Genomic DNA, 57,455 nt, shown 5'->3' on the forward strand with positions numbered 1-57,455 from the left:
GTCCGGTAATTGATTGGAATGCTGTCCGGCTTCAGATCGGAACGCTGTCCGGATATTAATCGGAACCCCGTCCGGTTAATTCCTGGAATCCGCACGACAGGCGGCCCGCCTCGACTACTCAGTCCTCTACGTTCGTATGCCGCGGCTGTTTGAGGACCTCGCACTTGCCAGGCTGGATGGACGCTTTCCGCGCCTCGTCGATAAGCTTGCACGCGTTCACTTGCTGGTGCTGGATGACTGGGGAACACACACCTTGAACGATCGACAGCGCCTCGATCTGCTGGAAATCTTCGAGGAACGATATCGGCGGAAATCGACCCTGATCACGGCTCAGCTTCCCGTGGCTGCCTGGCACGAAATGATCGGAGAGGCCACTTTAGCCGATGCGATTTTGGACCGTATTGTTCACAACGCACACCGCATAACGCTCGAAGGCGACAGCATGCGGAAACAAAAAACGCCGACGCTCTTGACCGGCGGCGAAATAACCGAAATCAATCACCCGTAACAGCAACCAGGCAACCGGAATTCGATCGCACCCGTTGTCCGCGACTTAGCGAAACGCTTGTCGGCGACTTGCTGAAATGACTGTCCCGATTTACCGAAATCCGCAGACAAATCGGAGGCACGAATGAATGCAAACCCAGATCTTTCGGGAACGGCCGGCAAGTCGGAGGTAGGATGCGGCGGCGAGCATCAGGCGAAAACGAGCCTGTCCGTCGATGAAGCGCGGCTTGCAGCAGTCCATGCCTCTCGCGCGATTCTGGAAAGCGAAAGCATCCACCTCCTGGAGGCGACTGCACGGATCCTCGCCAAACCGATCGCGGCTCCCGCAGACCTTCCTTGGTTCGATCACTCGGCCATGGACGGATATGCCGTTCGAACAACTGATTTCGTCGGACCCGGCCCCTGATCCCTGAACGTCGCCTCGTCGGTTGCGGCCGGAAGCGATATCGGGTCCGTGCAATCGCGGCCCGGGGAGACCGTGGCGATCAATACAGGTGCGGCCATTCCTGCCGGTTTCGATGCCGTTTTGATCAATGAAAGATGCACTCGAATACGCGACACCATTCTCACCAGCCATAGGTGCAGGAGCGGTGAAAACATCCGCAGGGCCGGAGAGGATGTCCAAGCGGGCAGTCTGGCCGCCGTATCGGGTTGGAACTGGGTGTTCAGTACCCACTCTTCGACGCTGTGGTTCCCTCGGCCTACTGACGGAATTGGAATAGTCCGGCTGTCCTAATAGTCACTCAGTGCGTATCCCGCGCCCCGCACGGTGCGGATAACCTTGTCGGCTTTGCCGAAACCGATGCCTTTGCGCAGCCGGCCTATGTGGACATCGATCACCCGTTCATCGACGGTGGCGTCGTCGCCCCAAAGCGAAGCTCTAAGTTCCGACCGGGAGTAGACCTTGCCTGGGGACCTCATCAGGAACTCCAGGAGCTTGAACTCGGTTGGTCCCAGCCTCACTTCGCGCTTCTGTCGGTGAACCCTGTGTGAGGAGCGGTCGAGCGTAAGATCACCCACCTTGATCGTGTGGCCAAGGACTGCCGGGTTCATCCGGCGCAGCAAGTTCTTGACCCGGACGACGAATTCGGTTGTCGAAAACGGCTTGACCAGGCAGTCATCGGCACCCGCAGCAAGACCCGCGATGCGTTCGTCCTCGTCCGCGATATCTGTCAGCAGCACTATCGGCAGCGTTATCGTTTCCGGAAGAGTTCGCAAGCGACGGCAAAGGTCGATGCCGGACACGCCTGCCAGTGTCCAGTCGAGCACCAGGACGTCGGGGATTGACTTCTCTAGTCGCACTTGGACGTCATCTCCGCGCGTCAGTCCCTCAACCGTGAAGCCTTCAATGCGTAGGCTGTGTTCCAGTATCAGGCGTAGTGGCTCATCATCCTCGACGACAAGAATTCGCGCTCCCATCCAGTCTTCACTCCCTTACTGTGCTTCCAGCGAATATCCTGCCCCACGTACAGTTCGGATCACGTCCGGCATGCTCGAAAAGTTCAACGCCTTGCGTAGCCGTCCTACATGAACGTCCACGGTGCGCTCGTCGACATAGATGTCGTGCCCCCACACGCCATCAAGGAGTTGCGCCCTTGAAAAGACCCGCCCCGGAGAAACCATGAAGAACTCCAGAAGCCGGAACTCTGTCGGCCCAAGCCTGACCTCCCGCGTGCGGCGATGCACGCGATGAGTTTCACGGTCGAGTTCGATGTCGCCCGATTTCAGGATCGAGTGCAACACTTCCGGTTTCGCGCGACGGAGCATCGCCTTAACGCGAGCCATAAGCTCCGGCGTCGAGAACGGTTTGACGACGTAGTCGTCTGCTCCCGTCGCCAACCCGCGGACCCGTTCGCTTTCCTCGCCGCGCGCCGTCAGCATGATGATCGGCAGGCGCTCGGTTTCCGGGCGCTGGCGCAACCGTCGGCACAGTTCGATGCCGGAGACGCCCGGCAGCATCCAGTCAAGAATCAGGAGATCCGGCAGGCGCTCCTGCAGGCGGATCTCCGCCTCGTCCCCGCGCAGGATCGTGTCGACATCGAAGCCCTCGGCTTCAAGGTTGTAACGCAGCAGGACACTCAGCGCCTCTTCGTCTTCGACTACAGCGATTCTGGGTAGCATTCAGCTAATACTCCGTGATGCCAACTTGCACTGAAGGCGCGAGCTATAGGCTCACGCTCCTACTGAAGTCGTGGTGTCATCCTTCGGGCGTTCGCCTTCGGGCTGTGAGCCGGTCGTCATATAGTAGATCGTCTCTGCGATGTTGGTCGCGTGGTCGCCGATGCGCTCGATGTTCTTGGCGCAGAACAGAAGGTGCGTGCAGGGCGTGATGTTGCGCGGATCTTCCATCATGTAGGTGAGCAGTTCGCGGAACAGCGAGGTGTAGATCGCGTCGATCTCCTCGTCGCGCTCGCGAATGCTGTTGGCCTTCTCCGGCGAGCGGGAGGCGTAGACGTCGAGGACTTCCTTGAGCTGCACGAGCGCAAGCTCGGCCAGGTGTTCGAGACCACGCGCCAGCTTGCGCGGGATGCCGGAACCGGCAACGGCAATCACGCGCTTGGCGTTGTTCTTGCCGAGGTCGCCGACGCGCTCCAGATCGGCCGCGATGCGGATCGATCCCATGATTTCGCGCAGGTCGGAGGCAACCGGCTGACGCTTGGCAATGGTTACGATCGCCTTTTCGCCGATCTGGCGTTCGGCTTCGTCGAGAATGACGTCGTCGGAGATCACCTTCTGCGCCAGTGCGAGGTCGGAATTGACGAGCGCGCGGACGGATTCGCCCACCATCTGCTCGGCAATGCCGCCCATCTCGGAGATGCGGCGCGTCAGATACTTCAGCTCTTCATCGAAGGCTGTCATGATATGTGCGTGAGACATGTTCAATTCCTCGAGGGAGATGTTCTGTTTCCAATCAGCCGGCTCTTAGCCGAAGCGGCCCATGATGTAGTCCTGGGTTCGCTGGTCATCCGGATTGGTGAACATCTTGTCGGTATCGTTTTCCTCGACGAGATTGCCGAGATGGAACATGGCGGTGCGCTGCGAAACGCGCGCTGCCTGCTGCATCGAGTGGGTGACGATGACGATGGTGAAGTTCATCCTCAGCTCGTGGATCAGTTCCTCAACCTTTGCGGTCGCGATCGGATCGAGCGCCGAACAGGGCTCATCCATCAGGATGACTTCCGGGCCGACCGCCACGGCACGAGCGATGCAAAGGCGCTGCTGCTGGCCGCCGGAGAGACCGGTACCCGGCTCGTGCAGACGATCCTTGACCTCATTCCACAAACCAGCCTTCTGAAGGCTCTTTTCGACGATTTCGTCCATATCGGACTTGTTACGTGAAAGGCCGTGGATGCGGGGACCGTAGGCGATGTTCTCGTAGATCGATTTCGGGAACGGGTTCGGCTTCTGGAACACCATGCCGACACGGGCACGCAGCTCCACAACGTCTACGGACGGATCGTAGACGTCCGACTGATCGAGGGTGATCGAGCCGGTTACTCGGCAGCCTTCGATCGTGTCGTTCATTCGGTTCAACGTGCGCAGGAACGTCGACTTGCCGCAGCCGGAGGGGCCGATCAGCGCAGTCACCGTGTTCTTGCGGACATTGAGGTTAACGTCGAAGAGCGCGCGTTTCTCGCCGTAATAGACGGACACGTCCTTTCCGACCATTTTGAAGTGTGGGTCGCTCATCTTTTGATCCAGCGCCTTCTCAACTGCTGCTTCGGACATAATGTTCATCTCTTTTACTCCTACCAGCGGCGTTCGAAACGCTGTCTCAGGAAAATCGCGATCCCGTTCATCAGCACGAGGAATGCCAACAGAACCAGGATTGCAGCGGAGGTGCGCGACACGAAACCACGTTCCGGGCTATCGGCCCAGATGTAGATCTGTGTCGGCAATGCAGTGGAGGCAGCGAAGACACCGTCTGGCGGGCTCGTGATAAAGGCATTCATGCCGATCAACAGAAGCGGGGCGGTTTCCCCAAGAGCACGTGCCAGCGAAATGATGCTTCCCGTCATCACGGTCGGCATCGCGAGCGGCAGGATGTGGTGGAAGATCGCCTCATGTTTCGAGGCACCGATTCCAAGCGCTGCCTCGCGGATCGATGACGGCACTGACTTCAACGATACGCGGGTCACGATGATCAGCGTGGGAAGCGTCATCAGAGCCAGTACCAAGCCGCCCACCAACGGAGCCGAACGCGGAAGACCGAGCCAGCCCAGGAACACGGCAAGTCCGAGAAGACCGAAGACGACGGATGGAACGGCAGCCAGGTTGTTGATGTTCACTTCGATCAGGTCGGTGAACCTGTTCTTCGGTGCGAACTCCTCGAGGTAGATCGCGGCGGCGATGCCAATGGGGAAGCTAATTGCGAAGCACACGAGCAACGACCAGAACGATCCCGAAATTGCGCCAGCAAGGCCTGCCAGTTCCGGGAAGCGACTGTCGGCGTTGAAGAAGAGCCCCCAGTTGAACGGCGTCGAAATGATGCCCTTCGACACGAGCTGATCATACATGCCGATCTGCTTATCGTTGATGCGTCGCTGCCCCTCGGGAACGTCGCGACGGATCTCACCCTTGGCCAACTGGTCGACCGGGTCTGCCATCGGGATCCTGAACGTGCTCGTTCCCTTCAGGCGGCTCGGATCAGCGACGACAGCGTCCCGCACGAGAAACTGCCCCGAGGAGGTGAACAATTCGAAGAACTTGCGTTCATCGCTACGCGACAAATCGGGCAACTGCGCACGCAGAGCATCACGGACGATGCCGCGCCAATCGGCCTCGCCGATATTCGCCGGATCGACCTTGGCATCGGCGAGATTGATCTCGACCGTCGCGACAGTCTGTGTGAAGGCCTTGTGGCCGGTGAATGTGAGCGACCCGACCAAGATAGCCAGGAAGCCGAGCGCGAACGCGATCGCAATCATTCCGTAGATCTGGAGCCGTCGATCGGCCGCGTAGCGCGCCTTGCGGCGGGCCTTCATCTCATCGGAATGCCAGTTCACACCAGCACCAGGCATGGTCTCGGCAAGAGCTGAGCTGGACATCAGTATTTCTCCCGGTACTTCCGCACGGTGCGCAGAGCGATGAGGTTCAGGATGAGCGTCACGATGAAGAGGATCAGGCCAAGCGCAAAGGCTGCGAGAGTCTTCGGGTTATCGAACTCGGAGTCGCCGATCAGAAGCGTGACGATCTGCACGGTCACCGTGGTTACCGCATCGAAGGGATTGACGGTCATCTTGGCAATGAGGCCCGCGGCCATGACGACGATCATGGTTTCGCCGACGGCACGGCTCAGCGCCAGCAGAACACCACCGACAATGCCAGGAAGCGCAGCCGGAAGCAGAACCTTGCGGATCGTCTCACCCTTCGTCGCACCGAGTGCATAGGAGCCCTCGCGCATGGCACGCGGAACGGATGCCAATGCGTCGTCCGACAGTGAAGAAATGAACGGGATGATCATGACACCCATGACCGCACCGGCAGCCAGCGCGCTGTTCGGCGAAGCATCGATCCCAAGGCTCAAGCCGAGGCTACGGACCGCGGGAGCAACCGTGAGAACCGCGAAGAAGCCGTAAACGACGGTCGGTACGCCGGCCAAAATCTCAAGGAGCGGCTTTACGACAGCGCGGAAGCGCTTGTCGGAGTACTCCGTCAGGTAGATCGCTGACAGGATTCCAGTCGGAACAGCGACGATCATCGCAATCCCGGAAATCACGAAGGTTCCGAAGAGGACCGGTATGACACCGAAAGCGCCCTGCCCCGCGACCTGATCGGCGCGGATGGCGATCTGCGGCTCCCAACGGAGACCGAAGAGAAATTCCGTGACCGGCACTTTTGAAAAGAACTGGATCGCTTCAAAGACGAGCGAGGAGATGATGCCGAGCGTGGTGACAATCGCGACCAACGACGAAAACATCATGAAGTATGTGACGGAGCGCTCGACGCTGTGGCGGGCCCGGAAGCGATTGCCAATCACCCGGTATCCCAGGAATGCGCCAATGGCCATGGCTGCCGCGACGACCGCGATAATGGCGACCGAGGAAAGTTGCTGGAGTGATTTCAGGTGCGCGACCGCAGCCTGGATCTCAGGGGTCGGCTCTTTGAAGATGTTTCCGGCGGCCACCTGCCGGACTTCGCTCAAAATAAGCGAGCGCGCCGTTGCATCCAGGTTTTCGGAACCGGGGAAGCTGGCGATCACCAGTTGGTTGATTACGCTGCTCTGCCCGACGAGCCACAACAGGAAGAAAATAAAAGCCGGAACCCCGGTCCAGATCGCGGCGTTCAGGCCATGATAGATAGGCCTGGAATGGGTTTTTTCAGAAGCACCGCTCTGCGTCGCGCGTGCCCGCGCGGAGCCGACAAAAGTCATGACCAGCGCTGCAAGCGCCAAAGTGATTAACAAATACCCGGACATCTCAGCCCCCAGATCAAAAGACGGGGCTGGCTACCATAAGCGACAGCCAGCCCCAATGCCTGAAGTTACGAACCGAGCTTCTTTGCTTCCAGCACGGCCTTCTGGACGTCGGCGCGCTTGGCATCGTCAAGCGGCGTCAGACCGCGCTCGGCAAGGTAGCCATCCGAACCCAGGGCCGCGTCGGAAACGAACTCCTCGAGGAATTCCTTCATGCCGGGGATAACGTCGCGGTGAGCGTTCTTGACGTAGACGAACAGCGGACGCGCGACCGGATAGGAGCCATCGGCGATCGTTTCGAACGTCACCTCAACGCCGTTGACCTTGACGTCCTTGAGTTTGTCCGAGTTCTCGTAAAGGAACGAGTAGCCGAAGATGCCGACCGAGTTCGGATCCGATTCAAGACGCTGTACGATCAGGTTGTCGTTTTCGCCGGCCTCAACGAACGGACCGTCCTGGCGCATGCGCGAGCAGACTTCCGTCCACTTCTTCTCGTCGGCCTTCTTCAGATCGGCCATGCCGGCCAGATCCTTGCAGCCATCGTGCATGACGAGCTCAACGAACGCGTCGCGCGTACCGGAAGTCGGCGGAGGGCCGAAGGCTACAATGTTGGTCGCCGGAAGCGAAGCGTCGATGTCCGACCACTTCTTGTTCGGGTTGGCGACGAAGCCGCCCTTGCCGTCCGGAAGTTCTGCGGCAAGCGCCTCGAAAATCTGCTCTTCGGTCAGGTTCCAGTCGGTGGTGTTTGCACGCGAAACAGCGATCGAAAGACCATCGTAGCCGATCATGGCTTCGGTGATGTCAGTGACGCCATTGTCGGCGCAGAGCTTGACTTCAGAGTCCTTGATAGCGCGCGAAGCGCCCGTCACGTCAGCGAAATCCTCGCCAATGCCACCGCAGAAAGCCTTGAAGCCGCCGCCGGTGCCAGTCGATTCAACGACCGGAGCGGTTTTGCCCGACTTGTTGGCGAACTCTTCAGCAACGGCCTGCGAATAAGGGAATACCGTCGACGAACCGACAACCTTCACCTGATCGCGAGCTACAGCGACGCCAGCAGTGCCAAGCATGATTGCGACGAGCGCGCAGCTTCCTAGATACTTCTTCATGGATCATCTCCCGTGAAATTCGGATTGACGCTTCGGCGTCGCCACCCCTTTAGCCCCTGCACATAACAGTTTTGTGACAGATTTATTTCACATCCAAGACCCTGCAATCGCAGAGGGAAAGAAGGGAGCGGCTGATCGCTGCTTAGGTGCCTGGTTAACCGCATGTTGCGGGTTGCACGCTAGCTTCTCAACACGGAGGAATTAGACCATGAGGCGCGCAGGCTATTACAAACTTGTCGACAAGTCACGGGCGGCCTGTGTGGCCGCCATCGAAACCTATAACCGAGCCTCCTGCCATTATCGAGAGGAAGCGTTTGCCATCCTCATGATCAATGCTTGGGAGCTGCTTCTCAAAGCGCGCATCATGCAGGCGAGCGGAGGTAAGGCGGCAAGCCTCTATGAATATCGCAACAAGAAGCGGAAAGACGGTACGACGAGTAAGTTTCGCGAAGTGAAAACGACAAGAACGGGTTCACCACTCACGATCAGTCTGGATAAGAGTTGCGGTATCGTAGCTGGCTACACCGTCAACCGTATCGACCAACACTGCATTCAGAACATCGAAGCGTTGTTGGAAATCCGTGACAGCGCCACTCACTTTATCAATGATAATCCACTGTTGAGCAAACTGCTCGTCGAGATCTCGCTGGCTTCTGCCAAAAACTACGTGATAGCGATACAGAAATGGTTCTCGGTCAGTTTTTCCGACCTGAATATCGCCTCGATCCCAATCTCGTTTAACCTGGACCAGAACGAAGTCGACGCCATCGCGAAGAAGGCCTCGGCGGCGGTGACGCGATTTCTCGCCCATATGAAGTCGGCCGAAGCGGCGCTCCCGGACGGCCCGTCAGAGTTTGCCTTCGCGGTTCGGGTGCAGTTCGATCTGATCAAGAAGAAGGCTGACGACGCAGTCAAGGCGACAATCGTTGGCGATGATCCGGACCTGACCCTGTCCGTCGAGGACGACAAGGTGCCCCAGGCGTTCGCCTGGGATTACATTACGCTGACGGAAAAGCTGAAGAAACGATACGGCGATTTCAAACAGAACGCCGATTATCACGCCGTGCGTAAGCCACTCGAAAAAGATAAGAAGCTGTGCTTCGAGCGCTACCTGGATCCGACGAACGATTCTATAACCCCAATATCGTGAAGCATTTCGACCCGCATTATGCCCTGAAAGACGCAGATCTGTTCAACGAGCCCGACGCGTGAGCACAAGCGCGCCAGAATGGGAAGCTCTCATGCACCTTCTGGCCGCGTGGTTGTAGCAATGTTCTAAGGTATGCGCAGTTTAATGAAAACTACACAAAACTGACACTCCGTCGTCATCCGCACGGCCTAGAGACCCGTCCACGTCAAGCACGATGGGGACCAAGATGCTCGAACTCAAATCGGTGACACGGCGCTTCGGAAAACATGCGGCCGTCAATTCAGTCGATATCCAGATCCCGCAAGGACAGATGGTGGGTATCATCGGCCGATCGGGCGCGGGCAAATCTACTCTTCTTCGGATGATCAACCGCCTGGTCGATCCGAGCGACGGCGATATCCATTTTACCGGGCGCAAGGTATCGACACTCAAGGGCGGCGCTCTTCGCGAATGGCAACGTGACTGCGCGATGATCTTCCAGCAATTCAATCTCGTGCCGCGCCTCGACGTCCTTACCAACGTGCTGCTCGGCCGTTTGAACCATCGCTCGACGGTACTCAGCATCTTGAACATGTTCACCCGCGAAGAGCGCATCATGGCGATTGCCGCCCTGGAACGCCTCGGCATCGAGCAGACGGCGCTTCAGGCCGCCGGCACGCTTTCCGGTGGCCAACAGCAGCGCGTCGCCATCGCCCGCGCACTGATGCAGCAGCCAAAAGTTCTGCTCGCTGACGAGCCGATCGCCTCGCTCGATCCACTCAACGCCAAGATCGTCATGGACGCTCTGCGCGATATCAACGAGCGTGACGGCATCACCGTCATCACCAATCTTCACACGCTGGATACGGCTCGTAGCTACTGCGAACGCATCATCGGCATGGCCGCCGGGCAAGTCGTGTTCGACGGTCGCCCGGATGAGCTCACCGCAGCAGCGGTCCGGACCATCTACGGCTCAGCCACCGACGGCAGCGAAATCGATGAGTCCATGACCTCGACCAGCATCGAAAGCACGGTAGCTGCCGCTCACCGTTTCCACGCTTCGAAATCCGCCAGCCCGCAACCGTTGGCACTGGCCGGCATCTAGCCAGCCGGGATCGACCGCCCGCGTCAAGGGTAACTGCAGACATGCAACAATCGTCCGGCACGTCCGGAAAACGGGAGAAATTTATGCTGAAGAAAGCTCTTCTGGGCTCTATCGCCCTGCTCGCACTCGTCGGCCACGCCCAGGCCGAAGACCTCAAGGAATTCCGCGTCGGCATTCTTGGCGGCGAAAATGAAGCCGACCGTCTCCGGAACTTCCAGTGCCTGAGCGAGAAGCTTCCGGCTGCCATCGGCGTCGAGAAGGTTTCCTTCTACCCGGCCGCTGACTATGACGGCGTCGTCCAGGGCCTACTCGGCGGCACGCTGGACTACGCAGAGCTTGGTGCATCTGCGTACGCAAAGGTGTACTTGGCCAAGGCTGATGCCGTAGAGCCCATCCTGACGACCGTTCAGACCGACGGCTCCACCGGTTACTATTCGATCATGGTCGCCCGCAAGGATTCGGGCATGTCCAAGCTCGAGGACATGAAGGGCAAGAAGCTCGGTTTCGCCGATCCGGATTCGGCGTCGGGTTATCTGGTCCCGCTCGTCACTCTGCCGGAATCGCTCGGTGGCCCCGTAAAGGAATACTTCAGCGAGACCGGTTTCGGCGGTGGTCACGAGAACCTCGTTCTCGAAGTCGTCAAGGGTACGTTCGCCGCTGGCACGACCTGGGGATCGGGTGTTGGTGAATTCAAGGACGGCTATACCTCGGGCAACCTGAAGAAGATGGTCGACAAGGGTATCCTGGACATGGATGACCTCGTCGAGCTGTGGCGCTCGCCGCTGATCCCGAACGGTCCGATCGTTGTGCGCACGTCGCTCAACGACGACATGAAAGCCAAGTTCAAGCAGTTCATGGTCGACCTGCCGAAGACCGATGCCGCCTGCTTCGCGGCGATCCAGGGCGGCGATTTCACCGGCTACACCGAAGTCAACGTTGATTTCTACAAGCCGATCATCGACGCCCGCAAGGCGACAATCGGCGGCTAAGCCACATCTTCACCTTCGTCAGCCGGACATGTGAAATGGTCCGGCTGGCGTCATTTTAAGCATGGCATGCAGCCCGGAGAACCCATGGCGTCCTCGATTGGCAATGTTGCACTCGGCGAGAGCGGAAAGCTCGTGGAACGCCATTGGCATGAACTGAATGCACGGCGTCGCACATACACCGTGCTTGGCATCGCGCTTCTGCTCGTTGCCCTCTCGGCTTCGCTCTGGTTCGCGAACGAGACGAACGCGGGCAAGTTCTTCGACCGCCTCCCCTACTTTTTCGATTTCACCGAAGATCTTGTCCCCCGAGATGGATTTGAGGTCGTGCGCGCCCTGTTCGACCTGCCTTCGCCCTATGACGACGGCAGCTTCAAGTACAATTATCCCGAGGGCCGGCTTTACCTCACAGAGGTCATCTACCTTCCGGAATACTTCCACAAGATGCTCGAGACGATAAACATCGCGATCCTGTCCACCCTGATCGGCCTAGCGTTTGGCTTCCTGCTGAGTTTTCTCGCTGCGAAGAACATCATGCCGAATCCTTGGGTTCGCGGGCCGGTGCGTCGCTTCATGGAGATTCTGCGAGCGTTTCCGGAAGTTGTGATCGCGGGTTTTTTCCTGGCAATCCTTTCATTGGGTGCCGTACCCGCCATCATCGCTGTTTCGGTCCACACCATCGGCGCGCTTGGAAAGATGTTCTTTGAAGTGGTTGAGAACGCCGACATGAAGCCTGAGGAAGGACTCCGTGCGGCAGGGGCGAACTGGGTCGAGCGCGTCTGGTTCGGAGTGGTTCCTCAGGTGATGCCCAACTTCATGAGCTACTTCCTGCTTCGCCTCGAAATCAACGTCCGCGCCTCGACGATTATTGGTGCGGTCGGCGGTGGCGGCATCGGCGAGCTCTTGCGGCTTTCGATCGGCCAGGGCCATGAGGCCAAGACCCTTGCCATCGTCCTACTCCTCTTCACGACAATCTTTGCCGTCGACCAGTTCTCGGCGTGGCTCAGACGTCGCCTCGTGGGCGAGCAGGCGTTCAACTCCGTCTCCTAAGGATTACATCCATGAACAGAATGCACCCCCAGGAGATGGATGCGATCGCAGCGCGTCACAAGGACCTGTTGGAGAAGTCTAATGGCAAGCGATTGAGGCTTCTGTCAATTTGGGCAGGCGCGGCCCTATATCTGGTGTTTTGCTGGTGGATGTTTTCGATCAGTGACGTTCTGCGGAATGCGAATTGGTCGATCGCGGGTAGTTATCTCGCCGACTGGGTCTCGTACGAAGTTCGCCCGGAACTGGAGATCGCGCCCGACGGCACCATGAAGATTGACTATGGTCGGTTTTCGCCACTTGGACACAACCCAACGCCTGAGTGGGTCACGCTTGAAACCGAGACCGTGCAGCGCACCGTTTCGACCACGCGAGCACAAACCAACACGCCCAAGCCGTCCTCGACGATCAGCTTCATGGTTGCACCGGCCAAGAGCGCTGACGGGGGGAACGATACTCCCGCGGTTGCCGAAGCCGTCGCCTCCCGCTCCGAGGAAGTGATCACCAGGGCCGTTGTGTCCCTGGGAGCAGGAACGTCTATCGAGGTGGCGGACAAACAGGTTAGTGTCAACCATTCCGGCGAGACTCTCGTTGCTACGGTCGATGGCGTTGCAAAGACGATTCCGAATGGCACCCTCCCCGCCTGGGCGGTCCAGAAGAGACCCGGAGAGAAGATTACGCTCTCATTCGGAGCCAGGGGTTGGGCCGAAATCGATGGCGACGAGGTCAGCATTCGCAGACGCTTTTTCGGCTGGGCGAACTTTGTGTTCGACACCAACTCGCCCTTCTTCGGCAAGACGAAAGGCGAAGTGCTTGCACTGATCACGAGCGGCGAGCGGCTCGACCCGACGCGATCGAACCTCGCACTCGCTTGGAACAACATTCTCTACAACGCCGAATGGCAACATCTCGACGTGTGGACGAAGCTCCTACAGACCATCGTGATGGCCTTTGTCGGAACTCTGTTCGCCTCGCTGCTGGCGTTTCCACTCTGCTTCCTTGCCGCGCGCAACATTACGCGGAATAGGGTCGTGAACCAGGTTTCGAAGAGGTTCTTCGACTTCCTGCGTTCCGTGGACATGCTCATCTGGGCCTTGTTCTTCACCCGTGCCTTCGGGCCTGGGCCGCTGGCAGGGATCTCAGCCATCTTCTTCACCGACACGGGTACTTTCGGCAAGCTCTATTCGGAGGCGCTGGAGAACATCGACGAGAAGCAGAGGGAAGGTGTGAAGTCGGTCGGGGCAGCACCGCTCGCCGTGCAGCGCTTCGGGGTTCTCCCACAGGTACTGCCGGTTTTCGCCAGTCAGTCACTCTATTTCTGGGAGTCAAACACCCGTTCGGCAACGATCATCGGGGCTGTCGGAGCTGGCGGTATTGGTCTGAAATTGTGGGAAGCAATGCGCACAAATTCGGACTGGGAGAACGTCGCCTACATGGTGCTGCTGATCTTGCTCGTCGTGTTTATTTTCGATGGGATTTCGAATGCGCTGCGTTCGCGGCTGATGGGGGCGGGCCTACAACGTTAGGATATTCAATGGTGATCGTTACACGCCTTTTGGACGGCCGCAAAATTCCAAGATTGATCTGATCGACATGGACCACATGCAGGTGGGAGGTTGACTTGGAGAAGTCCCCTAAGACGACAAGGTGGCACCTTCGTTGAAGCTTGCCTGATCGGTAATCTGGATATCCTCACCTCCATTCCCGGCATCAACCCACCACACTCCAAGCGCGCGGCTCAATCTCCGTTACATCCAGCGGTGCGATGCATGTATAGGATTCGACATCCTGTCGCCTTGAGGACGGTCGAACCGCAGGTCCACCTGGGTTACGAGTCAATCAGCGTATCAGGCGCCGGCAGTAACGCTGGAGAGCCAGTTCGCGCGCCGCTCGACCCATGCGACACATACGACTGATACTGCGGCTCTCTTTCTGGCGAACTCAGTTCGGCCTCGGCCGCTTTGCGACGACAAGGGGAGCCGCTACAATAATGCTCTTTGCGGAGCGCGGTACTTGGAATCCGCCCATGTGCGCGTCTCATCCAAAAGCGAGGCCGAGCGATGTTCAAAGTCCTAGCAATGATCCTGGCGTTCAGCGGAATCCCGCTAGAGGCGGCTGCGGCCGAGGAGGTTGATGTCGAACTGCTACTTGCCGTCGACATTTCGGGCTCGATGGACGTGGAGGAGGCGCGAGTGCAACGATCCGGCTATGTCGAGGCGCTGAAGCATCCGGATTTTGTGAATGCCGTAAAAGGTGGATATATAGGGCGGATAGCCCTCGGTTATTTCGAATGGGCGGGGGTGATAAACGAGGACTCCGTCATCGCCTGGCATGTGATCGATGATGCCGAAGACGCAGAGGCCTTTGCTGTCAAGCTCCAGGCTCGGCCGATCGGTACGCGGCGGGCAACCTCGATCTCCAATGCGATCATCTTCGGGACTGCGCTTATCGAGTCGAACAAATTCTCCGGCGCTCGTAGGATTCTCGACATATCTGGCGATGGGCCGAACAACTTCGGACTGCCGGTTACGACCGCCCGTGCCAATACCCTGGCGCGCGGCATCGTCATCAATGGACTTGCCATCATGATCCGGCCCTCTATCTCGTTCGGGCCTCTGGACCAGTATTACGGTGACTGCGTCATTGGCGGAGCGGGTTCCTTCGTGCTTGCCGTGCACGAGCCGGAGGACTTCGGCGTCGCCATCCGTCAGAAGCTGATTTTGGAAGTGAGCGGGCGCATGCACGCGGAGCATTTTCAGCTTGCAGCGGATGAAGCCGCTACAGATTGTCTGATAGGTGAAAAGCTCCGGCCCGGTTTCGTAGACCGGGTCTATCCTGAACTGGACCGTTAGGAGCGCTAGGTTCAGCTCATGCGAGGCCGCATCAGAGCCAACCGGCTTTTCTGAAGCAAGAGGAAAGCACACATTGGCTGCAAGGGCACGTGGCAAGCGGCATGCCCCCTGCCCTCACCTTCTCTATTCGGCGGGTCGAGGTCAAGCATCTTCGAGCTCCTTCGCCGTCATAAGGAATCCATCGCGGGGTCTTGCTTCTCTCCGGGATCAGCCTTGCAGGCCCTCCCACCATGGGGTCAGAAGAATGAAGCAGAACAATCTGCACCGGCGTCCTGATCGCTTGCAGCAGTCGATACAAGACAATCCCTACCTTTCGTCCAAAATTGCGCAACAGGCCGCGGATGTCGTTTTCAATGGCAATTGCCTTCTCCTGCGACAATTTGCGAGCCGTCAGCAAGGCGCGGCACTTCTGGCTGATCAGCGTCTTCACATACACCGGCCGGAACAGATTGACGCGCATCATCTGGGCGATGCCACGGGCGTCGTTGCGATCGCTCTTGTTCGGCTGTGCCTTGAGAAATGCCTTGGTATGGCGAGTTTCGATGCAGGTTACCGGTAGCCCGGCCCTAGCAAGGCCTTCGAACAGCTATTGCGATAGAGGGCCGACCTCAAGACCGATCCTGTCCAGGTTCCAGGCAGGATCTCGCAACACGGCCACCAGGTCGTCGGGATGGCTGACCGCCTTGATCTCGCGGCAAATCCTGCCTGTTTCATCAACGATGCAAATGGACGTCTCTTTCACCGAAACGTCGAGGCCGCTATAGTGTTTCATGCTGCGCTTCCTTTCCGATGCTTGTGGCTGTTGCAAAACAAGACACGTTTTATCATCGCTCGAAGCGCAGCACCTCCTTTCTACAATCCACCGGTATCGGAAGATGAGGCTCAACCCGAATACCTCATCTGCCCTGCCTTACCAACGACCAAGCAATGTCAATGATATCGTCTCTGGCCGCCGTCGGGTCCTCCTTGGATCAGGCGACCCCGAGCCCGATCCTGAAGTCGCCGCAGGTGTAGGCAACGCTCTTTGCAAGGTAGTGCTCTTCGAACTTTTCAGTGAAATAGCGCTCGGTGTGCGACAGGTTCTGGCGCGAGAAAGAGATGATCTTCTCCCCCTTCAGATCCTCGATGCCGATCTCGCTTCGCAGGCAGCGCGCTGTTGTTCTCCCCCGCCAGAAGGTAGCGCTCATGCGCGATCGACAAGAATCTGAGCGAGCCGATGTTTTCGACTGGGCGGATGGAGCCGAGATTGATGTGGCCGTTCACCAGAGAGCGGAGCCAAAGTGATGATCGTGAAAGACGGCAACGGAGCGCCGCGAGACATCAATTTGCCGCGGTCACCAACGCACGAAACGATACGCGCCGACGGCGCCAAGGAGAGTGAGAACCGCAATGGCGATCGTATACCAGATCGCCACGAACAGCGGTGAATCGTCCGTGCAATGAGCAGCATAGAAAGTCGCGGCAATGCCACCGGCCATCAGGCCTGCCATTGCACCCGCAAGCGAGGGGTGAGACGGAGCGCCGTAACGCAGCGCCAACAGCAGGAACGCAAGCGGACCGATGCCGATCAGCGGAATGTAGGTCAGGCACACAAGGCTGTTCGTCCCGATGAGCTTCGCCGACCATGTGCCCGGCGACGAGACGACAAGTTCCGCAGCGATACCCGCCACCAGCAGCGCCGGCGCAACCGCCAATCGCGGCAGCGACCAACGCATGTCGGCTTCCGGTCGTGACAGAACACGCAAGAGGCCGTAGGCGCTCGCGGAAAGCGCAATCGTCACCACGAACTTGAAAAGGAAGCGAACCGTCTGTGTGGCGTCCGCAATATCCGTCCTCGGTCCGAGCAGGATGAAGAAGACAATGGCGGCGGCGACAACGGCGGCAAGACCGGCGCCGGACCAGGCGCCGGCCATCGAAATGTCGCTTCGCCTTGTGTCTGCCGCAAGAGCCTTGATGAGTTCGTCTGTTTCCATGTCAGTTTCGTCCAAATCGCCGGGCGATGGCAGCAAGGCCGCGGTGAAGCGCGACGCGAACTGCGGTTTCATTCATGTCGAGGCTTCTGGCTGCCTCAGCTATGGTTCGACCCTCGACCGATATTGCGGTGACGACCGAACGCTGGCCGGGGGTCAGCGTTTCAAGCGCGCGGCCGATCTCCCAATCCCTGACCGTTTCCGCCGCCTCGAACGCGAGCCTGCCTTCCACCTCGCTGATTTCAATCCGAGGGTGGCGGCCCTGACGCCGGAAGGCATCGACAAGCTTGTGCCTGGCGATCGCATAAAGCCATGGCGCCACCGGACCGTCGCTGCGCCAGGTGTGCCGCTTCACATGGATCGCCAACAACGTTTCCTGGACGACATCTTCCGGATCCAGTCCGGAAAACGTTGTCCTCCGCCGCGCCCACGCGCGGATCAGAGCTGCTGCTTTGTGCAGGAAGTCGCCATAAGCCCGCTCGTCGCCTTCAAGCGCCGCGCGGAGAAGCCGGGCGATATCCCGGTCGTCCACATCGCTCAACCGTCCTTCCTCCCAATTCGATGGTCCCCGCCGTTTTGTTACATTTCCGCTCGTTAAATTTCGCCGCCGTCGCGGTGGGAGAAAAATGCGGCAGTGCCCGCGTCCCGCTCCACTCTACGAAGGCCGATCACGCTCATGATCTTCGAGCAAGTCAATTCACAACCATGGTGATCCGGGACAGCTATGGGTTCACGAAAGCGTGTCGACGGGGAAATGTAACATATCTCCCTTTGGCGGCGAATGAAGCTTCGTGTGGCCTTGATCATAAGCCGCACGGGACCTCAAATTGGAGAGACGTCATGTCCACGAAATCCACGATCAACGCGGCGATGCTGGCAGGCGCCGTGGCGGCTGCGGTGTCGTCGTTTGCGTTCGCTGCCCCGCTCACAGAGGAGCAGGTCAAGGCTGCGATGGATGCCGGCAAGGAGAAATGCTTCGGCGTCGCGCTCAAGGGCCAAAACGACTGCGCCGCCGGCCCCGGCACTACCTGCCAGGCGACCTCGACGGTCGATTATCAGGGTAACTCCTGGAAATTCGTCGATGGCGGCACCTGCGCGACGATGGAGCTGCCCGACGGTCGCAAGGGCTCGTCTGAAGCGCTGTCGCGCGATCTTCCCTCTTAAGTCCATCGCACACCGGAAAGTGGAGACAACGATGCCCAATTTGGCAATTGACGCGGATATTGGCGCGCCGGGAGTTCTCCGCTTTCCGGCGCATCCGATCGCCGGCCTGGCCGGCACCAGCTTCAAGCACCAGCATCTGCCGTCCATTCTTGCGGACGATAGGCGGGATGGAGGCTTCTTCGAAGTCCATGCGGAAAACTATATGGGCGCGGGCGGCCCTCCGCATGCCGCGCTCAGACGTATCCGCGAGGACTATCCGGTATCACTCCATGGCGTATGCATGTCGATCGGCGGACAGCAGCCGCTGGACAAGGCACATCTGAGGCGCTTCGCGGGACTGATCGAACGATATGAGCCTGCGCTCGTCTCGGAGCACCTGGCCTGGTCGACCCACAACACAACCTATTACAATGACCTGCTGCCGTTGCCTTACACCGAAGCCACTCTGCGGCGTGTCGTCGAGCACATAGACGAGGTGCAGGAGGCAATCCGCCGGCCGCTTTTGCTGGAAAATCCTTCGACTTATGTGGTGTTCAAGGAATCGACGATGCGCGAGACCGCATTCATCCGGGAGATCGTGCGACGCACCGGCTGCGGCCTGCTGCTCGACGTCAACAACGTCTTCGTCTCGGCGACCAACCACGGCTTTTCCGCTCTCGACTATCTTTCCGGCTACCCGCTCGAACATGTCGGCGAGATTCATCTAGCGGGACACGCGGAGCAGCAGGACGACGAAGGTGATCTCCTCCTGATCGACAGTCACGACGGACCGGTCGCCGATGCGGTCTGGAAGCTTTTCGACATCGTGATCGGCCGGTGCGGCCGCATCCCGACGCTAATCGAATGGGACAGTGCCACTCCCGAATGGCCGGTGCTGAAGGCCGAGGCGCAGGCGGCGCAGGCGATCCTCGACCGGCATGCGGTTCTGCAACAGGAGTGGATTCATGCACGCGTTTAGAGAATGTCATGCCAAGGCTGCCGACGGCCTCGACTATCCGGCAGGCTTCGTTCCCGGGCTGCTCGATCCCGCTCGTGCAACGCCGGCGCTCGTCGCCGGCCCGAACGGCAAGGGCGCCGAAAAGCGTTTCAATGTCTATCGCAACAATGTGACCGTCAGCCTGATCGATGCGCTCGCAGCTGTCTTCCCCGCCACACTGCGCATTACCGGAGAGACATTCTTTCGCGCCATGGCCCGATCCCACGTCCGCGCGACACCGCCGACATCGCCGCTGCTGTTCGATTACGGCCGGGATTTTCCGGTTTTCATCGAACGCTACGAACACGCGCAATCCATGCCATGGCTGGCCGACGTCGCGCGTGTCGAGCGGGCCTGGCTCGATGCCTATCATGCGGCCGATGCTGCTGTGTTGCAGAGGGATGAGCTGGCTGCTGTCCACGCGGAACGGCTCGGGGACCTCGTTTTCGAGGGGCATCCGGCAACCCGCATCGTGTGCTCCGCCTATCCAGTGGTAACGATCTTTTCGGCGAACCGGGCGAGCGGCCCGGTCGGCCGCATCGACACGACGGCGGCGGAGAGCGCGCTGGTGACACGGCCGATGTTCGAGTTGGAGGTTCGCCGCCTTTTGCCGGGCGCCGATATCTTCCTCGCCCACCTCGTGGCGGGCGAACCATTGGGCAAAGCCGCAGCGACAGCGAGCGAGCACTGCCCACAATTCGGTCTCGCGACTGCTATTCGCACAATGCTTGAAGCGGGTGCGTTCTCGGCGATCCGCCATGGAGGATGAGATGCTGACTTCCCTACAAAAACTCTTCGGTAATCCCGTGACCCTGGGGAAGACAGGCTGGCTCGGCCGGATCGATGGCCTGATCGCCGCATGGGCACCGGCCTCGCTTGCCCAACTTGTCCTGCGCTTCGGCCTTGCGGTGCCTTTCTGGCGCTCCGGCATGAGCAAGTGGGACGGCTTCCTGCAATTGAACGATGTCGCCATTCTTCTCTTTACGTCGGAATTCAAATTGCATCTGCCTGGCGGGCCGTATGACTTCCCGGCCCCGGCCGTGATGGCGTTTGTGGTCGCTTGCGCGGAGGTAATGTTACCGACCCTCCTGGTCGTGGGATTGGCCACGCGGCTTGCCGCGTTTGGTGTGCTCGCGATGACGATCGTCATTCAGCTCACCGTGCCCGACGGATGGCCCATTCATCTGACCTGGGCGGCGATGGCTCTCGGTGTCATTACGTGGGGGTCGGGCAGGTTGGCGTTCGACAGCTGGATCGTGGGCCGCAATTTCAGTCGCGGCGGCGAGTAACCGCTAAGGTCAGCGATTAGTAGCGGACTTACATAAGAACTCACGACAGCCAACGATCCCTCGTTGGATGTAGCCGAGTGGCAAACCAGGGGCGGATCTATGATGAATAAATCCGTCCTTCTGACTGCATTTGAAATGTCGAGGCGAGATACGCTAAGTTTGCCATGCCAAACAGGAGCATCGCCTTGCAGCTTCGCCACCAGATTATTGCACTCGCCATTTTGCCGCTGATCCTGGCCATTTTGACAATCACCGCCTTCATCACATGGCAATCTGCGACGCTCGCTCAAAGCAGCATCGAGACATTCGAGCGCAACATGTTGAAAGCGAAGGAGACCGAGCTTCTCAACCTAACGAACCTTGCGCTGTCGGCTATCAACGAAGCCTATGAAAAAGCCGGCCCAGACGACGAGACTGCAAAGGAACAGGTGCGCAGAATCCTGACTTCGCTGGACTATGGCCAGGACGGATATTTCTTTGTCTACGACTACGACGGCAATAACGTCGTTCATCCGCGTCAGGCTTTTCGCCCTGGGCATAATTGGCTCGACCTTGTCGATCCGGATGGAGACCAAGTCATCGCGAACCTGATCGAAAAGGCAAAGGAAGGCGGCGGTTTACATCAATACAAATGGGAGAAGCCATCTTCGGGCCAAATGGCCGACAAGCTCTCCTTCGCGGCAGGATTGGACAAATGGCGATGGATGGTTGGCACAGGCGTCTACCTCGACGATGTCTTTGCACAAACGGCATCGGCAAAGGCGGACCTGCGTCGCAGTATTCGAGACACCTTTCTCATTGTGACCCTCATTGCTCTACCCTCGGTACTTCTCGTGTTCGCAACCTGTATGTGGATTACACTCCACGAGCGGCGATTGGCCGACAGCAAGCAGAAGCTCTTGACCCAGCGGATCGTCGACACGCAGGAGGAGGAACGCGCACGTCTGGCGCGCGAGCTTCACGACGGCATTTCACAAAATCTGATTGGAGTGCGCTACTCGTTCGATCTTGCCAGCCGAAAGGTCAAGGACAGCGCCGATGACGCCGCTGCTGCGATCGACCGCGGTATCGAAGCGCTAAACGGCGCAATCAAGGAAATCAGAAGCCTGTCCCATGACCTGCGCCCCAGGATGCTCGACGATCTTGGGCTGACTGCTGCGTTGTCATCGCTTGGCGAACATTTTACCGAGCGAACGGGTGTCTTCGTCTCGGTGGAGTCGTCAGCCGCACAGGTCTTGAAGCCAGAGGCTAACACCGCTCTTTATCGGATAGCGCAGGAGGCGCTCGCCAATGTCGAACGGCACTCGGGCGCTTCGCGGGTCGATATCAGGATTTGGAGCGCAAAAGGGCGGGTACGGATGTCGATTACGGATAACGGCGAGGGCTTCAGAAGTGTTCATGAGGATTTTCGCTCACCGACGTCCGGGGGCCTGGGTTTGAGAAACATGCAGGAGCGGATGGCGCATTTTGGAGGATTGCTTCTCGTCAAATCGACCGACGAAGGCACAACCCTCACGGCCATGCTGCCAAAATCGGTGAACCTGGATGTAACGTCGGCGCGTGCGGCATGACCGAGGGCGAGGCGATCACAGTTCTTCTCATTGACAACCATCCGCTCGTACTCGAAGGGCTTAAAGCCGTTCTGGAGACTTATCCGGGTATCGTCGTAGTCGCAACGGCGGCCAATGTGCAGGCGGGCCTCGCGCATGCGGCAGAAACTCATCCCAATATCATTATGCTCGACATCAACATGCCGCATGTCAGCGGCATCGACTCCATCGAAATGTTCAAAGCAACCGCGCCCCACAGCAAGATTCTGATGCTATCCATGCATGACAGTCGCGAGTACATCTCAGCTTCCGTTCTGCGTGGGGCGCTCGGCTACGTGCTAAAGGACGTATCGAACGAGGAAATCGTTCGCGCGATCGAAACTGTAGCATCTGGCAACACCTACTTCTCGACCGGTGTGTCTGACGCGTTGATGCTGAGGCGTCCTCAGCCAGAAGCGGTCTCCTTGCCGCTTACATTACGCGAGCGGGAAGTTCTCGCCTTGTTGGCCGCGGGACGTAGCAATCGCGGCATCGCCGAGCTGTTGCAAATTTCGGCGTCTACGGTTGAGACGCACCGAAAGGCGATCAAGCGAAAGCTCGGGATTTCGAATACGGCCGGCCTGACAAGGTTTGCGATCGAGCATGGGGTGATCTCCGCCTGATAGTCGGGCTACCCAGTACTGGGTAGCCGGCCTCATCTAGTCAAAACACGATATTGCGGCACATGCTCGCAATCCATAGGTCTTTCGCGACGGCTGCTCAGATCAGCCGCGGGAGGAAACCAAATGAATGGATTGCTGGCGCTTTCGCGGGCGATAGACGCGATCAATACCTTTTTCGGCAAGGCGGTATCCTGGCTGCTTCTGCTGGCCGTCATCATCAGCGCGGTCAATGCAACGACACGAAAGCTGTTCAATGTAAGCTCCAACGCTTGGCTCGAGGCGCAGTGGTATCTGTTTTCCGCGGCATTCCTTGTTGCCGCCGCCTGGACGCTGATGAGCAGCGAACACGTCAAGGTTGACCTCGTCTACGGTCGCCTTTCGCGCCGGGTCCAGCTCTGGATCGAAGTTGTCGGTACTATTCTCTTCCTCTTCCCCTTTTGCCTCATCACCATCTACCTGTCTTGGCCAACGGTGGTCGATAAATTCGCGACGGGAGAGATCTCCAACAACACCGGAGGACTGATCCTTTGGCCGGTCTGGGCGATGATCCCGCTGGGGTTTGGCCTTTTGACCCTGCAGGGCGTGTCGGAACTCATTAAGCGCATAGCGATCCTGCGCGGTGACCTTCCGGACGCAGTCGCACTTGGCGACGCCGAAGCGCAAGCCCTCTAAGAGCGGGATTTCCAACATGTTTGCATTCTTTTCGGAGAACCTCGCTCCGATCATGTTCCTGTCGCTGATCGTCGTGCTGCTGCTCGGCTATCCCGTGGCCTTCGCGCTGGCGTTCGTCGGCTTCGCCTTCGGCTTTGTTGGCATTGAAATGGGTCTGTTGCCCGTCAACTTGTTCGGGGCAATTCCTGATCGCATTTTCGGGCAAATGTCGAACGAGACATTGCTTGCCATTCCCTTCTTCACGTTCATGGGACTTGTGCTTGAACGAAGTGGGATGGCTGAGGATCTGCTGGACACGATAGGTCAGCTCTTTGGCCCCGTTCGCGGGGGACTTGCTTTTGCCGTTATTTTCGTCGGCGGGATACTGGCGGCAACGACAGGTGTCGTCGCCGCTTCGGTTATCTCGATGGGCCTCATCTCGCTACCGATCATGCTGCGTTATGGATATGACCGGCGTGTCGCATCCGGGACGATCGCCGCCGCCGGCACATTGGCCCAGATTATTCCGCCAAGCCTGGTGCTCATCATTCTCGCCGACCAGCTTGGCCGTTCTGTCGGCGATATGTACAAGGGCGCGCTCGTACCGGGTCTGTTGCTCGTCGCCGCCTATTCTGCCTTCATCATTGCCATGTCGCTCCTGCAGCCCAAAAGCGTGCCTGCCCTTCCGATGGAAGCCCGCGCCCTCAAAGGCTGGAAGCTGTTTCAGCGCGTCCTTATTTCGCTCGTTCCGCCGCTTGTTCTGATCTTCCTGGTCCTTGGCACGATCTTCATCGGCTTGGCGACGCCCACCGAAGGTGGAGCGATGGGTGCGGTTGGCGCGCTTGCGCTGGCAGCGATCAATCGGCGGCTCAACCTAGCGATGGTAAAGTCGGCGCTTTATGCGACCGTCAAGCTTTCGTCATTCGTGATTTTCATCCTGCTTGGCGCGCGCGTGTTCTCGCTCACATTCTACGGCGTCAACGGTCACCTCTGGGTTGAGCATCTCATGACGTCAATCCCTGGCGGGGAGATCGGGTTCCTGATCGTTGCGAATCTGCTAGTCTTCTTCCTGGCTTTCTTCCTCGACTACTTCGAGCTCGCCTTCATCATCATCCCTCTCCTTGCCCCTGTCGCCGATAGTCTTGGGATCGACCTCATCTGGTTTGGGGTCATGCTGGCGATCAACATGCAAACTTCGTTCATGCATCCGCCCTTCGGTTTCTCCTTGTTTTATTTGCGCTCTGTTGCTCCGACACGGGCCTATAAGGACCGAGTTACCGGACAGACGATCCAACCGGTAACATCTGGGCAAATCTATATGGGCGCCCTTCCCTACCTGGCCATCCAGCTTGCGATGGTGGTCATGGTCATCGCCTTCCCGCAACTCGTTACGCACTACAAGTCGGGACAAGCAGTGGTCGATCCATCCACGATCGAATTGAATGTGCCGATGCCCAACGAAGACGGCGGCAATCCATTCGGAACACCGGCCCCGCCATTCGGAGCCGAGCCTTCCGAAGGGGACGTCGCACCGGGCTTCGGCTCGCCGACACCGGATTTCGGATCTGCTATGCCCGCCTTCGGCGCTGAGCAGTAGAAACGGACCACGATCACATCGGCACGCGCGACGAGCGGCGTTGCCGCGATTATTTCCCGATACGCAACCACTATGGAGGAGAAAATGACCAGAGAACTGAACCGTCGAGGCTTCTTGACGAAAGGGGCAATCGCAGGTGCTGCGACCGCAGCCGGCGCCTCGCTCGCCGCTCCGGCGATCGCCCAAACGCTACCGACGCTACGTTGGCGTCTGACATCCGGTTTCCCGAACAACCTGGACACGATCTACGGAGGCGCGGTGGTGATGGCTGATGCGCTCAATAAGATCACGGGGGGCAAATTCCAGATCCAGGTGTTCCAGGCTGGTGAATTGGTGCCAGGTGCGCAGGCGATCGACGCCGTCAAAGCAAACACGGTAGAGCTTGCCCACACTTGTGGCTACTACTTCACGGGCAAGGATCCGACATTCGCGATTGGCTCGACCATTCCGTTCGGGCTCAATGGCCGCCAACAGAATGCGTGGCTCTATCACGGTGGCGGCAATGAAGCCTACAACGACTTCCTCGGTGAATACGGTATTGTCGGCATTCCAGGTGGTGCCACTGGCGCTCAGATGGGCGGGTGGTTCCGCAAAGAAATCAAATCGGTTACCGACCTGCAGGGTATCAAGATGCGTATCGCCGGTGTGGCGGGCGAGGTCATGTCTCGTCTTGGTGTCGTGCCGCAGCAGCTTCCAGGTGGTGACATCTATCCGGCTCTCGAGCGAGGTACGATTGACGCTGCCGAATGGATCGGTCCTTACGACGACGAGAAGCTCGGCTTTTACCAGATTGCGCCCAACTACTACTATCCGGCCTACTGGGAAGGCGGGCTCACGATCCACTTCTTCATCAACAAGGCCCAGTATGAGGGGCTGCCGGAGGAGTACAGGGCCGCACTTGATACCGCCTGCAAGGCTGCCAACGTTAACATGCAGGCACTTTACGATGTGAAGAACACCGCCGCGATCCGATCGCTGGTCGGAAAGGGCGTGAAACTTCGTCCACTTCCGCGAGACGTGATGGATGCAGCCTACAAAGCAGCATTCGAGCTTTACGACGAGTATGGCCAGAAGCATCCCGCCTGGGCGAAAATCTATCCGGGATGGAAGAAATTCCGCGACGAGAGTTTTGAATGGTTCCGCGTCGCCGAATACAGCTACGACAGCTATATGTATGCGGCACAGGCTGCGGAAAAATAACCGTTCGGAGGGCGGCCATTGGGGCCGCCCTCCCGTTCTTTGCTGGCGCGGATTCGTGGGTGGCTGGAACCGGTTCCCCCCCTCGCACACGCAATTCGATCACGTGTCATTGGTTGCGGTGACGACCATTGGCGAGACATGGGTTTGAATGTTGACGCTCACGTAGACGTTGCCGAATTTGTCGATCATCTAGCCAATCTCGGCTAATCTCCGAAGCTGGGCGAGGGATTCGACTAGCAACGGTTCGTTTTCAAGCATCGCGCCCAAGTGAGCCCTGGCAAGTGTTTCGAGTACTGTTTCTCCGTGGTCCGTCAAGGCAACGAGGACACTACGTTTGTCGGTTGTCGAGGGAATGCGGATGGCAAGGCGTGCTGCTTCCAGGCGATCAATCAGCTGAACTGCGCCATTGCGTTGCATCATCATTTGTTGAGACAGCTCCCGGACCATTATCTGGCTTTGCGCCGCAATCTTGATGACCAGCATTGCCTGGTACTGCTGGGACGTGATGCCTGCTTGCGAGAGGGCGGCTTCGCTGAATGAAAGAAAACGGCGCATCGCCAACCTGACGCCGGCAAGCCCCTCGAAGATGCCTGGATCGAGCCGGTCGCTGGCGGTCATTTAATAGGCGCTTTCTGAAGTTCAAAGCCCGGTTCGAGCAGCGTCAAAATTTTGCCTTTATTTATATCATGGCATGATATACTCTAAACGCCTCACCTGGGAGGAGGCTCGCGAGCGCTTCAACAATAAGCACTTACTGTTGCCAAGTGCAAACATCATAAAATCCGCGCTCGCGAATCCTAGGTTCGATGTTGTCAGGTAAAGCGATTCAGTCGACGGCCAACGGGAACCAAGAATCCTTTCGGCCGCGATCTGCCGCGCTCAGCACACTCGGGGATCATGGTGAGTAACGATAAAGATGCGCTCCTTCAGGTTTCGCCGAATACTCCCCTTCTTGAGACAGTTGTCGCGGACCGGTTTGGACTGTCGGTGGCTGATTTCCAGCGTTACTGTCAACTTGGTCTGATCATTGTATCAGTCGATAAAGGCTCGTGCGATACGCGCGAAAGCCATCATATCAAATGCTGCCTTGGCAACCGTGTGTGGGAGGCGACGATGGACGCGGATGGTCGGATTACTTTCGAAGCAATGACCTTCGTCCGGCGAAAACTGGCAAAGATCCAAAGACGATAGTCGTCGACCAATCCTATTGTTGCCTTTTAGTTTTCGTTGCTGTGGCGGTGGACGAAGCGCCGTAGCGCCGCACTCGTCGAAGTAGGCCTCGGCTTCATCAAACCTTGAGGTGCAGTCGCAGCTGCCAGATCGGCGCTACGCGTCGAGCGGCCCTCGTCGGATGAGCGTGCCGAGATTGCGCTTATGCTGGAAGCCGACAGGCGACGCCTGCACCAGGTGGCACTGCCCCACTCCAAGCCTAATAAACACACCCATCGGGGCGCTTTGCAGGAAGAACTTCGTCCTCGCAAATTCCGAAGTCTTGCCATCCCCGGTTCATTAGTTCCTCCAGAAGACGGGCGTGAGGATGACAAGGACAGTCAGGATCTCAAGGCGGCCCATGATCATTACGATTGACAGCATCGCGAGCGCTGGATCGGAGATTGTGGAGAAATTGCCGGCCGGACCAACGACTGGGCCCACGCCTGGCCCTACGTTCGAAAGGGCCGTGATGACGGCCGACATCGATGTTGCGATATCGTAGCCGAGTGCCGCCATGCAAAGGCTGCCAAGGGCCCAGATCGCGAAGTAAGTGGCAAAAAAAATGAACACGGCGCGTTGCGTGTCGGGTTCAACGATTGTGCTTCCGTAGCGAACCGCCAAAACACTGTTGGGATAGATGATGCGCGCAACGATTGGCAGGAACGAATTGATGATGATGACTATTCGATAGGCTTTCATGCCGCCGGCCGTCGATCCCGAGCAGCCTCCCATGAATGTCGCGAAGAAGGCGAGGCCGATCGCAAAACTACCCCATGCCGTATAGTCACCGCTTGCAAACCCGGTGGTCGACAAGATAGAGGCGACAGAAAAGAACGCAAGCGACAACGCTTCTCCAAAAGGCACACCGTTTTGAAGGCGGTGGTAGACGGCAAGCGTGACTGCAAGTGTAGCAAGCGCGACGAGGAAGAACGTGACCTGCGGATCGTGCAATGTCTCCACGCGTCGACGCACGACAAACAGGATCAGAATAGAAAATGGCAGACTACAAAGGGTCATGAAAAACGTCGCGGCCCATAGCAAGCCGACACGGTCGTAGTACCCAAATGAAGCATCATGGGTCGAAAATCCCCCTGTTGCCACGGTCGTCATAGCATGATTGATTGCGTCGAACTGTGTCATCCCGAGCGTTCTGTAGGCAATGCTGCACAACAGGGTGAGAGCGATATAGATCACGATGAGAGCGCGCAGGAAACTGACGATCCGGGCGAAAGGTTTCGCATTGGTATCGGACGATTCCAGGCGAAAGAACGAAATCCCCCCGACACGCAGAAAAGGCATGACGAAAAGGCCAAGTGCGACGATGCCGATGCCCCCAAACCACTGAAGCATCGATCGCCAAAGCAGTACGCCTGGCGCGACGTGATCCAAGCCGACGATAACAGTCGAGCCAGTCGTGGTCACAGCGGACACGGCTTCGAAGATCGCCTGCGCCAGGCTCAAGTTCAAAGAGGACAACCAGAGTGGCAAAGCTCCAATCAAGCAGAATGAGATCCACAATAAATTGACGAGCAGAAAGCCCATCCTTTTGCTCAGAGGGGGCATAGGCTCGTGGGTGGCCATGGCCGTTGCCAGACATAGGCCTCCGCCGAAGAAGCCTGCCCGCATGAAAACCTTCCAACTGGCGTAACCGGCCTGAAAGTCGATCACAGCCGGTACGATCATCGTCAGTGAAAGATAGAGCCCGCACACAGCGGCAATATGGGCGGCAGATCGATACACTGTCGGATACTTGCCCCTTGAATTTTCGTTGCCGGTGACCGGATTGTTCTTCGTCAAGTTGTAACAGGTTTCCCGTAATTTCAACGAAAAGAAGCTCATCTGCCCTCGAAACCAATCGAGGTTGAGTGATAGAACTCGGTCGGGTATCGAAGCATTCCTGCTCATGCCTTGCGCGGTCCCCTCTTGCGATCTATCGCTCTGCCCCCCCGAGGTCGTTTAGACATAGCCGTTCTCTACGTAAGGATCGTGTAGTGGTTGTCATGTCCAAGAGAAATCTAGCAATCGCGTTATTCTGTTTGTGCCTCCTTGTTGGTGCTATTCAGATTGTTGCAGCGATTGTCGTCGTTTTTCTGCGGTAGTTTGACGGGGATCCGCGTCCACGGCATAGACGAAGCTATGTTGTTTTTCATTTGTTAATCACGTCGGGCGATCATCCCGCTTCGTAAGAAGGCCGAGCGGAAATGTATGATTGGAGCGGTGGAGAGCGACGCCGAAGGCGGGTTGGTCAAGCGGCCATTGGCGGATTGCTAGCCGTCGTAGCCCTGATTGCCATGGGCTGGCTTTTCTGAAAGCCCCTACACACCGGCGAATCCGGTTCTCGCCTGCATCTCCATGATCAGCTCCGGTAGATCAAGCCGAGGCAGACGCGCGTCGATCGCCGCTCGCAGTGCGATCAGGCTTGCGGGCTCCTCGATCTTCTCCAGGCGTTCGAGGGACAGGTCCGGACCTTCCGTCGTGTTGACCACGGTGACGGCAGGGTTCATCGCGATACGATCGCCGGTTTCCCGGAAGGCCAGATCGAGGCGGTTCGATAAGAGCCGGAGCTCTTCATCCGCGACGGTTGACACCCCGACGGTTCGGCAGACAGTTGGCCGGGCTGCCTCCCATGCAGGACCTGAGAGCAAACCCTTGCGCGGATCGGCATAGCGTAGTGAGCGCACCGGAAAGATGTCGCGTCGGCGGATGGGACGGCGAAGCCCGTCGAGAACGCATAGCTTATACCCGGTGAGTTCGACCGCACCGTCAGGGGTCTTCAATTGAGGAAGCCAGGCCTTGGGTGCAAACGCCGTCGGCGGTGGACCGGCACGCTTGCGACCGGACTGAACGACACGAAGATAATCAATCGCTTCCAGTAGAGGACGACCGGCCGGAGCTGCACCGAGATCGAGAGCGGCGAGCAGGCCCGGCGTATAGGCGATCTTTCGATTGTTCTTTCTGAGTTCGGTGAAATAGGTGTCGTCGTGTGGTTCCGCGAGCGTGCCGCGCGCTCGACGGCTGCATCGAGCACCTGTCTGTCGATCAGGTCGAAGATGGCAGTGCGAACAGCGTCATCCGGCGTTTCCGGGTCGAGGATGACGATCGCCGCAGCCGAAAACCTTCAATCAATTCCAATACCACACTGGCTAGGGCAAGAGGTCACCGCCGACCCATTCTTCAAGGGAACCAACCTCGCAAACATCAAAGCATCGGAATTCAAAGGCCAAGCTGGTATCCATGAGCCAGGTCGATGGGCTGGCGGAGAACATTATGTAGGTTTTCTGTTCCGTTGCTACTCAGACCCCCAAACCGCCTCGAATTCAAACTACAGTGATTTCAGGTTAGTCTGGCAAATCGAATTGCGACAAACTTCAGGCATCTGACCGAACCGCCGAGAGGTTCACTGACTTTCGTCGACTTCTCTCTAAACGCCGCAATGCCGCAAAAGGGCCCTCCCCGAGATGGGAGGGCCGATTTTTGTCTTTTTATGATTTCGATCGATAAGACGGCAATCCTGCGCAGGCGCTGCAATGCCGATCTGAGGAGGCCCATCAAATATTAATAACGGCTATCCCACAGACTTCGCGTCTCGCCGCAAAAAAGGTGGCAGACCCCTTACGCGATTTCAATGACTTTTTAGGGGCAATCTAAAAATTGACAAAATATAGCCATCAAAAAGCCGTGAGTTGGACTTTGTGCAGTTCGGCCATAGCTGCCCTCATCTCCTTAGGTAACAACGAAGACGTGAGGCGATTTGATCGTCAGAGCGCGAAGTCGTGCTTGAAACCTGCTCCCCAAAACGCCAGTTCAACTCAGGTAGGATTTGTAAGGAACGCCTTCCGAGGCACACTCGGAAAAGTGGTTGATTCCTTCCATACGCGAAGGTGATGAGCACGGGACTCGGGTTGTAGCAAACCAAAGGGAGGGGAGCATGGAAGAAGAAGTCTGTTTTGAAAAGGACTTTATCCTGGAATTGCCGGCGCAGAACACGCGACCGGTCTTTCAGGCAATCACATCTCATTTGGCAGTGCGAACGGGAATAGACCCGAGGATTATCTTCACCGAGCTGATGAATCGCGAGGCACTTGGATCCACGGGATTCGGGGCGGGATTTGCTTTGCCGCATGCGCTTGTTCCAAATCTTGCCTCACCGGCAAAGGTACTCGCCACTTTGCGAGATGCGATTGAATTCAACGCGCCCGACGATCAACCGGTGGACGTTTTCCTTGCCGTCATTTGGCCAGAAGATCAGCAGGAGGGGTTTCTACCGGCCCTTGCCAAACATTGTCGCATCTTCCGCTCAAGAAAGTTGCTGGCAGCACTGCGCGATGCGCGATCTGAAACAGAAGCCTTAATCGTACTTGCAACGCTTGCGGGCAAGAGCGAACCCGCGGTGACAGGTCCTGTCATTACGCGTTGCAACTTGCTCCATTCGGTGGGACAGATGGAGTTCTGACGTCAACTGCATCGATCGGTCGCGCCGTTGTCGTAGGCGGTCAACTTGCGCGAGAGCCCAACCGGTAGCGCGCTGAGCAATTCAAAGTCGGGCAGGCCGTCCGATCGATGGTGTGGAAGCTAAAAGCTTTTTCCTACAGAGCCTTGCCTGCAAGGCTCTAGAGATAATGGTAGATAAGGGGGCCGATGGCGAGTGCATATATGCCGGCGGTTAGGGCCAGGCCAATGATGAAGCTCGCTCGTTCGACGGCACTGAAACTATCGCTTTTGGTCATGCCCTTCTCCTTCTAGCGTTCTTCGGAGTAGTGAACGGGATCTGTCGGTCGCATTTATGGAACATTACCGTAGCCGTCGCGCTGGACAAGCTCGCAATGACATCCACACATCAGCTGACGACTTGACTTAAAGCAATGCCAGCGGCCATATGGTCGCTCGTTTTGCGCTCTACGACAAGGGCGGTGTCTGATGGCAACCCTGTTGCCCGTTCGTCGCGCGCTCGCAAAGGCGACGTTTCCTACAGGAGAAGCCGGCAACGCAGCACTCGGCTAGGGACATACGCTTATGATAGGGGCAGGTCCCGATCCCCGCCCGAGCTCCCGGCAACTGTTGGCAGCACAAAGTGTCCAACCGCTTGGCGTCGCTCCCGACGCGGCCAGGACAAGCTGCTGTTGGGGGGCAATGTCCGGTTTCCAAGTCCACCAGCCGTCCTTGTAGACCGCACCATCGCCTGGTTCCATTCCAGCACCCGACCCTCTCACGCTCGCTTCAATCAGGCGCAATCCTGCAGGCCCGACGCGCCAGTTTTCGCGCCATTCAATCTTCTCGACGGAATGCGTCCATTGCAAAGTAAAGCTGGCGGTCGCGATCATCAACAGTTTCGCACCTGTCAGCACGCACAGGCTCATGAGACAGCGGACCGGGCGGCGGTCAGTCGCACCTTACGCCAAAGCCAGATGACGAACACGGCAGAAAGCGCAAAACCCACTTCGTCGGTCACGGGTAAAGCTGCGACGAGAAAGAAGGCGGCGGCCATGGCCAGCAAGCGTTCGGCGATCGAGAGTTTCAGTACGCAGAACCCGATCACCGCAGCACCCCACAAGCCTATAGCGGTTATTGCCTTGACGCAGATGTAGGCGACAGCCGGCCAGTAGCCGATAGCGGTAGCGAGCACCCCGCCGTCCTGCAGCATGAGCGCCGGCGAATAGACAGCCATGAACGGGACCACAAAACCGGCTGCAGCGACCTTGATGGCCTCGAGCGAGATCTTCAATCCGCTTTCTCGAGCTATCGGTGCAGCGGCAAAGCAAGCAAGAGCCACGGGTGGGGTCAGATCCGCCAGAATCCCGAAGTAAAAAACGAACATGTGGCTGACGAGCAGCGGAACCCCGAGCGATAGCAGGGCCGGCCCTGCTATCGATGACGTGATGATGTAGTTCGGGATGGTCGGAATGCCCATCCCAAGGATCAGGCAGGTCACCATCGTCAGCAATAGTGAAAGAAACAGGCTGGTCTGGCCTACCGACACGACAAATTGGCCGAAGGTGGTCGCAACACCGGTCAGTGTCATCGTACCGACAATAATACCAACGATGGCACAGGCTATACCCACCGGTAGTGCGGTCCTCGCGCCTTCGCCAAGACTTTCTACACAGGCCCATAAGGTTTTGCGCCCGCCAGCGTAGAACGCGTTCCAGACGATGAGGCCAGCGATCGAGGTGAATGCGACAGTAAAGCCGTAACGCACGAATGCCGCCCCGACGATTCCGAGCAGGACCCAGAAAATGACGCGTAGCGCTCGTCCAGGCAGCCCCAGCACGACGCTGGCGCCAAGGATGAGCATCGCAGTCAGCCCCAAGCCAACGGTGCCGGCAAAGAGCGGTGTATAGCCGGAGAACAGGAGCCAAACGAGTGCGGCAAGCGGCAGTGTCAGGTACCACCCTTGCCTGAGCGCGAGAGCAGCCGACGGCAACTCGTTTCGGGGTAATCCGGCCAGCCCACGCTTGCCCGCTTCGAGATGAACCATCCAAAAAGCCGACATGAAATATAAAACAGCCGGTATCAGTGCCGCTTTGACGACCTCGGCATAGTCGACACCGAGTGTTTCGGCCATAATGAATGCAACCGCTCCCATGACGGGAGGCATGATCTGCCCACCCATCGATGCCGTCGCCTCGACACCGCCGGCAAATGCCGGGCGATACCCAAATTTCTTCATCAGCGGTATCGTGAACTGGCCCGTCGTTACCACATTGGCCACCCCCGAGCCCGATATTGTGCCCATTAGTCCGGACGAGATCACGGCGACCTTTGCTGCTCCGCCCCGCTTGTGCCCGACGAGGCCAAGTGCAGTATCAGTAAACAACTTGATCATCCCCGCCTTCTCGAGAAACGAGCCGAATAGAATGAACAGGAAGATGTAGGAAGATGACACGTAGATAGGCGTGCCATAGATGCCCTCGGTGCCGTAAGCCATGTGGTCGACGACCTGGGAAAGGTCGTAGCCGCGATGATCAAGGGGCGCCGGCAAATACTGGCCGAACAGGCAATAGGCCAAGAAGGCGCCGCTAATGATCGGCAGGGCCGGTCCCATTGCGATCCAGCAGGCGGAAAATACGGTGACCAGGCAGACAATGCCGACCACGATGTCGAGCGGCAGCGGATCACCGGCGCGCACGATGAGATCCGCATATTCGATCCATTGATAGCCAGCGACGAAGGCGCCGCAACCGCCAAGGAACCACGCCAGGACACGAACCGCAAACGGTCGCCGGGCAGTCGTGGCTACCAGTGGATAGGTCAGGACCAGCAGAAAGCCGACGTGGACGGCACGAACGATCTGGCTCGGTAGATCGACGACGTGAGCTGCAGTGGCAATCTGAAACACAGAAAAGGCGACCGCAATTGCAAAGAGTAGCCTCCCCTCAAAAGAGGCCGGAAATTGGTCGCCGAAACTGTTGGAGAATTCGCCTTGATCGCTCGATGGTTTTTCGAACGCTGCATCTGAATGGAGCACGCCGCCTGCCTTCCCAAGAAAACGAGTACCGACCGCCGACAGACATGCCGGCGGTCTCGCGCAGATCATAGGATGCCCTTTTCCTTGTAATAGCGCTCCGCGCCCGGATGCAGTGGGATCGGCATCCCCTTGATCGCGTCTTCGATCTTGATCGCAGACGCAGCGTTGTGCGCTGCGGAAATTGCCGGAAGGTTCTCAAAAAGAAGCTTCGTCATCTGGTAGGCGGTCTCGTCTGATACGTCTGACCGTGTGACCAGAAAATTGACGACGGCGACTGTTTCAGCGTCTTCAGTTTGCCCATCATAGGTGTTGGCCGGAATCGTTGCAGCCACGTAGGGTGCGCCAAGTTTCTCAGCGACAGCCTTTGGAACCGATACGACGTTGATCGGTACAGAGGTCGCCAGGTCCTTCAGCGATGCCACCCCGAGGCCCGCCGACTGCAGCGTCGCATCAAGCTGTCTGTTCTTGATCAACTCCACGGATTCGGCAAACGGCAGATACTCGGTCTTTCCCAGATCCTCATAGGACATTCCATTGGCGGCAAAAATCGCCCGTGCGTTGAGCTCGGTTCCAGACTTAGCAGCACCGACCGAGAGGCTTTTGCCCTTTAAGTCGGCCAGGGTCTTTATGCCGGAGTCCTTGGAGGCGACGATCTGAATGTAATTGGGATAGATTGCAGCGATCCCTCGAAGCTTGTCGAGCGGCGCCTTAAAACCAGCTTCCGCATTTCCTTCAGCCGCCATCTTAACACTGTCACCAAGCGAAAAAGCGATCTCGCCTTTTCCCTGTTGAAGCAAGTTGAGGTTTTCGACCGAAGCCTTTGTCGCTTGAACCTGAGTGCGTGCCCCCGGTATACCGTCGCCATATATCTTGGCGAGCGCGACACCGAGCGGATAGTAGACGCCTGATGTGCCTCCGGTCAGAACATTTATGAACTCATCCGCCCTGGCCGGCACAGCGGATAAGCCCGCCAGTGCAATTGCGCCCGCAGCGACGGTGCTTGCTATCAGTTTTCTCACGATTGTCCTCCCGATCAATCCTTTGATGGCGTCATCATGAGTGGATCCACCACAGGCGTCAACGCCTTGAACTAAAAAGCGAACCAGGAGCGTCGGCGTTCACCCCAGTGCGAAACGGACCGGACCGACGAGCGGTGCGGCAGCGCCAGCGCGCGTCAATCGCGCACGATCCGTCGAGCTTCTTCCACCTGTATGTTTCGCACACGACCGGAAGCTCTCATGCAAAGGGGCCGCGAGGCAAGATTACTGTTGGCGCCGCCTCACCCTCAAGCACCATTTGAACGGGCGGCGGGACTATGGGCGGTCTACTCGCTGACGTGCGCATTGGTATGTTTGTCAACCGACCGGCGGGCTCGGATCGTTGCTGCGATGAAGACCCGCGAAAGTCCGTGGTAAAGGGGTTCGCGCGAAAGTAGACGCGTGTGACATCACCAATCATGCAAACTGCCATTATGGAGATAACACCCTCGTGATTGCCCGTCATTTTCGAGGATAATGATGAAGGCTGTCATCGGTGCCTGGACCACGCCGGCAAAGTAGTCGGCCCTACCTAGGATTGCTGCCACGAAACAAGGGCCGGAGTGGCGTAGCCGCGTTCGTGACGCCTCGACAAAAGGGACGTGTCGATCCAAAAAATCGGTCTGGGATCTCGATCGTAGCACTCCGCCTGAGCACGATAAACAACCAAATTGCTACAGATTGGTGGATTGATTGATACGAGAGCTGCCGAAGGAACATACCTGTGTGTTCAGTCTCACGCTGGCCGCCATCGAAGCAGCCAGTCCAGAACGACGTGTCCCGCCGGCGCGCTGAGACGGTATTAAAGCGGGACGGCCTTTCCGCCAAATACGCCATATCGGCGAATACCCGCGAGTGCCCCTAGAAATTGAGGGTTCGAACTAGCACAACTCCGCATATGCTCCAACCATAACGTGTATTCTGTTGACGCCCGCAACACTTCCTGCGGCGGCCGCAGAACACCTCTTGTCGGGCTGAAGACGCCAATCTGCATTGACGAATAGTGCCGCTCGGCGTGCCGAGCCGAATGTCAAATCGCCTTCATCGCTGATCAATGAGCCCGCCGATATCGATTGCCGAGGTTCAGAAAATTGCATCGCAGGAGCGCCTACTCGCTAGAGGCGTTCGTTAGCATCGCCTGTGCCCGGCGTGGTCGTACTGACGCGTCTCGGTAGAAACCATGAAACTCAACCACGATTCAAAACAAAAGAGAACGGCATGCTTTCCTTCAATGAACGTGCGGCCAAATTCGGCCACAACCTTGTCCACCTCAACGTCCGTGGTTAACAGCACCGAGGGTGAATCCGGCGGATTGGAGGCCAGCCTTTCAGTCTCGACAGGCTCCGAGGTGAGCGAGAGTGCTGCGACGACGACTGGTGTCGCCACCGAGGCGAGCACCGAGGCGGTCGTTACCGCCGGCAGTGAGACTGCAGTTCTCGGCGAGGTATTGCCCGACCTGTTACTGCTCATCCTGGCGTTCTGATCGGCACTATGGCCGCCTATCGGTATTGGCGCCAAGTTCCAGTGATTACCTCGTCAGTTTGCCAATTTGGCTGGACGGAGCCTGTGAAAAAGTAAGCGAAAGCTTCGAAGCTCAGATAGGTGGCTTTCCTGCAGGCTTGCCGTATGCCATGGGAAATGTCGCGGAGGAAAGCATTCCAGATAAAGCGGCGCTGATTTCCATTGCTGCGCTGGTCGATCCTCACAGTTCCAGGGACCATGCCATGCGTGTCGCAATTCACACCTTCGGAACAAGAGGCGATATTCAGCCTTACCTTGCGCTTGCAAAGGCACTTCAAACGTCAGGACACACAGTTCAGCTTGCTGGCCCGCAGCAGTTCGAACGGTTTGTACTTGACCACGCAGTTCCTTTCGCGCCGTTGCCGGGGGATCTTTTGAGCCTTCTGGACGCGCCTAAGTCCAAAAATGCGATCGCCAGTGGCGCGGCAGCGCTGGCCGGTTTCAAACTACTGGGCGAAATCCGGCCGCACATTCGCAAGATGCTTGAGGCCGAATGGCTCGCCGCACACGCATTCGCTCCGGATCTCATCGTTTATCACCCTAAGTCCCTGGCCTCCCCGCATATGGCCGAGCGGCTACATTGCACTTCGGTGCTTGCTTCACCGCTTCCCATTTTGACGCCGACGTCGGCGTTCCCGAGCCCGATGTTGCCGTTTCGGTCGCTTGGACCACTTAACCGGGCCAGCCACATTCTGACGGCGAAGCTCGCTGCGGGGCTGTTTTCAAAGCAGATTGGCGAATGGCGAAAAAATTGGCTTGGGCTTTCTGTGCGTCCCAACCGAACGCCTTTTCCCGACCAGACGCTTTATGGCTACAGCCGGCATCTGGTCCCTGTTCCCGAGGACTGGGGGCCGGATGTGCACGTAACCGGCACCTGGAACCTTGAGAGTTCAAAGGATGTGATTGGCATTGATCTGGACGAATTTCTTTCGGCAGGACCACCGCCGGTCTATGTGGGCTTTGGCAGCATGCCAGGCATAGACCCCTCGAAGTTGACCGATGTGATCGTCAAGGCATTGCGGCGCAATGGTATGCGAGGGCTCTTGGCGACAGGCGGCGGCGCGATCGAAACACCCCCACCGTGCGACGAACTCTTTATCGTAAAGGAACTCCCCCACGACATCATTTTCAGCCGTGTTCATGCCGTAGTCCATCACGGGGGCGCGGGAACCACAGCCGCAGCGCTTCGCGCCGGCATACCCTGCACTATATGCCCCTTCTTCGGCGATCAGATGTTCTGGGGGCACCGCGTCGCTTCACTCGGTGTTGGACCGGCGCCGCTTGCGCGCGCAGAACTCGACGTCGAGACGCTTGCCAGGGCGCTCAAAGCCATGAATGGGCCCCTCATGCGTGCAAAGGCAGAGGAGATTGGATGCAGGATGAGGGCCGAGGGCGGCGCGCGCGAGGCAGTTCGTCTGCTGGAGACCTTCACGCGTCAACCTGCAAAACCCGAACACCGGACCTGATCGTCGCGGTAACTTCGCACCGATTCTCGTCGGCCCCCCCGGCTTTCCTGCAAAGGTTTGTCGCGATGACCGGCTTCGGCTTTTTACAACCTCGGTCATCCTCAAGAAGGCGACAAAACACATAGTGTGCCGCGGCCCCTCAAGACCTGCTCAGGCGGCTGGTGCAAAACTAAGCAGGTCACCGTCGTCAGCCGCCGAAACCGAAACCGACCGGCATATCTTCAAGGGTGATGCCAAAAGGCTCAAGGCTCTTGACGATCCATGTCTGATTGTTGCCGATGCGGCGGTTGTACTCTCCCCAGGCCGACACAAAGGACTTGAAGGTCTCGTCGGAACCGTAATTAAGCGCGATGACCGAGGGCGTGGCCAGAACCGGGGTTGGCACCTTGACGCTTCCAACCGCCGGGGCCTTTAATGTGGGAGGCGACGGCAGGGCGCAGACCACAAGATGTGCAGGCTTGCGGTCGCTCATCTGGCCGTCCGACAAAAGCAGGAGGAGCTGCCGCCCTTTGCCGTCAACCGCGGTGTCGAGGTTGGGTTCAGCCCATCCGTTGGTGCACCCTAAACGACACGAACATCCCTTGTAGAGCCGGTTCACTGCAGGGAACGTTAAAATTAGCGGTGTCAACCATGATCCGCTCATGTCCGTGTCCTTCGCTGGCGATTCGTGGCACAGGCTCAAGCAGCGGCCCGCAAGATGCAGATATTGCTGAGATTGTTTTTACGATAGAGGTTAGCCGCCGGGCCCGTTTCGGGAAAATCGCTCGGCGAATGGGTGACCTGATCACAGGTAGTGAGCTCGGGAGGAGAATTTGCACTGGCGGAGCCGCAACGGGAGAGTGCAGCCGCAGTTGACCCCCGTGTCGTCAATGCGCGGCTTTTGGGGGCTGATGTGCGCTTATTGGCTTTCCGAAAGCTGGTACGAGGCTTGGGGCCTGGCAGCGGCCATCATCGTTCTCACCGCTCTATCTGCGATGGCCAGCGTCTGGTTCGCTGAGGCATCGGGCGAACTTGTCAGTGCAATCGCGTTTCTTCACCATCCAGACAACCCAACGACGTTGAGAGCCATTCTGGCAAGCGCGGCAACATTGGCCTCGATCGTCGTCGTTAAAGAAGTCGGTTTCACTGCGGTCCGCCACTTCTTCTCGACAAGCCTGCATCGCAAATGGCGCGCCTGGCTTGACCAGCGATTTAACGACGCGCTGCTCGATCGCAATCACACGCATTTTCACCTGCAGCATGGCGTCATGGAGGCCATCCCGTCCGCAGCTGGGGTACCGGACAATGTCGATCAGCGTATCCAGGAATCCATCAAGGGCGTGACCGGCGGGGCCATAGGCCTGGCGATGGGTATCGCTGGGGTGATCCTGTCGCTCTTGTTTGTCGGCGGCAAGATCATCGAAACTTCGACCGAAGTCAGCGGACTGGAGTTCCTCGGCAGCTACGCCAGCGCCTGCCTGACTGTTGCAGTCGTCGTAGCCTACGTCCCCGTCAACACCTTGCTGGCCGTGAAGCTCGGAGCGATCCAGCAAAGGCTGGACGTCAAAATGCAATGGGCCGAGGGCAGTTATCGCCGCGAACTGACCACGCTTCTTCGCCGCAGTTTCCACGTGGCGGCCGCCGGCGGCGAGGCAGCACAGAAGGGCATCCACAGGCGGCGCTATCGCGACATCGACCGAGCCTGGGCAAGTCTCAACATTCTTGCCGCAGGATATATGGGGTTCGAACTTGTCTACAATTTCTTCTCCTCGCGTGTCGTCGCCTACGCGCCTGGGCTGCTCCCGTACGTCGAGAACAGGATCAGCCTGAAAACCTACGTCACGGGTGCCGAGCTTGCGAACGCGATAATCAACGATTGTTCATGGTTCATCCACGTGATGCCGGACATAGCAAGGCTAAGAGCGAACGCAGTCCGCATAACCGACCTTGCAAAGGCAATCGAGGATGTGCAGCAGCCGCGCGTTTTCTATGCCCGCACTGGCCACGCAGAGTTACATTATGCGGAACAGGATCCGCAGTTTGGTTTGATGATCCAGCATCTCGAGTTGATGCATCCGGGCCATGACGAGCCCTTCGTTTCAACCGGACACCTCCATGTCGGGCGTGGCGAGTGGACGTTGCTGGTCGGCGAATCGGGCAGCGGCAAGTCGTCGTTGCTTAAGGCGATCAACGGTCTTTGGCCGCATGGCCGCGGCATGATCATTTGGCCCAGGAACATGCGGACCTTCTATGCCGCGCAGGACGTAAAGTTGCCGCCGATCTCGCTAAAGGCACTGATCAGCCTTCACGATTCCGTTGAGGCTCATTCGGACGCCGAAGCCGCCGAGGCGCTGATCAGAGCCGATCTTGCTAGTCTAGTCGGCCATCTTGCCCAAGAGGGTCGGGACAATCAAAGCTGGGACCAGCTTCTTTCCGGCGGCCAAAAGCAAAAACTCATCTTGTCGCGAATCTTGCTGCAGCGTCCGGGGCTCTTGCTTCTCGACGAGCCGACCAGTGCGCTCGATATCGACGCGACGGTTGCTTTTCACGAGGCCATCCGGGACAATTGTCCGGGGGCGTCGGTAATCAGCGTCATGCACGACGCCACGCCCCCGAAATCCTCAAACGGTGAAGAATTCTTCGACAGCGTGCTCTCCATCACTGAGGGCACGGTGACGAAGACGCCATTATCGAACCTGAAACGCCGCCCCGTCGGTCCCGCGCGCGTGAAACCGCGCCCTGGAAAGCGGCCGCTCGATTGAGCGCATGGCGAGGAACGTACGATGGGAGAGCCGAACGATGGGCGCAACTCCGTTGGTGACTAGATATGGGCTCGGGTTACCGATCGCGGTAGGGTTGACTATGCAGGTATTTTTGGCTGCGAAACAGAGTGATGAACACCGGAAGGGACGACCCATGCCTTTCAAGGGCCGCAGAATGATCCTCGTGTGCATAACGCTGGCTGCCGTAGCCATCGTTCAGATTGCCTTGTTGTCGCGGGTCTGATCGGCTGGCTGGGCTAACGCCGCCACCACTTATACAGGTCTGGCGACTCTACGACCGCTTAACCTCAAGATAATATACCCGCCCAATCCGGCGACCAGCGACCCCGCAAGAATCCCGAACTTGACCCGGTCCTGCAACGCCGGATCGTCAAAGGCGAGAAGGCCGATGAACAGACTCATGGTGAAGCCAATGCCACACAGCAGGGCGACGCCGGTGGTCTGGCTCCAACTCGCCCTGGCCGGAAGGTCGGCAAAGCCGGACTTGACCAGCACTGCCACCGACCCCAATACGCCGATGAGCTTGCCGAAGACCAGCCCGGCGGCGACGCCAAGGGTGAGCGGTTCGAGCAACACGGCGGGGGTAACTCCCGCGAACGACACCCCGGCGTTGGCGAACCCGAAAATCGGCACGATCACGAAAGCCACCGGCTTGTGCAGCGCGTGTTCGAGCTTGTGCAGAGGCGAGGCCGCGTGCGACGGCTCCGGCGTGCCGGGGGTGCGCTTGAGCGGGATGGTCAGGGCGAGAATGACGCCCGCCAGCGTCGCATGGATACCTGACATCAGAACCAGCACCCACAACACCGCACCGAGCAGCAGGTAGGGCGACAGGCGCGTCAGGGCGAGCCAGTTCAGGAGTGCAAGAGCGGCGGCGACCACCGCTGCGCCGCCGAACGCATACAGGTTGAGTTCGGCGGTGTAAAACAGCGCAATGACCAGCACCACGCCGAGGTCGTCGATGATGGCGAGGGCGGCGAGAAAGATCTTGAGAGAAGCTGGCACGCGGGAGCCGAGCAGCGACAGAACGCCGAGCGCGAAGGCAATGTCGGTGGCGGTCGGAATTGCCCAGCCGCGCAACGCGACCGGATGTTCGAGGTTGAACGCGATGTAGATGAAGGCCGGAACCATCATCCCACCTGCGGCGGCAGCGCCGGGTAACAGGCGGCGGCTCCAGCTCGACAACTGACCGTCGAGCATTTCGCGCTTGATCTCCAAGCCGACAAGCAGGAAGAACACCGCCATCAAGGCGTCGTTGACCCAGTGGTGCAGGCTCAACGGACCGATGTAGGCATGCAACGCGGCAAAATAGGTCCCGGCGAGGGGCGAGTTGGCTGTGATGATGGCGAGAATCGCCACCGCCATCAGGACCAGGCCTCCGGAGGCTTCATTATCCAAAAACTGGCGGAGGGTGGCGTTCGTACGGCCGCGCTTGCGGCCGTCGAGCGGTGAAGAAGACATGCCTCTGCGTCCTTCGTGACAAGGGGTTTTCAAGGTTTTCGACAATAGGGTGATACCCTGACGCACGCAGCACACGACACCGTTTGTTATAGTGGGAGTTGACAGTTTTGCCAAAAACCGGGTGCGGCAGTAGGTTAATCGTTCTTAGGAACAGAAGGCTGGGCATCCGCCTTTGTCTCTAGAATATCACGGTAGCGCCTATCCCGGGGTTCTCACTGTCCGCCGCTTTCCGTGCTGCTGAAACAAGCGAACGCCTTGCCATGTCAATACATAAAAGGCCGCGCCGCAAAGGGCGGCGAGCGGAAGGCCGCCGATAAGAGGCGGTTTTAGGATTGGATCCCAAAGCGGTCCAAAATCGAGCTGGCGGAGCAGGAAAAACAGGTTGGCCACCCGACAGGTAACGCCAGTCCGGTAAGCGGCAGCAAAATAAGCGGAAAGGTCAGCGGATTCCCAAAAGCCGTCCCGAGTGCCGCCGCGACCATGTTGCCTCTCAAGATGAAAATAAGCAAAACGCCATTATGAAGTGAAAGCCCAAGACGGGCGTCAGTACACGGCGACCCCTGCCGCAACGGCATGGGGCGTCGCTTTCAGTCGAAGTACGCGAATGGCAATATACCGAACGGACCGTGAGGTTCCCTTGGGCGGCCAAAACGCAGTACGGATCCGCTGAGCCAGTGAGGGCGGCTTCCGTCTTCCAAATAGCATTCCTTGACCTTCCGCTGTGTGAGCGCTTGGATCTACGACCGACGGTATATCGAGAGCGCTGCGATTGGAACTCACGTCCGCGCGCATTTTGGCACCAGAGATAGGAACGGAAGCGAGGAACTTGTAGCGCTATCCAAACTTCGTTTTTGTCGGCACGGAATATGGACGAAAATGACTATCGCGATCTTTTCCGCCAAATCAGGGGAACCTCGACAGGTTGTCCTCCGCCGAGCCGAGTCTGCTGATTGGCGTTTGAGACTTTAGGCTGCCGTGCGGCCTGTCCCAATTGTATCGACGGATCCAGGCAGGCAGCTCGGCGGCGCCATGGTCTGATGTTGGGTATACGACGGCACAGGCCGATTCCCTGAGTACAGTCTGGATGAAGCGCCCGGCCCTGCCGTTGGTTTTTGGCGTGTAGGGTTTTGCGCGATGTGTTTCAGGCCAAGCTTGCGGCAAGCCTTGGCGAACGCTTTGGACCGGTAGCGGGACCCTTTGCCGGTCATGACGCGCTCGTAGCGACGCACACGACACGCCCGTCTGTCTGGCGATATGTTTGCCCGTCAGCCGCCGGCGATGCAACGTCGCTGTCTCGTCGGCAGCCGTTACCGGGATCTGTGCCGAGCTCCTCTACGGTCGAGACGAACGATGCGCCTTCACAACGAAGCGCTCGTCCCAGCGCCTCAAGACCTTCACCGTCACGCCCTGCATTGACTTTGGAAAGGCGGTTTTCAACAGCGGTGAGCCGCTATCTTCTCTCGACGCAACGGCGTCAAGCGGGCATTCTTGTGGATGGTCATTCGGTGCGGCCCGAATGGACCACCTCCTGAAAGTTCACATTTAGAGCCCAAGAATGATCACGACCATTGCGGCAATCGGGAGGGCGACGACCAGGCTTCGGAATGCGTCAACACCCAGGTTTTCCCAGTAAAGCTGGCGGGTGGTTCTATTGGGATGCCTCATCTTATATCCTCCATTGCGACGCCTGCATTATAAAGCAAACGCGAATGGATATTATCGACATCTGCGTGAGTGCCGCCAATCGGTCACGAAATGGGCTGTGGTTTTGTGGCGCCGGCCGGCGAAGAGATTAGGTCCTGGCGGCCCCCGTGACCATCGCATCAGTCTCGACCTCATGCGCAATCGGTTCTTGCCAAATGGCGGCACCACACCCGCACAGAAACTGAAGATAGGCGGAGCCCTGCCAAGAAAGGCGATTACCGTGGGTTCGCCTCCCGTCACCCAAGAGTTAGGGCGGATCTGATTTGTTGCTGGCTGGCGTCGTGATGCCCGTGCCGGACAACGATCCTTCTCGCAGGATCCGGCTGTTCAGGCAGTAGCTGGGTCGGTTGGCGCAAGAGCGGTGATCAATTATGGGGAGCGCAGTTATTGGCGTCCGCCGCGGCAATTGCTTGCCGTATGCATTCGATAGGCGGCTTCGGTTGCGCGCCATGGGCGATGGGGGTGCCGGGCACATAACCTTGCCATGAGGCGGGGGCCGCACGGCAACCTGATCCGGCTCTGCTGGCTTGCCCAAACAGGTCCAAAGCGCGATACTTTTATTGCAACATGTGAGAACGGAGGAATCGACGATGAGACACCATACACGCGACGAACTCCATACCGTTGCTGGCATTCACGCCAATGCGCTTCGCTGCCCAATGACGCGGGACGAGCGCATTGCACGATGGGCGGAACTCTTGGAGCAAGATCCTGATCGGGCCCTCGCAACGCTTCAGGAAACTGAATACGAGCCTGACATCATCCGCGATGAAATGCGAGAAGACGGCTCCCCGATCACCATTGCCTTTGAGGACCCCGTGTTCCGTGGGGAGGGGTTAGCGGATGACAGTTACGGCGAAGCGAAACGGTTCTTTGAATTCACCGATTGCCAACTGCACTATATTGTCTGTAGCTGTCATTCGGGCGTAACGGTGCGTGCGGACGCAGCAGCTGAGCGCGTTCGCGATGTGGCAAAACCACACCCCGGCCTGATTGGAATGCTATGGGATGCGCTTCTAATCTTTCGCTGAAAACCCATCACCGTGGCAATTGGGAGCCTCGCGCAACCAGCATCACTATGTGGGACGCCGCCCTCAGGGGCGTGGCACACATGATCCGTACCTTTGCGATCGCTAATCTGGCGTGACCAGGAGGGACTAAGGTTGCTTGTGTTGATCGGCTCTTCGCGGTCGTGCGAATGCGCTGCGCTGAGATGTGACACTCAGGGGGGAGGTGGAGTCTTTGCCTTGGCCTCTTGGTTTCAGGTTTTCCGGCTCAAGCAGACAACGCGCTGTGCCAGGGACTTTTCTGCGCCGTTACACCGGGCGATGAAAGTGAAGTCAACGAAAGAGCCAGAGACGAAGCAATGGACAACAGCCGAGGAATCCCCTCCCCGCGACTGTGAGGTCTTTGACGAACACCAAGGGCGCCGCATGTATGGGTCGCTTCATGTTGCTACCTTCTTGATGCTGGGCGACACATTCCTCGGGGCTATGACTGAAGGTGGAACAATGGATTTAGAGAAGATCGGACGAGCGCATATGATGTTGCGGTTGCCACGGCAGCGCATTCAACTCGCCCAGTTCACGTATCCCGCGTTGTGCGGTCTGTTAGAGAGCTATGGGGTGGCCGTCATGAAACGCGATGAGCTGCGAGATAGCGGGAACACAGAGGCCACCTTGCTGGCTGAGTACGAATACCAGTGTTGGGCCATTGAAGAAGAAGTGCTTGCGCTCATCGCCCTGACCAGTCCGCGACTGGTTCGTTGACGGCGGCGCCACCGCTTTCGTGGGATGCATTTGGCAAGTGAGCGCGAATACGTCCGTTCGATGAGCAACTTTAGATTAACCCAAAAGAGGCACGCTTCTTCCTGTTGCCACAGACCCGGGTTGCGGCTTTTCTCGTGGGCTTTAATGCCTTGACTTTTTTACGGTAACCAAGCGGAGCAGGCAGATGGACTACGATTGGGATGGCGCGCGTTGGCACCAAAAGAAGCAGGTCGGCTTTGGAGCCGCTGAAGCATTCACAGGGCTGGTCATTGCTTTAGTGACGCAACTCGTGATCGAGACGCTTTGAGGAGTGAAGCACCGTCGATCACCGTCCAGTTATGCCTGGAAATGCGATCAGTAGTCCAACCGCGAGGATCTGGAGCATGATGAAGGGTACAAGAGCCTTGAAGATGATCCCGAGCGTGATACCGGGCGGTGCGACCGATTTCAGGTAGAATGCCGCCGGACCGAAGGGTGGGGATAGGAAAGACACCTGCATATTCATGCAGAAGAGCACGCCGAACCAGACTGGGTCCATACCGAGTGATTTGATAATCGGCACGAAGATCGGCATCGTCAAGAGCGCGATGCCCACCCAATCGAGGAACGCCCCGAGTACGAACAGGATCAGCATCATCACGAGTACGATCACCGTCGGATTGTCGGAGATGCCGGTGATCATGCCGGAGACGAAGTTCACGCCGCCCATCAGGTTATAGACGCCGACGATGGCGGTAGCGCCGATGCCGATCCAGACGATCATGCCGACAGTCGAAAGTGTCTGCATAGCCGCCCCGCGAAGCAACCCATAGGAAAACTCACCGCGCAGGGCGGTCGAGAGGATGACGCCACCGACACCGATCGCGGAGGCTTCCGTCACCGAGGCGATGCCCCCATAGATGGAGCCCAGAACGATGAACACCACGAGTATGGGCAAAGCGAGGCCTTTGAGGAGGCGAAGCTTTTCTTCAGTCGGGATTGGCGTTGGATCGACCGCCGGTACGACCTGTGGCGTCAGATATGCCCGGGCAAGGATGTACGCAACGTAGAACATCGCTAGCATGAAGCCCGGCAGGAAGGCTGCGGTGAAGAGGTCACCAATGGAGACGTTGGCTGTCAAGCCATAGATGATCAGCACGATCGACGGCGGTATCATCGTGCCTAGCGATCCGCCCGCACAGACGACGCCGATGGCAAGGTTCCGATCATAGCCCAGGCGGAGCATCTGCGGTAGAGCGATCAGGCCGAGAAGCACGATCTCGCCGCCGATGATGCCGCTCATCGCGGCTAGGATGACCGAGACGAAGACGGTCTGCACAGCGACGCCGCCGCGAATGCGACCGGCAAAGAGCTTCATAGCATCGAACAGATCGCGAGCAATGCCGGACCGGTCTAGGATCGCCGCCATCAGCACGAACATCGGCACAGAGACAAAAACGAAGTTCATAACGAACGAGTAGACGCGGCTGGTGATCAGCGGGATCGACATGGGACCGAACCAGCCGAGCGCGAAAATCAGTGCAACAAGGAGCGTCACGAACGCAAGAGGCATACCGGAAAGCAGCAACGCAACCATCATCGCAAACATGAGCGCCGTGCCCCAACCGATGCCGAGCGCTTGCAGGTTGATGCTGAAATCGAAAAATTCGGTCATCGATTAGTCCTTGCGCCACGCTTCGCATAGTTGACGGCGAGAACGAGAAACTGAACGACGAGCAGGATCATGACCACCAGAATGAAAATCTTGATCAGCGCCGGTGTCGGCGGGCTCCAGGCGCTGCCCGTTGTTTCAAGGCGGATCTCTCCGGAGGGCATCACCACCGCCCGCTCTACCATGTGGTAGGCGGCATAGGCGAAAAAGCCACTGGCCAGCGCGCTGACGAGCGAGATGAGAATGTCAGCGATGCGACGCACACGCGGTGAAAAGTGATCGTAGAGGAGGACAACGCGGATATGGGTGTTCCGGCACGTGCAATAGAGGCCGCCGAAAATAAAAGACGCCCCGCAAAGGAAGACAGTCATCTCGTGTGCCCAGATCGTCGGCTTGTTAAACACGTACCGGAGAAACACTTCCATCAGCAGTATGAGCGCTGCGAGGACGATGCCGGCGGCGAAAACGTAGCCCAGCTTGTCGACGAGGCGACCGAGCACACCAGCTTCGGGAACAGCCGTCGCGATCTCACCGCCGATAACTGTCTCCACTTGGTCGGAAACAGGATTGTCTTTTGTCATGCCCCTCTCCCTTGGCACGAGAAAATGGCGGCCCGCCAAGGGCCGCCGCGTGGGATTTGATTAAAGCAGGTCCTTGTCCTTCAGGTATCCCGTCAGGGTGTCGAACACCTTCTGCGCCATTGGGGAACGCTTCGCGATGTTCTCCCATTCCGCAACCCCAAGCTTGCGGAACTTGGCCCGCTCCTCCGCAGACCAGTCGTGAACCGTGATCTCGCCTCCCGCCGTAGCTTCCTCGACAGCCTTCTGGTCGGCCACCTTCAGGCCGTTGATCTGGGTCTGCTGAAACTCCTTGACGGTCTCCTCGAACATCTTCTTGATGTCGTCCGGAAGGGCATCCCACTTCGACTTGTTCATCGACACTTCGACAAGCGGCAGCGAGTGGAAACCCGGATAGACCGGATGTTTGGCCACACCGTTCAGCCCTTGTGCCTGGTTGACCGAAAACACAGAATAATCGGCGGCGTCGACCACGCCCTTATCGATCGAGGTGTAGACTTCCGATGACGGCAGGTTGACAGGTGCAGCACCAGCGGCCGCGAACACATTAGCGATCGGGCCTTCCGGCGCGCGCAGTTTGAGGCCTTTCAAATCGTCCACGCCATTGAGGGGCACACGCGACACGAAGGCCTCGAGACCGGGCGTGGAGACGCCGATGAAGTGCAGGCCATAGGAGCCAAGCAACTCCTGCATGAGCTCCTTGCCGCCGCCATTTTCGACGAAGTCGATCATCTGCGCCGGATCGGACCAAGCACCGACGGGGTTGGATATCAGGCCGAAAGCCGGGTCCTTGCCAGCCCAGTAGGAGGAGTCGCAAATCTGGCCATCAAGAATGCCGCCCGCGACGGCATCGAGCGTCTCGTTATACTCGACGACCGAACCGACGGGTAGAAGCTCGATCTTCACCTTGCCGCCGGACCGTTCCGCGACGAGATCGGTCCAGCCCTTCTGATATTCGAAATTAGGATTGCCGGCCGGATCGGACGATTGGAAGCGGAATGTAAGTTCTTGAGCGAGCGCCGTGCCGGCAAGTCCAATGGCCGCAACCACCGCAAATGTCGTACCGATGAGAAAACGTTTCATGCTATTCCTCCCTTGGATAACTGAATTCTCGTTTGAACGAACACCCCACTGTTAGATGGGTTGCCTAGGCGCCTCCCCGTCAGCCCTGCTCGGCTCAATTGAGAAGCGAACGTCGAGAAGCGCAGGATCTATCTGCTCTTCAAGTTGCTGGAGCAGCCCGACGCTGTATGTCACCAGTTCGTCGGATGCGGCACAGGCTTTCCCCTCATCACCTGCAAGTATGAAATCCATGATCGCGACATGACGTCCAGCGCTTTCCACAACGCCGTCATGGCCACTGATTTGGGTAATGTGTAGATAGCCGATGCGGCGGGCGATCGCATGGAGCGGGCTCAGGACGCGCTCCAGGAAGCGCTCGCCGGAGGCGCGGATGAGAAGTCGGTCAAATGACTTATCGACGGCGTTGAACGCATCGACTGTCATCGTGTCAATCTCGGTGACCAGTTTGCGCCGCAGGTAATGCAGTCCGGCGCGGTCGTTGGAGGTCATGTTGCGAATCGCTGTTGCGGTGACAAACCGGTTGAGGTCGCTCCTCAGCTCGGAGAGACGCTTCTCGCGTGACAGGTCAATCGGAGCGACCCGCAGCCCGTTACGGGGACGGATCTCCAGAAGCGTCTCTGCAGCCAGGCGACGTACGGCTTGGTGGACCGGAGTTCGGCCGAGATTGACCAATGCCTGCAGGTCTTGGGTACGGATTTCGGCGCCAGGCGCAAGCCGCATGGCAACGAAGTGCTCCTCGATGCGCTCATAGGCGATCGCCGTCAGGTCGCGGTTTTGTTCGAGGGGCCAGCCCCCTTCAGCGACGACCGGCACGTTGTGCGCTGCTCCAACTTTCTTCACCAGCGTCGCCTCTTGCAAAAAACGTTCCTAGGCTCTATTGCAAATCTCATGTGATATTTCACAGAATATCAGAATATGTCAATTGCAGCTTGCGGGATTTCTCAAAATCCGCGCAGGCCGGTCCGCCAGCCGACGAGCGGCGGCGACATCCAAGGAGGAACAGGTGAAAGTCATTGGATTGGAAACGCTGCGTACCGAAGAGTTCGCAAACGTTCTATGGGTCCGCGTCCTCACAGACGAGGGAACGATCGGCCTGGGCGAAACCTTCTACGGTGCCGGCGCGGTCGAGGCCCACATCCATGAAACGCTGGCGGGCCGCCTGCTTGGACAAGATCCGCTACGCATGGAAGCGCTCAATCGGATCATGACGGATTTGCCCGTCGCCCAGTCCTCGACGGGCGCTGAATACCGCGCCGCTTCGGCCATCGACATCGCGCTTTGGGATCTGTTCGGCAAGGTTTGCGGCCAGCCGGTGTATCAAATGCTCGGCGGCCTTTGCACGGACAAGCTGCGCGTCTACAACACCTGTGCCGGTTACGGCTATGTCCGGAGCAACAATATCCGTCCGGTCGACACCTGGAATCTTGGCGCGGCCGAGGGACCGTACGAAGATCTCGCCGGATTCATGACCGATGCAGGCGCGTTGGCGGAAAATCTTCTGGAAAGCGGTATCACCGCCATGAAGATCTGGCCTTTCGATCCGGCGGCGCAAGAGAATCGCGGCCTCTACATTTCGGCTGAGCAGCTGAAAAAGGCTATCGAGCCGTTCGAGAAGATCCGCAAGCGCGTTGGCGACCGCATAGAAATCATGGTCGAGTTCCATTCGCTGTGGAACCTGCCGACCGCCAAAAAAATCGCCCGTGCCCTCGAACCTTACGCACCAACCTGGTACGAGGACCCAATCCGCATGAACTCGCCGCAGGCATTGGCGGAGTATGCAGCATCGACAGACGTTTGGGTCTGTGCCAGCGAAACGCTCGGCTCGCGCTTCCCCTACAAGGACATGCTCGAGCGCGACGCAATCCACATCGCCATGGTCGATCTGTGCTGGACTGGCGGCTTGACTGAAGGCCGCAAGATCGCCGCTCTCGCCGACGCCTACCATCGCCCTTTCGCCCCGCACGATTGCACCGGGCCCGTTGGGTTCGCAGCAGCAATCCATGCCTCTTTCAGCCAGCCCAATACGCTGATCCAGGAATCGGTTCGCGCGTTCTACACTGGCTGGTACAAGGAACTGGTAACCGAAGTTCCGACCATCAGGGACGGCTACGTGCTGCCGATGGATGGGCCAGGTCTTGGCGTCGACCTCCTGCCGGCGGTCTACGATCGCTCCGATCTCATCTACCGCAAGTCCGAACTGTGAGGAGCCCGCTCGTGACAAATACCCTTTTTGATCTTTCCGGCCGCACGGCGCTCGTGACCGGCTCCACACGCGGCCTTGGCCAGGCGATCGCCAAGGGACTGGGTGACGCCGGCGCTCACCTTGTTCTCAACGGCCGTTCCGCAGCGGTGGTCGCAACGGCGGCCGCCGCGTTGCGCCGCGACGGCTATACCGTGCATGAGGCAGCGTTCGACGTGACAAGCGAGGCCGAGGTCATAGCGGCATTCGAGCGCTTCGATGCGACGGGCCTGGAAATCGACATTCTCGTCAACAACGCCGGCATCCAGCATCGCCAGCCGTTAGTCGAACTGGCGCTTTCCGATTGGCAGCGGGTGATCGATACGAACCTCACCAGCGCTTTTCTGATCGGCCGAGAAGCAGCCCGGCGCATGATCGCGCGCGGGCGCGGCAAGATCATCAACATCGGCTCGCTGACCAGTGAACTGGCGCGCGCCACCGTCATTCCCTACACCGTCGCCAAGGGCGGAGTGAAAATGCTCACGAAGGGCATGGCCGCTGAATGGGCCAGATCCGGAATCCAGGCCAATGCTATCGGCCCAGGTTATATGCTGACCGACATGAACGAAGCACTCATCGGCGACCCCAAATTCGACGCTTGGGTCAAGGCTCGAACGCCTGCGGAGCGCTGGGGCAGGCCGGAGGAGCTGGTGGGAACCGCTGTCTTCCTGTCGTCGGCAGCTTCCGACTACGTCAATGGCCAGATGATCTATGTCGACGGCGGCATGCTGTCGGTTCTTTGAGAGGGAATGCCATGCGCGCAGTTGTTGCTTACGCTCCCCATGATCTTCGCCTTGAGGAACGGCCCGAGGAAGTTGAGCCCGATGAAGGCCAGGTGCTTGTTCGCATTGCTGCCGGCGGTATCTGCGGTTCCGATCTGCACTACTACCACAACGGCGGGTTCGGCACTGTTCGCCTAAAAGAGCCGATGATCCTGGGGCATGAAGCGTCCGCCGTGGTTGCCGCCGTTGGCAAGGGTGTCGAAGGCCTCGCCACGGGAGATCTGGTGGCCATCAATCCGTCGATGCCCTGCGGACAATGCGAGGAATGCCAGCGGGGTTTGCGCAACCATTGCAACGATATGGTATTCCGGGGCAGCGCAATGCGATTTCCCCACGCGCAAGGCCTCTTCCGCGAAACGATGATTGTGCGGTCCGATCTCCTTCATCCCGTTGGCCGCGGCGTCGCTGCTGGGCTTGCCGCCCTTGCCGAACCCTTCGCGGTGTGCCTCCACGCCGTTAAACAGGCTGGATCGGTGCTGGGCAAGACCGTGCTTGTTTTCGGATGCGGGCCGATCGGCTGCCTGACCATTGCTGCCGCCCGTCTTGCCGGCGCCCGGCGTGTCATTGCTTGCGATGTCGTGGAGGCGCCGCTCGCGACCGGGGAGCGGCTGGGTGCCGACGAAGTCGTGCTGAACGATCCCGAGGCCGGGGGCCTTTCGCCCTACAAGGCTGGCAGGGGCCGCATTGACGTCGCCTTCGACTGCTCCGGTCACCCGGCGGCGGTCGCGAGCGCGATTGATTGCCTGAGACCACGCGGGATACTGGTCGCCGTCGGGCTGAGTGGCTCGATGCCCTTCCCTTTGCCTTTTGTCGTCACCAAGGAACTTACCGTCGTTGGAAGCTTCCGCTTTGATACAGAGTTCGCTGAAGCCGTCGATCTTATCGGCAGCGGCCGGATCGACCTCTCACCGCTGATCAGTCACACCTATTCTGTCGACCGCGTCATCGAGGCCTTCGACCTTGCCGGAGACCGTAGCCAATCCATGAAGGTGCAGATCGATTTTCGTTGAACGCGAGCCCATCGGGCACAGTCGATTACTGGGCATGAACCGGGCGGCTAAAGATCTCAATCTCGGCGTTCTTTTCACGTGATCGCCGAAAACATTGTCCGCTTCATGTGCCCTGCCCAGCTGCGGTCCGCGCGAATGCCCAGCGAAAGCGCACTAGAACCAAGCACCGATCGCCGAGAGCCGAGAGCTTTATGCTACCATATCCATAATTGTAGAGGATGGCCGACTGGCCGGCGCCGCAGTCTTTAGCGCACAGTGACACGTCGCACAGTGACACGTTCAATCGCAGGAGCCTGACTGTGCCGTGCCGGCTCTCGCCAACCGCGCCGGGGAGGTCAGGCTCGATGAACAGTCAACTCGACCCGCAACAGGAAAAACCATGGGTTCATTTCAACCACATTACGCGAACAGCATCATTTACCTATCGAGGCGCTACGTATGAGTTACCGGATATATACGAGAGTGTCGAAGCGGCGAAGGAGGCCGCGTATAAGCGGGCAAGGCTGATAGGCTGGAGAGGTTAACTCGATGGTGTAAAGGGCCCCTCGCCGTTTTGCCCAGTTTGGACATCTTGGTCCGGCGAGCCCGCGTCGCAAATGGATGAGAGGTAAATGGCAAGGTGCCGATGTCTACCGCAGCCACAGCCGAATGATGCAATGGTATTTGCTGGCGATCTGACTGCAGTCGGGACAAAGCTGGCAAGCATGGCCTTCGGCAGTCGCTAAAGATCTCAGAACATGGCAGGAGGCTGAAACTTACCGCCACAGCGGCCGTCTTTAGACGTCGGCCTAGGATCACCGAGAACTGACAAACTTGTTCTTCATCAGCCCCACGACGATCTGCAGGACTGCTCCCGCCACGCCGCCGCCTGCGAGTTGGCCGATATGGGTTCCGATATTTAGCCCCGTGGTCGCATCGTCTCCCGCACCTCCAACCAGCGCCCCGAGGATTGCGCCACCGCCAAGGCCGCCAATCGACCCTGTCACGATGTTGCCCACGCTACCAAGATCGAAGTCTTTTACGAACTTTCCGCTCGCTGTTCCTCCGACGGCTCCGCCGACTAGTTGAGCAAAAATAGTCAAGAAATCCATGATGATGCCTCCCATTCCCGTGAATACGTTGAGATCTCCGGGTATCACAAACAAACTCTCTCAACGTGGACTCCGCTATGATTTTTCCTGCACGAGGCATGTTCCCTAACTCGGAACATATCAACAGTTTTGCCACCGAAGAGAGACGAGTTGTGACAGGGGACGCTGCGCGCTGCGGCTCGCCGCCTCCGCTCGTCTCCGTTTAAAGCGACCAACGGTCGCCCTGTGGGCGGCCGCCAGGAAGGTGAGCGCTAGGAAAGCCTGCGGCTGCACGATGAGGCAACCTTGCCCACTAATACGGCACCTCACTGACTTCGACTCACGGGCTTCCCAAACTGCGATGAATCTGAATCTCTGGTGCAAACCGGAGGTTTTGCGATGGGTTCAGCGATTTCATTGCGATTGGATTTTGATGGGGAGCATCTGCGGCGTCTGGCGCGCCAGACAAAGGATGCTGCGCAGGCACGGCGTCTCTTGGCCCTTGCCTCGATCTATGACGGCGGTTCGCGCTCGGATGCGGCGCGTCTGGGCAATGTCACTCTTCAGATCGTGCGGGACTGGGTCATGCGCTTCAACGCGCATGGTCCCGGCGGTCTGATGAATGGCAAGGCTCCCGGTCCAAAGTCTCGGTTGAATGATCGCCAGCGCGCTGCCTTGGCGCAGACCCTCGAACGCGGGCCGACGCCTTACCTCGATGGTGTCGTGCGCTGGCGTCTGTGTGATCTCGTCCAATGGCTTTGGGAAGAGTTTCGCGTCTCGGTGAGCGAACAAACGCTGAGCCGTGAGGTGCGTGCAATGGGCTACCGCAAGCTGGCCGCCAGACCAAAACATCCTGCACAGGACCCTCAAGCCATTGAGGAGTTTAAAAAAACGTATGGCTCGCCCCGTCTGCAAGTGTTTTGATAGATGTCTAAACAGTCTGCGCCAACGTATCCGGTCTCAGGGCAAATCCCTGGCCAAGATGGAGCTTCGCGCATTCCGATCCTCATAACTTCCTCGGCGGCTAGCGCCATTTTTTTAACCAGGATTTCGGAACACCGATCGACAGTCAGGCCATCTTCACAACCACATGCAGATATCTTCAGCAGCGCCCGCCGGCAGCGATCGTTGGCGACTATGCTTGGACCACCGGTTCCAAGCCGTTATTGTTGTAGGGACGGCCGCTCTGTAAAACAGCCCAGACGATCCGCGCTAACTTCGCAGCAAGTGCAACGATTGCTTTATTCTTGTGGGCGCGACCAAGTAGCGCCCACAACCATTCGCCAAGAGGTGTGGCGGATTTGGAAAGCACGGGAAGCGCGGCTCGGGCACCATGAATGAGCATCTTTCTCAGATATCCATTTCCCCGTTTCGTGATGCCGAGCAATTTCGGTTTGCCCCCGGTTGTCATCTGCCGCGGCACAAGGCCTAGCCAGGCTGCCAGGTCTCTGCCGCGTCCGAAGGTCCGCGCATCCCCAACTGTCGCTACCAACGCAGTCGCATTGAGAGGCCCGATGCCGGGGATTGTGCCCAAGAGGCGACATGGTTGATCAGACCGGGCATAGACTTTGAATTCTTGGTCAAAAGCGGCAATGCGGCGATCCATCTCACTCCACTGTGCCCGCATATCTGCGATGAGGGCCACCGTGCGGCGGCTGAGCGAAAGCCTCTCTTCGTCAGTGTCCAAGTCCAGCCAGATCTCCAGCTTACGACGACCTTGTGGAACGGTAATGCCGCGCTCCAAAAGGATCGCTCGCAACTGGTTGATCAAAGCAGTTCGTTCTCCGACGAGACGGTCACGCGCACGATGGAGGGTCTGCATGTCCAACTGCTCTTCCTCCTTGATGTCAACGAAACGCATGGTCGGACGCGTGGCTGCCTCTGCTATTCCCTCCGCGTCGCGATCATCGTTCTTCTGAGCCTTCACGTACGGACGAACATATTCGGGTGACATAAGCCGAACGTCATGCCCCTGAGACCGCAACTGCCGACCAACATGATGGGCACCACAGCACGCTTCCATTGCCATTATGCAGGACGGTAGGGTTGAGCCGAGTTTGACAACACCCTCACGGCGCAACCGCCGCCGAAGCACGACTTGGCCGCGCTCGTCCACTCCGACAACGCTGCAACTGTTCTTTCCAAGATCGATACCTAACACGGCTATCTGCATTGCTCTGCTCCTTGTTAAATCCCGTCATGCAAAATGCACGACGCCGGAGGGAGGGGCGAGCCATTCCATAACTTCCCCGCCGCAGTGGCAGAGATCGCCAACGGGGCCGCCAAAGGCAAGCGAATAGAAATCTGGTTTCAAGACGAGGCTCGGGTGGGCCAGAAGAACAAGATCACGCGCCGCTGGGCCAGGCGTGGGACGCGACCGTCAGCACCGCACGACCAGCGGACCCGATCAGCCTACATTTTTGGCGCCATCTGCCCGAAGCT

General features: G+C 58.3%; 51 protein-coding genes and 8 pseudogenes. 30 read left to right on the top strand and 29 right to left on the bottom strand.

Annotated elements, in window-relative coordinates:
• Positions 1-97 precede the first annotated feature (97 nt).
• Positions 98-508 (top strand): annotated as a pseudogene (locus tag ABIE33_RS31890) (ATP-binding protein); the annotation flags it as partial.
• 123 nt (positions 509-631) lie between these two features.
• Positions 632-1,243 (top strand): annotated as a pseudogene (locus ABIE33_RS31895) (hypothetical protein).
• Here the strand turns inward: ABIE33_RS31895 and ABIE33_RS31900 are convergent.
• The 7 genes from ABIE33_RS31900 to ABIE33_RS31930 form a co-directional block, all read right to left on the bottom strand.
• Positions 1,240-1,926: a winged helix-turn-helix domain-containing protein gene (locus ABIE33_RS31900; protein ID WP_429132525.1), complete on the bottom strand. Its 687-nt coding sequence runs from the start codon at positions 1,924-1,926 to the stop codon at positions 1,240-1,242. The pseudogene ABIE33_RS31895 and the gene ABIE33_RS31900 overlap by 4 nt on opposite strands.
• 15 nt (positions 1,927-1,941) lie before the next feature.
• On the bottom strand, positions 1,942-2,628 hold the full coding sequence (gene phoB, locus ABIE33_RS31905) for a phosphate regulon transcriptional regulator PhoB (RefSeq protein ID WP_429132527.1): 687 nt from the start codon (positions 2,626-2,628) through the stop codon (positions 1,942-1,944).
• A 51-nt stretch (positions 2,629-2,679) separates the two neighbouring features.
• A complete protein-coding gene (phoU, locus tag ABIE33_RS31910; RefSeq protein ID WP_429132529.1) occupies positions 2,680-3,384 on the bottom strand; it encodes a phosphate signaling complex protein PhoU in 705 nt (234 codons plus the stop codon).
• A gap of 45 nt (positions 3,385-3,429) precedes the next feature.
• Positions 3,430-4,245: a phosphate ABC transporter ATP-binding protein PstB gene (pstB, locus tag ABIE33_RS31915; RefSeq protein WP_429132531.1), complete on the bottom strand. Its 816-nt coding sequence runs from the start codon at positions 4,243-4,245 to the stop codon at positions 3,430-3,432.
• Between the two features lie 11 nt (positions 4,246-4,256).
• A complete protein-coding gene (gene pstA, locus ABIE33_RS31920; protein ID WP_429132533.1) occupies positions 4,257-5,555 on the bottom strand; it encodes a phosphate ABC transporter permease PstA in 1,299 nt (432 codons plus the stop codon).
• Positions 5,555-6,925, bottom strand: coding sequence for a phosphate ABC transporter permease subunit PstC (gene pstC, locus ABIE33_RS31925; protein WP_429132534.1), 1,371 nt, complete (start codon positions 6,923-6,925; stop codon positions 5,555-5,557). Before pstC ends, pstA begins: the two co-directional genes overlap by 1 nt.
• A 65-nt stretch (positions 6,926-6,990) precedes the next feature.
• Entirely contained in the window at positions 6,991-8,028 is a 1,038-nt protein-coding gene (locus ABIE33_RS31930) for a PstS family phosphate ABC transporter substrate-binding protein (protein ID WP_429132536.1), read from the bottom strand.
• 208 nt (positions 8,029-8,236) lie between these two features.
• Between ABIE33_RS31930 and ABIE33_RS31935 the strand changes: the two genes are divergently transcribed.
• The 6 genes from ABIE33_RS31935 to ABIE33_RS31960 all read left to right on the top strand — a co-directional run bounded on the left by ABIE33_RS31935 (position 8,237) and on the right by ABIE33_RS31960 (position 15,147).
• Positions 8,237-9,178, top strand: a complete 942-nt coding sequence (locus tag ABIE33_RS31935; RefSeq protein ID WP_429132538.1) for a DUF3644 domain-containing protein — start codon at positions 8,237-8,239, stop codon at positions 9,176-9,178.
• Positions 9,179-9,404: 226 nt separating this feature from the next.
• A complete protein-coding gene (gene phnC / locus ABIE33_RS31940) occupies positions 9,405-10,262 on the top strand; it encodes a phosphonate ABC transporter ATP-binding protein (protein ID WP_429132540.1) in 858 nt (285 codons plus the stop codon).
• Between the two features lie 83 nt (positions 10,263-10,345).
• Positions 10,346-11,251: a phosphonate ABC transporter substrate-binding protein gene (phnD, locus tag ABIE33_RS31945; RefSeq protein WP_429132542.1), complete on the top strand. Its 906-nt coding sequence runs from the start codon at positions 10,346-10,348 to the stop codon at positions 11,249-11,251.
• 84 nt (positions 11,252-11,335) lie between these two features.
• Complete coding sequence (phnE, locus tag ABIE33_RS31950) at positions 11,336-12,298, top strand: phosphonate ABC transporter, permease protein PhnE (protein WP_429132543.1); 963 nt, start codon at positions 11,336-11,338, stop codon at positions 12,296-12,298.
• 2 nt (positions 12,299-12,300) lie between these two features.
• Positions 12,301-13,821 (top strand): phosphonate ABC transporter, permease protein PhnE, encoded by a 1,521-nt coding sequence (gene phnE / locus ABIE33_RS31955; RefSeq protein ID WP_429132612.1) that lies wholly within the window; start codon positions 12,301-12,303, stop codon positions 13,819-13,821.
• A 534-nt stretch (positions 13,822-14,355) separates the two neighbouring features.
• The gene (locus tag ABIE33_RS31960) at positions 14,356-15,147 is read left to right on the top strand and encodes a DUF1194 domain-containing protein (protein WP_429132545.1); all 792 of its coding nucleotides are present in this window, start codon (positions 14,356-14,358) and stop codon (positions 15,145-15,147) included.
• A gap of 298 nt (positions 15,148-15,445) precedes the next feature.
• Here ABIE33_RS31960 and ABIE33_RS31965 read toward each other — a convergent pair.
• The 4 genes and pseudogenes from ABIE33_RS31965 to ABIE33_RS31980 form a co-directional block, all read right to left on the bottom strand.
• Positions 15,446-15,919, bottom strand: a pseudogene (locus ABIE33_RS31965) (IS110 family transposase); the annotation flags it as partial.
• A 124-nt stretch (positions 15,920-16,043) separates the two neighbouring features.
• Positions 16,044-16,422 (bottom strand): annotated as a pseudogene (locus ABIE33_RS31970) (LysR family transcriptional regulator); the annotation flags it as partial.
• Positions 16,423-16,481: 59 nt separating this feature from the next.
• Entirely contained in the window at positions 16,482-17,120 is a 639-nt protein-coding gene (locus ABIE33_RS31975) for an NrsF family protein (protein ID WP_429132546.1), read from the bottom strand.
• A gap of 1 nt (position 17,121) precedes the next feature.
• Entirely contained in the window at positions 17,122-17,658 is a 537-nt protein-coding gene (locus tag ABIE33_RS31980) for a sigma-70 family RNA polymerase sigma factor (protein ID WP_429132547.1), read from the bottom strand.
• 299 nt (positions 17,659-17,957) lie between these two features.
• Here ABIE33_RS31980 and ABIE33_RS31985 point away from each other — a divergent pair, with 299 nt between their 5' ends.
• The 9 genes from ABIE33_RS31985 to ABIE33_RS32025 all read left to right on the top strand — a co-directional run bounded on the left by ABIE33_RS31985 (position 17,958) and on the right by ABIE33_RS32025 (position 26,206).
• Positions 17,958-18,281, top strand: a complete 324-nt coding sequence (locus ABIE33_RS31985; RefSeq protein ID WP_429132548.1) for a BufA1 family periplasmic bufferin-type metallophore — start codon at positions 17,958-17,960, stop codon at positions 18,279-18,281.
• Positions 18,282-18,312: 31 nt separating this feature from the next.
• Positions 18,313-19,239 (top strand): MNIO family bufferin maturase, encoded by a 927-nt coding sequence (gene bufB, locus ABIE33_RS31990; protein ID WP_429132550.1) that lies wholly within the window; start codon positions 18,313-18,315, stop codon positions 19,237-19,239.
• Complete coding sequence (locus tag ABIE33_RS31995; RefSeq protein WP_429132552.1) at positions 19,226-20,026, top strand: HvfC/BufC family peptide modification chaperone; 801 nt, start codon at positions 19,226-19,228, stop codon at positions 20,024-20,026. The genes bufB and ABIE33_RS31995 overlap by 14 nt, the downstream gene beginning before the upstream one ends.
• 1 nt (position 20,027) lies before the next feature.
• Positions 20,028-20,546 carry a DoxX family protein gene (locus ABIE33_RS32000; RefSeq protein WP_429132554.1) on the top strand — a complete coding sequence of 173 codons (519 nt, stop codon included), beginning with the start codon at positions 20,028-20,030 and terminating at the stop codon, positions 20,544-20,546.
• 185 nt (positions 20,547-20,731) lie between these two features.
• Complete coding sequence (locus ABIE33_RS32005) at positions 20,732-22,117, top strand: cache domain-containing protein (RefSeq protein WP_429132556.1); 1,386 nt, start codon at positions 20,732-20,734, stop codon at positions 22,115-22,117.
• Positions 22,114-22,758 carry a response regulator gene (locus tag ABIE33_RS32010; RefSeq protein ID WP_429132558.1) on the top strand — a complete coding sequence of 215 codons (645 nt, stop codon included), beginning with the start codon at positions 22,114-22,116 and terminating at the stop codon, positions 22,756-22,758. The genes ABIE33_RS32005 and ABIE33_RS32010 overlap by 4 nt, the downstream gene beginning before the upstream one ends.
• A gap of 123 nt (positions 22,759-22,881) precedes the next feature.
• Positions 22,882-23,430 carry a TRAP transporter small permease subunit gene (locus ABIE33_RS32015; protein ID WP_429132560.1) on the top strand — a complete coding sequence of 183 codons (549 nt, stop codon included), beginning with the start codon at positions 22,882-22,884 and terminating at the stop codon, positions 23,428-23,430.
• Between the two features lie 16 nt (positions 23,431-23,446).
• Positions 23,447-25,006, top strand: coding sequence for a TRAP transporter large permease (locus ABIE33_RS32020; protein WP_429132562.1), 1,560 nt, complete (start codon positions 23,447-23,449; stop codon positions 25,004-25,006).
• Between the two features lie 84 nt (positions 25,007-25,090).
• Entirely contained in the window at positions 25,091-26,206 is a 1,116-nt protein-coding gene (locus ABIE33_RS32025) for a TRAP transporter substrate-binding protein (protein WP_429132564.1), read from the top strand.
• A 189-nt stretch (positions 26,207-26,395) separates the two neighbouring features.
• Here ABIE33_RS32025 and ABIE33_RS32030 read toward each other — a convergent pair whose 3' ends face one another.
• Positions 26,396-26,824, bottom strand: coding sequence for a MarR family winged helix-turn-helix transcriptional regulator (locus ABIE33_RS32030; protein ID WP_429132566.1), 429 nt, complete (start codon positions 26,822-26,824; stop codon positions 26,396-26,398).
• A gap of 282 nt (positions 26,825-27,106) precedes the next feature.
• On the opposite strand from ABIE33_RS32030, the gene ABIE33_RS32035 reads away from it, so the two are divergent.
• Positions 27,107-27,397 carry a hypothetical protein gene (locus ABIE33_RS32035; protein WP_429132568.1) on the top strand — a complete coding sequence of 97 codons (291 nt, stop codon included), beginning with the start codon at positions 27,107-27,109 and terminating at the stop codon, positions 27,395-27,397.
• A gap of 318 nt (positions 27,398-27,715) precedes the next feature.
• Here ABIE33_RS32035 and ABIE33_RS32040 read toward each other — a convergent pair whose 3' ends face one another.
• The gene (locus ABIE33_RS32040) at positions 27,716-29,101 is read right to left on the bottom strand and encodes a TrkH family potassium uptake protein (protein WP_429132614.1); all 1,386 of its coding nucleotides are present in this window, start codon (positions 29,099-29,101) and stop codon (positions 27,716-27,718) included.
• Positions 29,102-29,733: 632 nt separating this feature from the next.
• Positions 29,734-30,006, bottom strand: coding sequence for a hypothetical protein (locus ABIE33_RS32045; RefSeq protein ID WP_429132570.1), 273 nt, complete (start codon positions 30,004-30,006; stop codon positions 29,734-29,736).
• Positions 30,007-31,346: 1,340 nt separating this feature from the next.
• Here ABIE33_RS32045 and ABIE33_RS32050 point away from each other — a divergent pair.
• Positions 31,347-31,871: a PTS sugar transporter subunit IIA gene (locus ABIE33_RS32050; protein WP_429132572.1), complete on the top strand. Its 525-nt coding sequence runs from the start codon at positions 31,347-31,349 to the stop codon at positions 31,869-31,871.
• Between the two features lie 544 nt (positions 31,872-32,415).
• Here ABIE33_RS32050 and ABIE33_RS32055 read toward each other — a convergent pair.
• From ABIE33_RS32055 to ABIE33_RS32070, 4 genes and pseudogenes are all read right to left on the bottom strand, one after another.
• Positions 32,416-32,775, bottom strand: coding sequence for a DUF1850 domain-containing protein (locus ABIE33_RS32055; RefSeq protein WP_429132574.1), 360 nt, complete (start codon positions 32,773-32,775; stop codon positions 32,416-32,418).
• A complete protein-coding gene (locus tag ABIE33_RS32060) occupies positions 32,772-34,883 on the bottom strand; it encodes a TRAP transporter permease (protein ID WP_429132576.1) in 2,112 nt (703 codons plus the stop codon). The genes ABIE33_RS32055 and ABIE33_RS32060 overlap by 4 nt, the downstream gene beginning before the upstream one ends.
• Before the next feature lie 65 nt (positions 34,884-34,948).
• A complete protein-coding gene (locus tag ABIE33_RS32065) occupies positions 34,949-35,902 on the bottom strand; it encodes a TAXI family TRAP transporter solute-binding subunit (RefSeq protein ID WP_429132578.1) in 954 nt (317 codons plus the stop codon).
• A gap of 305 nt (positions 35,903-36,207) precedes the next feature.
• Positions 36,208-36,468 (bottom strand): annotated as a pseudogene (locus tag ABIE33_RS32070) (chloride channel protein); the annotation flags it as partial.
• Between the two features lie 632 nt (positions 36,469-37,100).
• Here ABIE33_RS32070 and ABIE33_RS32075 point away from each other — a divergent pair.
• Positions 37,101-37,403: a hypothetical protein gene (locus tag ABIE33_RS32075; RefSeq protein ID WP_429132579.1), complete on the top strand. Its 303-nt coding sequence runs from the start codon at positions 37,101-37,103 to the stop codon at positions 37,401-37,403.
• Between the two features lie 148 nt (positions 37,404-37,551).
• On the top strand, positions 37,552-38,907 hold the full coding sequence (locus ABIE33_RS32080) for a glycosyltransferase (protein ID WP_429132580.1): 1,356 nt from the start codon (positions 37,552-37,554) through the stop codon (positions 38,905-38,907).
• Between the two features lie 187 nt (positions 38,908-39,094).
• Here the strand turns inward: ABIE33_RS32080 and ABIE33_RS32085 are convergent, their stop codons facing one another.
• Positions 39,095-39,550, bottom strand: coding sequence for a hypothetical protein (locus tag ABIE33_RS32085; RefSeq protein WP_429132582.1), 456 nt, complete (start codon positions 39,548-39,550; stop codon positions 39,095-39,097).
• 226 nt (positions 39,551-39,776) lie between these two features.
• Here ABIE33_RS32085 and ABIE33_RS32090 point away from each other — a divergent pair, with 226 nt between their 5' ends.
• The gene (locus tag ABIE33_RS32090; protein ID WP_429132616.1) at positions 39,777-41,648 is read left to right on the top strand and encodes an ABC transporter ATP-binding protein/permease; all 1,872 of its coding nucleotides are present in this window, start codon (positions 39,777-39,779) and stop codon (positions 41,646-41,648) included.
• A 273-nt stretch (positions 41,649-41,921) separates the two neighbouring features.
• Here ABIE33_RS32090 and nhaA read toward each other — a convergent pair whose 3' ends face one another.
• The 4 genes and pseudogenes from nhaA to ABIE33_RS32110 form a co-directional block, all read right to left on the bottom strand.
• Positions 41,922-43,127 carry a Na+/H+ antiporter NhaA gene (nhaA, locus tag ABIE33_RS32095; protein WP_429132583.1) on the bottom strand — a complete coding sequence of 402 codons (1,206 nt, stop codon included), beginning with the start codon at positions 43,125-43,127 and terminating at the stop codon, positions 41,922-41,924.
• Between the two features lie 198 nt (positions 43,128-43,325).
• A pseudogene (locus ABIE33_RS32100) lies at positions 43,326-43,832 on the bottom strand (DUF2062 domain-containing protein).
• 198 nt (positions 43,833-44,030) lie between these two features.
• Positions 44,031-44,344: pseudogene (locus tag ABIE33_RS32105) on the bottom strand (integrase core domain-containing protein); the annotation flags it as partial.
• A 325-nt stretch (positions 44,345-44,669) separates the two neighbouring features.
• The gene (locus tag ABIE33_RS32110; protein ID WP_429132585.1) at positions 44,670-44,792 is read right to left on the bottom strand and encodes a hypothetical protein; all 123 of its coding nucleotides are present in this window, start codon (positions 44,790-44,792) and stop codon (positions 44,670-44,672) included.
• A 629-nt stretch (positions 44,793-45,421) separates the two neighbouring features.
• Between ABIE33_RS32110 and ABIE33_RS32115 the strand changes: the two genes are divergently transcribed.
• From ABIE33_RS32115 to ABIE33_RS32125, 3 genes are all read left to right on the top strand, one after another.
• Positions 45,422-45,862 (top strand): hypothetical protein, encoded by a 441-nt coding sequence (locus tag ABIE33_RS32115; protein WP_429132587.1) that lies wholly within the window; start codon positions 45,422-45,424, stop codon positions 45,860-45,862.
• 216 nt (positions 45,863-46,078) lie between these two features.
• The gene (locus tag ABIE33_RS32120; protein ID WP_429132588.1) at positions 46,079-46,600 is read left to right on the top strand and encodes a hypothetical protein; all 522 of its coding nucleotides are present in this window, start codon (positions 46,079-46,081) and stop codon (positions 46,598-46,600) included.
• A gap of 184 nt (positions 46,601-46,784) precedes the next feature.
• Entirely contained in the window at positions 46,785-46,907 is a 123-nt protein-coding gene (locus ABIE33_RS32125; RefSeq protein ID WP_429132590.1) for a hypothetical protein, read from the top strand.
• A gap of 18 nt (positions 46,908-46,925) precedes the next feature.
• On the opposite strand, the gene ABIE33_RS32130 is transcribed toward ABIE33_RS32125, so the two are convergent.
• The 4 genes from ABIE33_RS32130 to ABIE33_RS32145 are packed head-to-tail and all read right to left on the bottom strand — an operon-like array spanning position 46,926 to position 50,770.
• A complete protein-coding gene (locus ABIE33_RS32130; protein ID WP_429132592.1) occupies positions 46,926-48,254 on the bottom strand; it encodes a TRAP transporter large permease in 1,329 nt (442 codons plus the stop codon).
• On the bottom strand, positions 48,251-48,832 hold the full coding sequence (locus ABIE33_RS32135) for a TRAP transporter small permease subunit (protein WP_429132594.1): 582 nt from the start codon (positions 48,830-48,832) through the stop codon (positions 48,251-48,253). Before ABIE33_RS32135 ends, ABIE33_RS32130 begins: the two co-directional genes overlap by 4 nt.
• Before the next feature lie 60 nt (positions 48,833-48,892).
• Positions 48,893-49,912 carry a TRAP transporter substrate-binding protein gene (locus ABIE33_RS32140; RefSeq protein WP_429132596.1) on the bottom strand — a complete coding sequence of 340 codons (1,020 nt, stop codon included), beginning with the start codon at positions 49,910-49,912 and terminating at the stop codon, positions 48,893-48,895.
• Between the two features lie 51 nt (positions 49,913-49,963).
• Positions 49,964-50,770, bottom strand: a complete 807-nt coding sequence (locus ABIE33_RS32145; protein ID WP_429132598.1) for a GntR family transcriptional regulator — start codon at positions 50,768-50,770, stop codon at positions 49,964-49,966.
• A gap of 145 nt (positions 50,771-50,915) precedes the next feature.
• On the opposite strand from ABIE33_RS32145, the gene ABIE33_RS32150 reads away from it, so the two are divergent.
• The 3 genes from ABIE33_RS32150 to ABIE33_RS32160 are packed head-to-tail and all read left to right on the top strand — an operon-like array spanning position 50,916 to position 53,943.
• Positions 50,916-52,115, top strand: coding sequence for a mandelate racemase/muconate lactonizing enzyme family protein (locus ABIE33_RS32150; RefSeq protein ID WP_429132601.1), 1,200 nt, complete (start codon positions 50,916-50,918; stop codon positions 52,113-52,115).
• Between the two features lie 11 nt (positions 52,116-52,126).
• A complete protein-coding gene (locus ABIE33_RS32155) occupies positions 52,127-52,894 on the top strand; it encodes an SDR family oxidoreductase (protein WP_429132603.1) in 768 nt (255 codons plus the stop codon).
• A gap of 11 nt (positions 52,895-52,905) precedes the next feature.
• Positions 52,906-53,943, top strand: a complete 1,038-nt coding sequence (locus tag ABIE33_RS32160) for an L-idonate 5-dehydrogenase (RefSeq protein WP_429132605.1) — start codon at positions 52,906-52,908, stop codon at positions 53,941-53,943.
• 794 nt (positions 53,944-54,737) lie between these two features.
• Here ABIE33_RS32160 and ABIE33_RS32165 read toward each other — a convergent pair.
• Entirely contained in the window at positions 54,738-55,034 is a 297-nt protein-coding gene (locus ABIE33_RS32165; RefSeq protein WP_429132607.1) for a hypothetical protein, read from the bottom strand.
• Positions 55,035-55,412: 378 nt separating this feature from the next.
• Between ABIE33_RS32165 and ABIE33_RS32170 the strand changes: the two genes are divergently transcribed.
• Positions 55,413-55,937 carry a helix-turn-helix domain-containing protein gene (locus tag ABIE33_RS32170; protein ID WP_429132609.1) on the top strand — a complete coding sequence of 175 codons (525 nt, stop codon included), beginning with the start codon at positions 55,413-55,415 and terminating at the stop codon, positions 55,935-55,937.
• 211 nt (positions 55,938-56,148) lie between these two features.
• Here the strand turns inward: ABIE33_RS32170 and ABIE33_RS32175 are convergent, their stop codons facing one another.
• Positions 56,149-57,186, bottom strand: coding sequence for an IS110 family transposase (locus ABIE33_RS32175; protein ID WP_429132610.1), 1,038 nt, complete (start codon positions 57,184-57,186; stop codon positions 56,149-56,151).
• Between the two features lie 114 nt (positions 57,187-57,300).
• On the opposite strand from ABIE33_RS32175, the pseudogene ABIE33_RS32180 reads away from it, so the two are divergent.
• Positions 57,301-57,455 (top strand): annotated as a pseudogene (locus tag ABIE33_RS32180) (IS630 family transposase); the annotation flags it as partial.

It is taken from the genome of Ensifer sp. 4252 (genome assembly GCF_050434565.1).
Classification (GTDB): domain Bacteria; phylum Pseudomonadota; class Alphaproteobacteria; order Rhizobiales; family Rhizobiaceae; genus Ensifer.

Coding starts and splice junctions, on each gene's coding strand:
- ABIE33_RS31900 (WP_429132525.1), bottom strand. CDS start 1,926: ATGGGAGCGCGAATTCTTGTCGTCGAGGATGATGAGCCACTACGCCTG.
- phoB (WP_429132527.1), bottom strand. CDS start 2,628: ATGCTACCCAGAATCGCTGTAGTCGAAGACGAAGAGGCGCTGAGTGTC.
- phoU (WP_429132529.1), bottom strand. CDS start 3,384: ATGTCTCACGCACATATCATGACAGCCTTCGATGAAGAGCTGAAGTAT.
- pstB (WP_429132531.1), bottom strand. CDS start 4,245: ATGAACATTATGTCCGAAGCAGCAGTTGAGAAGGCGCTGGATCAAAAG.
- pstA (WP_429132533.1), bottom strand. CDS start 5,555: ATGTCCAGCTCAGCTCTTGCCGAGACCATGCCTGGTGCTGGTGTGAAC.
- pstC (WP_429132534.1), bottom strand. CDS start 6,925: ATGTCCGGGTATTTGTTAATCACTTTGGCGCTTGCAGCGCTGGTCATG.
- ABIE33_RS31930 (WP_429132536.1), bottom strand. CDS start 8,028: ATGAAGAAGTATCTAGGAAGCTGCGCGCTCGTCGCAATCATGCTTGGC.
- ABIE33_RS31935 (WP_429132538.1), top strand. CDS start 8,237: ATGAGGCGCGCAGGCTATTACAAACTTGTCGACAAGTCACGGGCGGCC.
- phnC (WP_429132540.1), top strand. CDS start 9,405: ATGCTCGAACTCAAATCGGTGACACGGCGCTTCGGAAAACATGCGGCC.
- phnD (WP_429132542.1), top strand. CDS start 10,346: ATGCTGAAGAAAGCTCTTCTGGGCTCTATCGCCCTGCTCGCACTCGTC.
- phnE (WP_429132543.1), top strand. CDS start 11,336: ATGGCGTCCTCGATTGGCAATGTTGCACTCGGCGAGAGCGGAAAGCTC.
- ABIE33_RS31960 (WP_429132545.1), top strand. CDS start 14,356: ATGTTCAAAGTCCTAGCAATGATCCTGGCGTTCAGCGGAATCCCGCTA.
- ABIE33_RS31975 (WP_429132546.1), bottom strand. CDS start 17,120: ATGGAAACAGACGAACTCATCAAGGCTCTTGCGGCAGACACAAGGCGA.
- ABIE33_RS31985 (WP_429132548.1), top strand. CDS start 17,958: ATGTCCACGAAATCCACGATCAACGCGGCGATGCTGGCAGGCGCCGTG.
- bufB (WP_429132550.1), top strand. CDS start 18,313: ATGCCCAATTTGGCAATTGACGCGGATATTGGCGCGCCGGGAGTTCTC.
- ABIE33_RS31995 (WP_429132552.1), top strand. CDS start 19,226: ATGCACGCGTTTAGAGAATGTCATGCCAAGGCTGCCGACGGCCTCGAC.
- ABIE33_RS32000 (WP_429132554.1), top strand. CDS start 20,028: ATGCTGACTTCCCTACAAAAACTCTTCGGTAATCCCGTGACCCTGGGG.
- ABIE33_RS32010 (WP_429132558.1), top strand. CDS start 22,114: ATGACCGAGGGCGAGGCGATCACAGTTCTTCTCATTGACAACCATCCG.
- ABIE33_RS32015 (WP_429132560.1), top strand. CDS start 22,882: ATGAATGGATTGCTGGCGCTTTCGCGGGCGATAGACGCGATCAATACC.
- ABIE33_RS32020 (WP_429132562.1), top strand. CDS start 23,447: ATGTTTGCATTCTTTTCGGAGAACCTCGCTCCGATCATGTTCCTGTCG.
- ABIE33_RS32025 (WP_429132564.1), top strand. CDS start 25,091: ATGACCAGAGAACTGAACCGTCGAGGCTTCTTGACGAAAGGGGCAATC.
- ABIE33_RS32030 (WP_429132566.1), bottom strand. CDS start 26,824: ATGACCGCCAGCGACCGGCTCGATCCAGGCATCTTCGAGGGGCTTGCC.
- ABIE33_RS32040 (WP_429132614.1), bottom strand. CDS start 29,101: ATGATCGTACCGGCTGTGATCGACTTTCAGGCCGGTTACGCCAGTTGG.
- ABIE33_RS32050 (WP_429132572.1), top strand. CDS start 31,347: ATGGAAGAAGAAGTCTGTTTTGAAAAGGACTTTATCCTGGAATTGCCG.
- ABIE33_RS32055 (WP_429132574.1), bottom strand. CDS start 32,775: ATGAGCCTGTGCGTGCTGACAGGTGCGAAACTGTTGATGATCGCGACC.
- ABIE33_RS32075 (WP_429132579.1), top strand. CDS start 37,101: ATGAAACTCAACCACGATTCAAAACAAAAGAGAACGGCATGCTTTCCT.
- ABIE33_RS32080 (WP_429132580.1), top strand. CDS start 37,552: ATGGGAAATGTCGCGGAGGAAAGCATTCCAGATAAAGCGGCGCTGATT.
- ABIE33_RS32085 (WP_429132582.1), bottom strand. CDS start 39,550: ATGAGCGGATCATGGTTGACACCGCTAATTTTAACGTTCCCTGCAGTG.
- ABIE33_RS32090 (WP_429132616.1), top strand. CDS start 39,777: ATGCGCGGCTTTTGGGGGCTGATGTGCGCTTATTGGCTTTCCGAAAGC.
- nhaA (WP_429132583.1), bottom strand. CDS start 43,127: ATGTCTTCTTCACCGCTCGACGGCCGCAAGCGCGGCCGTACGAACGCC.
- ABIE33_RS32110 (WP_429132585.1), bottom strand. CDS start 44,792: ATGAGGCATCCCAATAGAACCACCCGCCAGCTTTACTGGGAAAACCTG.
- ABIE33_RS32115 (WP_429132587.1), top strand. CDS start 45,422: ATGAGACACCATACACGCGACGAACTCCATACCGTTGCTGGCATTCAC.
- ABIE33_RS32125 (WP_429132590.1), top strand. CDS start 46,785: ATGGACTACGATTGGGATGGCGCGCGTTGGCACCAAAAGAAGCAGGTC.
- ABIE33_RS32130 (WP_429132592.1), bottom strand. CDS start 48,254: ATGACCGAATTTTTCGATTTCAGCATCAACCTGCAAGCGCTCGGCATC.
- ABIE33_RS32135 (WP_429132594.1), bottom strand. CDS start 48,832: ATGACAAAAGACAATCCTGTTTCCGACCAAGTGGAGACAGTTATCGGC.
- ABIE33_RS32140 (WP_429132596.1), bottom strand. CDS start 49,912: ATGAAACGTTTTCTCATCGGTACGACATTTGCGGTGGTTGCGGCCATT.
- ABIE33_RS32160 (WP_429132605.1), top strand. CDS start 52,906: ATGCGCGCAGTTGTTGCTTACGCTCCCCATGATCTTCGCCTTGAGGAA.
- ABIE33_RS32165 (WP_429132607.1), bottom strand. CDS start 55,034: ATGGATTTCTTGACTATTTTTGCTCAACTAGTCGGCGGAGCCGTCGGA.
- ABIE33_RS32170 (WP_429132609.1), top strand. CDS start 55,413: ATGGGTTCAGCGATTTCATTGCGATTGGATTTTGATGGGGAGCATCTG.
- ABIE33_RS32175 (WP_429132610.1), bottom strand. CDS start 57,186: ATGCAGATAGCCGTGTTAGGTATCGATCTTGGAAAGAACAGTTGCAGC.